Annotated in this window: 53 protein-coding genes and 1 pseudogene (1 of these 54 only partly in view); 32 read left to right on the forward strand and 22 right to left on the reverse strand. The window is 62.8% G+C overall.

Annotated elements, in window-relative coordinates; all coding sequences use genetic code 11:
* A partial coding sequence (locus tag ABWI03_RS15520; RefSeq protein WP_353798996.1) for a hypothetical protein occupies positions 1-1,185 on the forward strand: 1,185 nt, incomplete at its 5' end.
* 636 nt (positions 1,186-1,821) lie between these two features.
* Here the strand turns inward: ABWI03_RS15520 and ABWI03_RS15525 are convergent.
* From ABWI03_RS15525 to ABWI03_RS15535, 3 genes are all read right to left on the reverse strand, one after another.
* Positions 1,822-2,367: a hypothetical protein gene (locus ABWI03_RS15525; protein WP_298780508.1), complete on the reverse strand. Its 546-nt coding sequence runs from the start codon at positions 2,365-2,367 to the stop codon at positions 1,822-1,824.
* 769 nt (positions 2,368-3,136) lie between these two features.
* Entirely contained in the window at positions 3,137-4,480 is a 1,344-nt protein-coding gene (locus ABWI03_RS15530) for a hypothetical protein (RefSeq protein WP_298780505.1), read from the reverse strand.
* Between the two features lie 210 nt (positions 4,481-4,690).
* The gene (locus ABWI03_RS15535; RefSeq protein WP_298780502.1) at positions 4,691-5,536 is read right to left on the reverse strand and encodes an acyltransferase; all 846 of its coding nucleotides are present in this window, start codon (positions 5,534-5,536) and stop codon (positions 4,691-4,693) included.
* A gap of 452 nt (positions 5,537-5,988) precedes the next feature.
* Here ABWI03_RS15535 and ABWI03_RS15540 point away from each other — a divergent pair, with 452 nt between their 5' ends.
* On the forward strand, positions 5,989-7,098 hold the full coding sequence (locus ABWI03_RS15540) for an NAD(P)/FAD-dependent oxidoreductase (RefSeq protein ID WP_298780499.1): 1,110 nt from the start codon (positions 5,989-5,991) through the stop codon (positions 7,096-7,098).
* A gap of 16 nt (positions 7,099-7,114) precedes the next feature.
* Here ABWI03_RS15540 and ABWI03_RS15545 read toward each other — a convergent pair whose 3' ends face one another.
* Entirely contained in the window at positions 7,115-9,649 is a 2,535-nt protein-coding gene (locus ABWI03_RS15545; protein ID WP_298780496.1) for an AMP-binding protein, read from the reverse strand.
* Positions 9,650-9,827: 178 nt separating this feature from the next.
* On the opposite strand from ABWI03_RS15545, the gene ABWI03_RS15550 reads away from it, so the two are divergent.
* The 3 genes from ABWI03_RS15550 to bluB all read left to right on the forward strand — a co-directional run bounded on the left by ABWI03_RS15550 (position 9,828) and on the right by bluB (position 12,196).
* Positions 9,828-10,430 carry a lipocalin family protein gene (locus tag ABWI03_RS15550; RefSeq protein ID WP_298780494.1) on the forward strand — a complete coding sequence of 201 codons (603 nt, stop codon included), beginning with the start codon at positions 9,828-9,830 and terminating at the stop codon, positions 10,428-10,430.
* Positions 10,431-10,511: 81 nt separating this feature from the next.
* Complete coding sequence (locus ABWI03_RS15555) at positions 10,512-11,570, forward strand: CobW family GTP-binding protein (RefSeq protein ID WP_298780491.1); 1,059 nt, start codon at positions 10,512-10,514, stop codon at positions 11,568-11,570.
* Positions 11,567-12,196 carry a 5,6-dimethylbenzimidazole synthase gene (bluB, locus tag ABWI03_RS15560; protein WP_095969167.1) on the forward strand — a complete coding sequence of 210 codons (630 nt, stop codon included), beginning with the start codon at positions 11,567-11,569 and terminating at the stop codon, positions 12,194-12,196. Before ABWI03_RS15555 ends, bluB begins: the two co-directional genes overlap by 4 nt.
* A 15-nt stretch (positions 12,197-12,211) precedes the next feature.
* On the opposite strand, the gene ABWI03_RS15565 is transcribed toward bluB, so the two are convergent.
* From ABWI03_RS15565 to ABWI03_RS15580, 4 genes are all read right to left on the reverse strand, one after another.
* Complete coding sequence (locus ABWI03_RS15565; RefSeq protein ID WP_042450056.1) at positions 12,212-13,651, reverse strand: DEAD/DEAH box helicase; 1,440 nt, start codon at positions 13,649-13,651, stop codon at positions 12,212-12,214.
* A gap of 228 nt (positions 13,652-13,879) precedes the next feature.
* On the reverse strand, positions 13,880-14,293 hold the full coding sequence (locus ABWI03_RS15570; protein ID WP_003944730.1) for a molybdenum cofactor biosynthesis protein MoaE: 414 nt from the start codon (positions 14,291-14,293) through the stop codon (positions 13,880-13,882).
* Positions 14,286-15,272, reverse strand: a complete 987-nt coding sequence (gene moaCB / locus ABWI03_RS15575) for a bifunctional molybdenum cofactor biosynthesis protein MoaC/MoaB (protein ID WP_298780482.1) — start codon at positions 15,270-15,272, stop codon at positions 14,286-14,288. Before moaCB ends, ABWI03_RS15570 begins: the two co-directional genes overlap by 8 nt.
* 28 nt (positions 15,273-15,300) lie before the next feature.
* Complete coding sequence (locus ABWI03_RS15580; protein WP_095969169.1) at positions 15,301-16,503, reverse strand: molybdopterin molybdotransferase MoeA; 1,203 nt, start codon at positions 16,501-16,503, stop codon at positions 15,301-15,303.
* A 111-nt stretch (positions 16,504-16,614) separates the two neighbouring features.
* Here ABWI03_RS15580 and moaA point away from each other — a divergent pair, with 111 nt between their 5' ends.
* The 3 genes from moaA to ABWI03_RS15595 all read left to right on the forward strand — a co-directional run bounded on the left by moaA (position 16,615) and on the right by ABWI03_RS15595 (position 18,994).
* Entirely contained in the window at positions 16,615-17,673 is a 1,059-nt protein-coding gene (gene moaA, locus ABWI03_RS15585; protein ID WP_235171944.1) for a GTP 3',8-cyclase MoaA, read from the forward strand.
* Positions 17,666-17,923, forward strand: a complete 258-nt coding sequence (locus tag ABWI03_RS15590) for a MoaD/ThiS family protein (RefSeq protein ID WP_095969171.1) — start codon at positions 17,666-17,668, stop codon at positions 17,921-17,923. Before moaA ends, ABWI03_RS15590 begins: the two co-directional genes overlap by 8 nt.
* 315 nt (positions 17,924-18,238) lie before the next feature.
* Entirely contained in the window at positions 18,239-18,994 is a 756-nt protein-coding gene (locus tag ABWI03_RS15595) for a hypothetical protein (RefSeq protein WP_235171945.1), read from the forward strand.
* A 25-nt stretch (positions 18,995-19,019) separates the two neighbouring features.
* On the opposite strand, the gene nadE is transcribed toward ABWI03_RS15595, so the two are convergent.
* Positions 19,020-19,844: an NAD(+) synthase gene (gene nadE / locus ABWI03_RS15600; protein WP_166809712.1), complete on the reverse strand. Its 825-nt coding sequence runs from the start codon at positions 19,842-19,844 to the stop codon at positions 19,020-19,022.
* Positions 19,845-19,912: 68 nt separating this feature from the next.
* Here nadE and ABWI03_RS15605 point away from each other — a divergent pair, with 68 nt between their 5' ends.
* Complete coding sequence (locus ABWI03_RS15605; RefSeq protein ID WP_095969294.1) at positions 19,913-20,467, forward strand: nucleosidase; 555 nt, start codon at positions 19,913-19,915, stop codon at positions 20,465-20,467.
* An 18-nt stretch (positions 20,468-20,485) separates the two neighbouring features.
* Here ABWI03_RS15605 and ABWI03_RS15610 read toward each other — a convergent pair whose 3' ends face one another.
* Entirely contained in the window at positions 20,486-21,265 is a 780-nt protein-coding gene (locus ABWI03_RS15610; RefSeq protein ID WP_020907230.1) for an META domain-containing protein, read from the reverse strand.
* Positions 21,266-21,300: 35 nt separating this feature from the next.
* Positions 21,301-21,900, reverse strand: coding sequence for a TetR/AcrR family transcriptional regulator (locus ABWI03_RS15615; protein WP_019747883.1), 600 nt, complete (start codon positions 21,898-21,900; stop codon positions 21,301-21,303).
* A gap of 106 nt (positions 21,901-22,006) precedes the next feature.
* Between ABWI03_RS15615 and ABWI03_RS15620 the strand changes: the two genes are divergently transcribed.
* Positions 22,007-22,573: an NAD(P)H-dependent oxidoreductase gene (locus ABWI03_RS15620; RefSeq protein ID WP_019747884.1), complete on the forward strand. Its 567-nt coding sequence runs from the start codon at positions 22,007-22,009 to the stop codon at positions 22,571-22,573.
* Positions 22,574-22,645: 72 nt separating this feature from the next.
* Here ABWI03_RS15620 and ABWI03_RS15625 read toward each other — a convergent pair whose 3' ends face one another.
* On the reverse strand, positions 22,646-23,473 hold the full coding sequence (locus tag ABWI03_RS15625; protein WP_235171949.1) for a siderophore-interacting protein: 828 nt from the start codon (positions 23,471-23,473) through the stop codon (positions 22,646-22,648).
* Positions 23,474-23,764: 291 nt separating this feature from the next.
* On the opposite strand from ABWI03_RS15625, the gene nrdH reads away from it, so the two are divergent.
* The 3 genes from nrdH (at position 23,765) to nrdE (ending at position 26,698) form a co-directional block, all read left to right on the forward strand.
* The gene (gene nrdH / locus ABWI03_RS15630) at positions 23,765-23,995 is read left to right on the forward strand and encodes a glutaredoxin-like protein NrdH (protein WP_003944717.1); all 231 of its coding nucleotides are present in this window, start codon (positions 23,765-23,767) and stop codon (positions 23,993-23,995) included.
* Between the two features lie 82 nt (positions 23,996-24,077).
* Positions 24,078-24,557: a class Ib ribonucleoside-diphosphate reductase assembly flavoprotein NrdI gene (gene nrdI / locus ABWI03_RS15635; RefSeq protein ID WP_003944767.1), complete on the forward strand. Its 480-nt coding sequence runs from the start codon at positions 24,078-24,080 to the stop codon at positions 24,555-24,557.
* Positions 24,515-26,698: a class 1b ribonucleoside-diphosphate reductase subunit alpha gene (gene nrdE, locus ABWI03_RS15640; protein ID WP_003944756.1), complete on the forward strand. Its 2,184-nt coding sequence runs from the start codon at positions 24,515-24,517 to the stop codon at positions 26,696-26,698. Before nrdI ends, nrdE begins: the two co-directional genes overlap by 43 nt.
* Positions 26,699-26,780: 82 nt before the next feature.
* On the opposite strand, the gene ABWI03_RS15645 is transcribed toward nrdE, so the two are convergent.
* Both ABWI03_RS15645 and ABWI03_RS15650 read right to left on the reverse strand, forming a co-directional pair.
* Complete coding sequence (locus ABWI03_RS15645) at positions 26,781-26,993, reverse strand: type II toxin-antitoxin system antitoxin (protein WP_003944723.1); 213 nt, start codon at positions 26,991-26,993, stop codon at positions 26,781-26,783.
* Positions 26,994-27,005: 12 nt separating this feature from the next.
* Positions 27,006-27,923, reverse strand: a complete 918-nt coding sequence (locus ABWI03_RS15650) for an SPFH domain-containing protein (RefSeq protein ID WP_172436491.1) — start codon at positions 27,921-27,923, stop codon at positions 27,006-27,008.
* 170 nt (positions 27,924-28,093) lie between these two features.
* Here ABWI03_RS15650 and nrdF point away from each other — a divergent pair, with 170 nt between their 5' ends.
* Positions 28,094-29,059 (forward strand): class 1b ribonucleoside-diphosphate reductase subunit beta, encoded by a 966-nt coding sequence (gene nrdF / locus ABWI03_RS15655; protein WP_003944744.1) that lies wholly within the window; start codon positions 28,094-28,096, stop codon positions 29,057-29,059.
* 81 nt (positions 29,060-29,140) lie between these two features.
* Here nrdF and ABWI03_RS15660 read toward each other — a convergent pair whose 3' ends face one another.
* The 3 genes from ABWI03_RS15660 to ABWI03_RS15670 form a co-directional block, all read right to left on the reverse strand.
* Positions 29,141-29,614, reverse strand: coding sequence for an NUDIX hydrolase (locus tag ABWI03_RS15660; protein WP_200315399.1), 474 nt, complete (start codon positions 29,612-29,614; stop codon positions 29,141-29,143).
* 66 nt (positions 29,615-29,680) lie between these two features.
* Positions 29,681-30,685, reverse strand: a complete 1,005-nt coding sequence (locus tag ABWI03_RS15665; RefSeq protein ID WP_298780577.1) for an iron-siderophore ABC transporter substrate-binding protein — start codon at positions 30,683-30,685, stop codon at positions 29,681-29,683.
* A gap of 157 nt (positions 30,686-30,842) precedes the next feature.
* Positions 30,843-31,838, reverse strand: a complete 996-nt coding sequence (locus ABWI03_RS15670; RefSeq protein WP_214886212.1) for an ABC transporter substrate-binding protein — start codon at positions 31,836-31,838, stop codon at positions 30,843-30,845.
* A gap of 350 nt (positions 31,839-32,188) precedes the next feature.
* On the opposite strand from ABWI03_RS15670, the gene ctaD reads away from it, so the two are divergent.
* The 4 genes from ctaD to yczE all read left to right on the forward strand — a co-directional run bounded on the left by ctaD (position 32,189) and on the right by yczE (position 36,949).
* A complete protein-coding gene (ctaD, locus tag ABWI03_RS15675) occupies positions 32,189-33,979 on the forward strand; it encodes an aa3-type cytochrome oxidase subunit I (protein WP_020907234.1) in 1,791 nt (596 codons plus the stop codon).
* Between the two features lie 116 nt (positions 33,980-34,095).
* The gene (gene serB, locus ABWI03_RS15680) at positions 34,096-35,316 is read left to right on the forward strand and encodes a phosphoserine phosphatase SerB (RefSeq protein ID WP_020969288.1); all 1,221 of its coding nucleotides are present in this window, start codon (positions 34,096-34,098) and stop codon (positions 35,314-35,316) included.
* Between the two features lie 53 nt (positions 35,317-35,369).
* Positions 35,370-36,116: a peptidyl-tRNA hydrolase gene (locus ABWI03_RS15685; protein WP_298780574.1), complete on the forward strand. Its 747-nt coding sequence runs from the start codon at positions 35,370-35,372 to the stop codon at positions 36,114-36,116.
* A 38-nt stretch (positions 36,117-36,154) separates the two neighbouring features.
* On the forward strand, positions 36,155-36,949 hold the full coding sequence (yczE, locus tag ABWI03_RS15690; RefSeq protein WP_325100628.1) for a membrane protein YczE: 795 nt from the start codon (positions 36,155-36,157) through the stop codon (positions 36,947-36,949).
* Here the strand turns inward: yczE and glgX are convergent.
* Positions 36,862-38,904, reverse strand: a pseudogene (gene glgX, locus ABWI03_RS15695) (glycogen debranching protein GlgX); the annotation flags it as partial. The gene yczE and the pseudogene glgX sit on opposite strands and share 88 nt — an antisense overlap.
* A gap of 51 nt (positions 38,905-38,955) precedes the next feature.
* On the opposite strand from glgX, the gene ABWI03_RS15700 reads away from it, so the two are divergent.
* The 5 genes from ABWI03_RS15700 to ABWI03_RS15720 are packed head-to-tail and all read left to right on the forward strand — an operon-like array spanning position 38,956 to position 43,671.
* Complete coding sequence (locus tag ABWI03_RS15700; protein ID WP_298780442.1) at positions 38,956-39,777, forward strand: ABC transporter ATP-binding protein; 822 nt, start codon at positions 38,956-38,958, stop codon at positions 39,775-39,777.
* A gap of 56 nt (positions 39,778-39,833) precedes the next feature.
* Positions 39,834-40,652, forward strand: a complete 819-nt coding sequence (locus tag ABWI03_RS15705; protein WP_298780440.1) for an NUDIX hydrolase — start codon at positions 39,834-39,836, stop codon at positions 40,650-40,652.
* 10 nt (positions 40,653-40,662) lie between these two features.
* Complete coding sequence (locus ABWI03_RS15710) at positions 40,663-41,442, forward strand: enoyl-CoA hydratase/isomerase family protein (RefSeq protein ID WP_095969182.1); 780 nt, start codon at positions 40,663-40,665, stop codon at positions 41,440-41,442.
* A 53-nt stretch (positions 41,443-41,495) separates the two neighbouring features.
* The gene (locus ABWI03_RS15715) at positions 41,496-42,512 is read left to right on the forward strand and encodes a class I SAM-dependent methyltransferase (RefSeq protein WP_003944733.1); all 1,017 of its coding nucleotides are present in this window, start codon (positions 41,496-41,498) and stop codon (positions 42,510-42,512) included.
* A gap of 1 nt (position 42,513) precedes the next feature.
* Positions 42,514-43,671 carry a THUMP-like domain-containing protein gene (locus ABWI03_RS15720; RefSeq protein ID WP_298780436.1) on the forward strand — a complete coding sequence of 386 codons (1,158 nt, stop codon included), beginning with the start codon at positions 42,514-42,516 and terminating at the stop codon, positions 43,669-43,671.
* A gap of 1 nt (position 43,672) precedes the next feature.
* Here the strand turns inward: ABWI03_RS15720 and ABWI03_RS15725 are convergent, their stop codons facing one another.
* The gene (locus ABWI03_RS15725) at positions 43,673-44,980 is read right to left on the reverse strand and encodes an outer membrane protein assembly factor BamB family protein (RefSeq protein ID WP_298780433.1); all 1,308 of its coding nucleotides are present in this window, start codon (positions 44,978-44,980) and stop codon (positions 43,673-43,675) included.
* Positions 44,981-45,117: 137 nt separating this feature from the next.
* Here ABWI03_RS15725 and ABWI03_RS15730 point away from each other — a divergent pair, with 137 nt between their 5' ends.
* A complete protein-coding gene (locus ABWI03_RS15730; protein ID WP_095969185.1) occupies positions 45,118-45,882 on the forward strand; it encodes an acyltransferase in 765 nt (254 codons plus the stop codon).
* A gap of 97 nt (positions 45,883-45,979) precedes the next feature.
* Positions 45,980-46,615, forward strand: coding sequence for a maleylpyruvate isomerase family mycothiol-dependent enzyme (locus tag ABWI03_RS15735; protein ID WP_095969186.1), 636 nt, complete (start codon positions 45,980-45,982; stop codon positions 46,613-46,615).
* A 10-nt stretch (positions 46,616-46,625) separates the two neighbouring features.
* Here the strand turns inward: ABWI03_RS15735 and ABWI03_RS15740 are convergent, their stop codons facing one another.
* The 3 genes from ABWI03_RS15740 to ABWI03_RS15750 are packed head-to-tail and all read right to left on the reverse strand — an operon-like array spanning position 46,626 to position 50,241.
* Entirely contained in the window at positions 46,626-47,870 is a 1,245-nt protein-coding gene (locus tag ABWI03_RS15740) for a glycosyltransferase family 4 protein (RefSeq protein WP_020907242.1), read from the reverse strand.
* Positions 47,867-49,402, reverse strand: coding sequence for a 1,4-alpha-glucan branching protein domain-containing protein (locus tag ABWI03_RS15745; RefSeq protein WP_298780571.1), 1,536 nt, complete (start codon positions 49,400-49,402; stop codon positions 47,867-47,869). The genes ABWI03_RS15740 and ABWI03_RS15745 overlap by 4 nt, the downstream gene beginning before the upstream one ends.
* 29 nt (positions 49,403-49,431) lie before the next feature.
* Positions 49,432-50,241: a class I SAM-dependent methyltransferase gene (locus ABWI03_RS15750; RefSeq protein WP_298780427.1), complete on the reverse strand. Its 810-nt coding sequence runs from the start codon at positions 50,239-50,241 to the stop codon at positions 49,432-49,434.
* A 271-nt stretch (positions 50,242-50,512) separates the two neighbouring features.
* Between ABWI03_RS15750 and ABWI03_RS15755 the strand changes: the two genes are divergently transcribed.
* From ABWI03_RS15755 to ABWI03_RS15785, 7 genes are all read left to right on the forward strand, one after another.
* Positions 50,513-51,313 (forward strand): electron transfer flavoprotein subunit beta/FixA family protein, encoded by an 801-nt coding sequence (locus ABWI03_RS15755; protein WP_003944754.1) that lies wholly within the window; start codon positions 50,513-50,515, stop codon positions 51,311-51,313.
* 48 nt (positions 51,314-51,361) lie between these two features.
* A complete protein-coding gene (locus tag ABWI03_RS15760) occupies positions 51,362-52,318 on the forward strand; it encodes an electron transfer flavoprotein subunit alpha/FixB family protein (protein WP_296555255.1) in 957 nt (318 codons plus the stop codon).
* 135 nt (positions 52,319-52,453) lie between these two features.
* Positions 52,454-53,290 (forward strand): GNAT family N-acetyltransferase, encoded by an 837-nt coding sequence (locus ABWI03_RS15765; protein ID WP_095969188.1) that lies wholly within the window; start codon positions 52,454-52,456, stop codon positions 53,288-53,290.
* Positions 53,290-54,189, forward strand: a complete 900-nt coding sequence (locus tag ABWI03_RS15770; RefSeq protein ID WP_298780420.1) for a lysophospholipid acyltransferase family protein — start codon at positions 53,290-53,292, stop codon at positions 54,187-54,189. The genes ABWI03_RS15765 and ABWI03_RS15770 overlap by 1 nt, the downstream gene beginning before the upstream one ends.
* Positions 54,190-54,241: 52 nt before the next feature.
* On the forward strand, positions 54,242-55,471 hold the full coding sequence (locus tag ABWI03_RS15775) for a cysteine desulfurase family protein (RefSeq protein ID WP_095969190.1): 1,230 nt from the start codon (positions 54,242-54,244) through the stop codon (positions 55,469-55,471).
* Positions 55,471-56,583, forward strand: coding sequence for a tRNA 2-thiouridine(34) synthase MnmA (mnmA, locus tag ABWI03_RS15780; RefSeq protein ID WP_124566332.1), 1,113 nt, complete (start codon positions 55,471-55,473; stop codon positions 56,581-56,583). The genes ABWI03_RS15775 and mnmA overlap by 1 nt, the downstream gene beginning before the upstream one ends.
* Positions 56,580-57,120, forward strand: partial view of a uroporphyrinogen decarboxylase/cobalamine-independent methonine synthase family protein gene (locus ABWI03_RS15785; protein WP_298780413.1) — the 5' portion only. 482 nt of this gene lie beyond the right edge of the window; only the first 541 of its 1,023 coding nucleotides appear in the window; it begins with the start codon at positions 56,580-56,582; its stop codon lies beyond the right edge, outside the window. The genes mnmA and ABWI03_RS15785 overlap by 4 nt, the downstream gene beginning before the upstream one ends.

Below are 57,120 nucleotides of genomic sequence, written 5' to 3' on the forward strand. Positions count from 1 at the left end.
GGTGGGGAACTATCTGGCCGTACGCGGGGAGAAACCATGGCCACAAAATGCGCCATAAATGGCCGCCAGTGGGGAGCTTACGATGGCCGTCGACAGTCGTCGGTGCCGGTATCTGCTGGCGAGCTGACGTTGACTGGTCTTGCTGCCGACGTATCGGCAGGTTCAACCGTTGATGCTGAGGTCGGCTATCTCACTCTGGCTGGTCTTGATGCTGATGTGACTACGTCGATTGGCCCTGTGTTCGATCCTGGTGAGTTGCTTTTCGAGGGCCTGGAAGCGTCGGTGTCGGTTTCTTCGGATGTCGCCGCCGAGGCTGGGGTGCTGACGCTAACTGGTTCGACCGCCGAAATATCCGTTGGTTCAACAGTCGGTGCTGTCGCCGGATCGCTCACACTGGACGGCTATGTGGCTGAGGTGTCTTCGGGGTCGACTGTGACCGCAACAGATGTCGGATACATGACCTTGACCGGTTTGGCTGCGGAGATTTCGAGTGGTTCGACAGTGGCAGCGTCCACGACCCCTGCTCTTACGTTGACTGGTCTTGCTGCTGATGTTGTCTCAAATAACGGTCCGTTCGTCTCGGCGTTCACGACCTTCTCGAAGACGACTGGTTCGGCGGTGACTATTACCTTGCCGGCCGCGAACGTCGGCGATCTGTGGGTCATTGCGATGGCCACTACATCCGGCCAGATGGGTTCAACTCCGTCTGGTTGGACGAAGCGGATGGGCAATGGCGCTTGGTACGACGGCGCGTACTTGGAGGTGTGGACGCGCACGAAGGTTGCAGGGGATCCTGCGACGATCACGACTTCGGCGAGCGGGTTCAGCAGCGACAGCCCCACCGAGGTGATCGCCATGACGGTAGCCAACCAGGCTGGCGTCAATGCCTCGTCTAGCATTCTTTCGGATGGATCGACGACCGCGACTCCGCATCCCACGCCCGCGATCACAACAACGGTGGCGAAGGCGGTACTCATTCGTATGGTGTCGACTGGTCAACTGTCGGCCGCACACACCTGGCCCGCAGGAGTCACGCCGGTCACTACCGTGATCAATGGGACTTCCGCGGCGCTGAGCGTTGCAGTTCAGACCGGCGGTGCAGCTGGTTCGCAGGCCGCTGTGAATGCGACGCCAAGCAATGGGTCGAAGTATTCGAGCGGAACGATTGCGATCGCACCTGTTTAACGCTCCACGCAAAGTGCCCCCGCCTTACGAGGTGGGGGCACTTTTTGCGTTTACCGGATGCGTCGATGACCGAGTGGCACACCAAGCGGTTGAGACAGCAGATGAGAGATAACCGCACGCCGCAGTAGCAGCGCGCCAGTGAGCAACGAGACCGTAAAAATTGTGAACCGTTTCAAGGATCCTCCACTCAAAAATGCCCGACATTCTCAGAGTGCCGCAGCGAAATGGAAGGTTACTACATCGGTGCTGTGAAGTTACTGTCAGTGTAGGTTCTGAATCAGTTCAGAGTGGATATGGATAAATCGCCAGATCATACGTGGACCCGCTGGTGTTGCCGGATTATCGCGGTGTGAATGCTGATCACAGATAGAAGGTTCGCAATGCGATCGATCCTTTGATTCTTCCAACCAGCAGACCCGCATGGGCGACCCACTTTCCGCGAGGCAAATTTGTGAGCCGCTGAGGCACGAGGGGGTTCAGCAGTAACAGGCCAGCTAGCTCGATCGCTACCGCCCGAAAGGAGGAGCGTTTGAAACCGAATCGGCGATGCCTCGAATACAGGTCGACGTTGGCGACACCGAAGGAAACCGTTTGACGCCCCATCCTCATCGCGAGGGTGGGGCGTCTTTTGTCGTTTCAGGACTCAGGCGGAGGAGGGTTCCTTCTATTGCTTTGATTGCCATTGAATACCGCGGCGAGCCCGATCACATCGAACACGCCCAGAACTGCGCCAACCCAAGGATGGTCCAGGTGAAATGCATATCCAGCCAGGATAAGTACGCCGAGGACCGCAGTAAGTCCGAGCCATTGGCCGAGTGACGCCAGAAGGTAGGGCTGTCGGATGATCTTTCTGGATTGCCAGATCTCGTGGTCGTTGCGCTTACGTGTCGTTTCAATCCACAAGTCGTACACCTCAGGAACCTTCTCGCGGAGCTCCGCGAGCTGGTTCGGGTCAGGTGCTTGTTCAGGCAGGTGAATGTGTTGGTGTTGATTTATTTGCGCGACGACGTGCGCAACGATTTGAGCGATGTCGGCGTTTCCGACATCACCCGGTTCGTGTCCGCGTAGATCGCTGACATCGGGCGAAGCTTGGGGCTCGGAAGTAGATCCTGCATCGCCCTGTAGGTAGCTTCCCCTTTGAGGTCGAGGAGTGAGCCCAGGCCGACGCGGATCGCCGACCACGCGTTCACTAGTCCTGTCCTGCTCGTTGTCTCCACTGTGCTCATGGCTCAAAGCTACCTCGCTGCCTAGTTTCTGTCGATGCTGGGGAGTAAACTACAGCGTCCGAAATTCGATCGTGACATCCGAGCTTACGGTTGGTTCGTTGAGTTGAATATGCCGATGCCCACCTGTGCTGCCGAATGAGTCAGGTGGGCATCGAACTATTCAGTTGTGGCGTGGGCGATCTTTGACGGCTTCCCTTCCGTCTCCTGCCAACAGTGCCGACGCTACCAGGTATCGAACAGATGTGCGAGGGAAAGTATGTTGACCGCGTCAACACATGAGCAGAAACGCCCAGTTTGCGAGCTTCCGTCAACAGTCACGCAAGATGCGATAATTAGCCTCTGACCTGCGCGTATACCCTGTTTTCGCAGGGGTTCGAGTCCCCTTAGCTCCACCAAAAAAGACCAGGTCTGAGGATTTTCCTCGGGCCTGGTCTTTTTGTATTCGGGAATGTTGTCCTAACTCTGTCTTACGGCATCAGAAAGTGCGGCCGAAGCGGCAACTAACCGATCGTCCGACACGCGCCCGTAGACCGCCTGCGTCATGCGTTCCGAATTTTCTGCGCTCATTCGCTGAAATCAGCAACCGTCACCGACAAGAATCTGGCAACAACCTGAAGTCCTCCGTCAAACCGAGAAGCGGCTCGCCGTATCCTTGCCCACCGAGTGAGAGTTTCATCGAGCCAGCGTCACTGACTACGACGGCCCAGCATCATGCCCGGTCGTCGTCAGCTCGTCGGCGTTCCTATCGGATAGCCGTCGGCGTATGAGAGAACGCGAGGGGACAACCGCCGCATTGGTGGAATCCGCAGTCGTGGGGTGAAACCCGGTCCAAGCTGCAAGGCATAGGTGCCGCGACGTCCCTGAAACCGGCCGATTAGTTCGCGTACCGTTGCTGCGTCGCCAGCCAGATCAGGAAAGAGCACCTTATCGATCTGGTCTTGGATTGTGGTCAGGGCGGGCAAAGCCTGATCGATCATCGTCACAACGCTCGGATCAGAGGTCATTGCCAGCAGTTCCGTGCGTTTGTACGCCTTGTCCATGACACCGCTCGATTCCTTCATCCACCCTCGGTCCATCGTCACGGCGACTGTAGGATCTTGATCCACTTCGACAGCAACCCGGAGGCTCGCTGCCTCCATGCTGATGTGCAGCATGGTGTGGCGTAGTTCAAGTAGCCAGCGGTATCCGTGGCACCCCGAATACAGACCATGAAACAGCTCGGTGAGCTTGGCGTATTCAGTAGACGGTTTCCCGAATGAGTCCTGTGCCGCCCAGTACGTCTGCATCTGATGGATATGAAACGCATTCGAGGCAGTGAGTGTCGCGGACCGAATTCGGTGCGCGAACTCGTCGGACAGGTCCGGGTTGTGCATAGGAAAACTTCCGTCAGCTAAGGCGTCAAGAGCCTGCTGACGATCTTCTCTAAATACCCCCACGGAGTCCTGGACGTACCGCAGCAAATCCCGATTGAGCTTCTTGGTAAGACGCTGATACGCCGTGGAATATCGCTCGTGCTCCTCCGACGAGAACTCGCATACCTGCGTGTAGATCACTTTCGCGTCAACTGTCGGATCTGAATATCCCAAAACTGCGCCATGCTTCGAGGCAGCGTCGTCCTCGGCGTGGCGTGCTGCCACCGTCGACTCGAGCTCCTCTTTGGACTCCTCCATGCCGGTCGTGGCGGAGTCGAACCGCCGTGCGATCTCGGCGTCATTCGGGAGGCTGCTCGCGATCCAGCCTTCAATTTCGCCGATCGCTCTGTCGATAGCGGCAGTGATTGCCAGCCGAGCATCGCTCGCGGACAGGTCTTCTTCGATCCCTGACCGAGCGCAGAAACCCACTGACACGTTCATGACATCCATCACCAAGATGTTCGCCGCAGTACCCCTGAGCGGCGGGGACAGCTTCACTTGCTCCATCAGCTGAGCGAGCGCCAATTCGCAGAAATCGATCGCTGTCGTCGCTTCGATTTCACCGAGTGCATCACGAAGCGCACTTAATCTGAGACCCCAGTCTCGAACCTGTTCTTTCGGATCAATCGATTTCGTTGCCTCGGATGCAGTCTCCATGCGGCTCACGATAGGCCGCACTTCTGACGAACGTCAGACTTCTCGCGGACCTAACTCTGGTCGCATGACCGCTTCCAGCTCAATTGGGTGAGAAACCGTCCCAGATTGGGAATTGTTCAGGCCGTGTGTCGTCCGTGCTCTCAGGTGTTCCGCAACAAAGCCACGAGCGCCACGAGTAGCGCCAGAACTGCGACCAGGATTGTCAACATCTCAGTTCGCCATCGATCCGCCTTGGAGGCACTCAGCCGCGTAGTCCATAGACCCGTCGCTGTAAATGCCGGTTCCTGGCTGGTAAAGCGAAGTGTCAGCGCACCCGACGAGTTCGCTTCCGCCAGTTCCTGTGGCTCTGCCTTCGGAATCAATCGAATTGGGGTACGGGTTCGGCAGCTTATCGACTGGATTCGTCGTCGGTACGGATTGCGGAGCTTCTGTCGTGGGCTTCGGTGCCGGGGCGGTGCTCTCAGCTGTGGCGGTGACAAGCATTCCCTCCGGCACTCGCCACTCGATCCGAACATCTTGCCCGCTGAGGTTGGACTGGTAGCCGATGAACCGCGCCGTGTGCGGAATATCAAGTGTCACTGCACCGTCGGCGGAAGAATTGGCGGGGAGGTCGATGAACTTGCTACTCCCCGGACTCGAACAGGGATTCGCGTCAGACAATGCGATGTTCTTGACGACTTTGCCGCCCGCGTCGACGTAGTAGAAGTCGGAAGGCCACAGCCATTCAGTGCTTGGCGCAGCTCCGATCTGAATGGATGCGGAGAATCGATTCTTGCTGACGAGTCCAGGATGCTCACTGTTGAGCGGACAGCCCTCGATTGAAAGAGCTGTGTCGGACACGGCGAGCAAGAGCGCGCCGGCTTCATCCTTGACCTCTGCTCGCTGGCCGAGGTCGACCTCGACAGCCCCGCGCTTGTTGGTTGGATCTGCTGATGCCGCGACGGACTGCGATGAGGCTTCGGGGCGCGCCGCGTCGTCATCGGTCGATGAACAAGATGTGGCGAGGACGCTCGCCGCGATGGCACTCAATAAGAGTGTCGTTACACGAGGATTCATGCCCAGATCAAACCAGACCAACTGGACGTATTGTGTCCAGAGGTGTGATCGAGGTCGGCAGTCAGGACCATCGAGGCGTGGCCGTCATCGCCTGAGAGTGCCCTAATGCTGTCCTACGACAACAGATACCAGGTTGACAGGCTTCGGACACATGAGACGGAAAAGACTTTGAGCGTGGACGTTTCGGACGCACTGAACACAGACGCACAGTTCTATTCAAACTGGCAGTTTGGGGGTTGGGGTTCGAGTCTCGTTAGCTCCACCCGCACAAATGCTCTAAACCAATCGGTGCAGAGTATTTATTGTTTGGCACCTTTGTTGTATGAAGCATAGTTCTGCATCGATGTGTCGACCGCCATAACGCCAGGGCGTCAATGCGCAATACTGTCCGCGGTGAGGCTTGATCATCCCGTGCATTCTCGGCATGGGGACCGTCGGCGGAACGGAGAACCATGAGTGCACACGTGGCGATAATCGGGGCAGGATATGCGGGCGTCATGGCAGCGAAGCGACTGCTGCGAACTCGGTCGGACATCACGGTGAGCGTCGTGAATCCGCGCCCACACTTCGTGCAAAGAATCAGGCTCCATCAGATGATCGCAGCTGGCTACGACGCGACGGTCTCGTTCGACAGCGCGTTACCGCGTACGGCACACCGAGTATTCGGAACGGTGACGGACATCGACGCCGCGGTCAGCAGGCTTACCCTCGACAACGGCATCGTGCTCGACTACGACTACTTGGTCTACGCAGTCGGAAGTAGGCAGTCGCCCAGCACGATCGTCGGGGCGGCAGAGCATGGGTACAGCGTCGCCGAATTCGAGGACGCGACCCGACTCGAATCCAGGCTGTCGACGCTCGACGAGAAGGCTGCCATCTGCGTTGTCGGCGGCGGTCTCACCGGAATCGAGACAGCCGCAGAATTGGCTGAGCAGCGAAGCAACCGAATCACTTTGGTGACGGGTGGGATCGTGGCCCCGGACCTGTCCGAGCGTGCGCGATCGGCAATTCTCAGAACGTTGACCGATCTCGGGGTCGATATCGTCAGCGAATCGCGGGTGACGCGGATCGACCGATCGTCGTGCGAGCTCGCGGGAGGCGCGCGGGTGAAGGCCGAGTGCACGATTCTCGCAACAGAATTCGGTGTCCCGGAGCTGGCCCGTCGAAGTGGCCTCCCCGTCGACGATCTCGGTCGCCTGAAACTGAACGACCGACTCGAATGCCCGTCCCATCCCGACATCGTCGGTGCGGGTGATGCGGTCACAGTCGGTGAGAACTCACTGAGGATGAGTTGTCAGGCCGCGATCCCCTTGGGAGTTCATGCGGCAGAAACGATCCTGCATCGACTGGACGGTTCCGCGCCGCACCCGGTGACTCCGAAGTTTGCAGGCAAGTGCATCAGTCTTGGTAGGCGGTACGGGGTGTTCCAGCGGACGACTCGCGTCGACGAAGCAACGAGGATGTTCATTGCAGGCAGGGCAGGTGCATTCGTCAAGGAACGAGTCTGTTCGTCGACGACCGACTGGGCCGTCACCCCGCGCCGCTCTCTCTTCTACAGCTGAACATGAGCAGCGCTGGTCACGCTCGATCACAGACTCGATCGATGATCGCTGCAGTCTTGCGGACGTACGGTTGACGGACGACGTCTTCGTGACACGCGTCGACATCGTCGAAATCGAGTGAGCCCGTGGCGATGAGTGACCAGATCTCGCGTCCACGGTTGTTGGTGGCTCCACGGATCACCGTGACCGGCGCGGCGCATGCTCGTATCCGATGCTTCCGGAGCGCCTGGCCTCCGATGTAGAGGAACACAGTCCACTGGGTGGCCGGCGGGTACTGCAGAATGCCGGCGAAGAGTGTGCGGATCCACATAGCGGCGACGGTGCGTCTGGCCGGCTTCCATCGGGTATTGGTGGATGGCTGTGGGGCAAGGTCGACGATCGACGGATCCAAACTGATTCCGGCTCGGGTGGCCAGTCGGGTGGCAGTTTCGGTGGAGATTCTGGTGTCGAGAACGGTGACGTGCTCGACGGTGTCACCTGATTCGGACAGCTGTGTTGCCATTTCCAGCGCCACGTAGCCGCCGTACGAGTATCCGGCCAGGAGGTATGGCCCGGTGGGCTGGATCTTCTTGATTTCGAATATGAAACGGCGTGCGCTTGCTTTCACCGACCGATCGGGCAGTCCGCGAGATTCGAAGCCGTGTGGCTGAAGTGCGTAGACCGGGCGATCGGTGTGGAGCGCTTTCGCCAGGGTGGACAGGGTCGTCGAGGGGCACCCCGCTCCGTTCATGATGAACAGCGGTCGCCCAGTCCCTTCGAGCTTCAGCGGAACCATCGTGTTGTGACAGACGCGATCATCGGGATCGATTCTGCACCGATCTACCAGCGCCGCAAGTTCTTTGACGGTGCTCGCGGCCGCGAACTCCGCCGTCGTGATCCGGATCCGGAACATGTCGTGAATCTTTGCCACCACTTCGGTGGAAGCGAGCGAATCTCCGCCGAGTTCGAAGAAGTCGTCCTCACGGTCGACGGAATCGATGCCGAGAATCGACTCCCAGATCGAGGACAGCCACAATTCGGCGGGCCCGGCGAGAGTCGGTGGAGTGGAACGCACCTCGACGGACGGCAGCGTCGTTCGATCGACCTTTCCCCTCTCGTTGCGGGGCAACGCTGCCATCGGAACAAAATGTCGGGGAAGCATCCAGGCCGGCAGATTTCTCGCCAATTCGCGCCGCATCTCGGCGCCCGACCGTGCCATCACGGCTTTGTTCTGGACTACGTACGCAACGATCTCCGGTCGATCGTTCTCGAGAACTGCACCCACGAAAACATCGGCGATGCCGGGGATTCGACGAATGTGCGACTCGACCTCCGTCGGCTCTACCAGGTATCCCCGAATCTTGACGGCGTCGTCGACGCGTCCTCGGAGTTGTAGTTCGCCGCGTTCGTCGATACGGCCTCGGTCACCGGTCCGGTAGATACCGACTCCGTCGCCGAGACGAGTGAATCGTGTTGCAGTGCGCTCGGGGTCGTTGTGGTAACCGTCGGCAAGATCGGTCGAGACAACCTGTATCTCGCCGATCTCTCCGTCGGGGAGAGGCACGCCGTTCACGTCGACGATCTGTACGTCCTTGCCGTCGCGGGCCCGTCCGGCCGGAACCACTCCGGCTGGTAGTTCGGAATGTGGCGGGAACTCGTTGTATGCGATGACACCTGTCTCGGTGGTGGCCAGCCAGTTGACGTACGTGACGCGAGCGAAGCCGTGACTGCGATGGCGCGCATAGTCTTCGCCGTGGACTGCTTCTCCGTACGTCACGACGACGCGCAGGGAACCGATCGAATCTTCTTTTGCTTCCTCGCCTTCGAGATCCGACCACACCCGAAGAAAGGATGGTGCACAGTGCGCAGTCGTGATCGAATTCTCGATCAGCCAGTCGTCGATGCCCGAGACGCCGTCGATACGTGGATCCCAGCAGAAGACCGTGACTCCGTTCATCAGCCCCATGATCAGTGCCGTGATTCCGGCGCCGAAACTGACGGGCAGCAGGTTCCCGATGCGATCGTCGGGTCGCAGGGCGATTGCCGCGGCAAGTTCGTCGGCCTTGTTCAGGCACATGGAGTGGCTCAGGACGACTCCCTTGGGCGTCCCACTGGTGCCTGACGTGAACGCGATCATGGCAGGGTCGGAACTGGACGGTTCGAGCGCGTTGTCGAAACGGAATCCGGTCGCCGCTGATTCGTCGAGGATCGATTGCAGCGCGACGGCCCCTGAGGTGCTCATGATGTGTGCGCGCCTGGCGTCGGGGAGTTGTGGGTCGATCATCACCAACGGTCGGCCGGAAATCAGAGTAGCGAGGATGGCGGGCACCGATTCGGCGGTTGGTTCGAGATCGACTGCAACCGGGCAGGCCCCCTGTGACCCGCGCAACCGAAGTTCGCGGACCAAAGCGTCGGTTCGAAGTTCGAGTTCGGCGAAAGTGATTCGGTCGCGCGGAGTCACGACGGCAACGGCGTCGTGCTGCATCGAGGTGACTCTGCGCCACCTCGACTCGATCGTCTCGTCGATGACTGCATAGCGAGTGCGTTCTAGACCTAAGTCGACAACCTTCATCACAGTAGCTCCGTCCGACTTTCAGCTATCTTTTAGCAAAGACTACATAAGGTTTGTGAAAGAGGTCCATAACAAACCGAAAGTAGTTTTCCATACGTCCCCATCCTTCAGGCCGACTGCTCCGAATACTTTGAGGAACCAATGCCGATCGAGCGTTGCGCAGACGAGGAGCAGTGACATGAAGTGGTCGGGGCGAAGTGCGATTGCGATTGCGGGAGTGTGCACCGCAGTGACGATGTTTTCGGGAACCGCGCAGGCGGACCCACTCTGGGAACCCCTGCAGCCGGTGCCGAATCTGGACGCCGCGCGCTACGTAGGGGAGTGGAACCAGGTGGCGGCGATTCCTCAGCCGTTCAACCTCGCGTGCGCGAAGGACACCCGGGCAAGTTACGGGCTGGTCGATTCCTCGAACGTGAGCGTGAAGAACACGTGTACGACGTGGACCGGTGAAGCCAACGAGATCGTCGGGAATGCCCGAGTTACCGATCCAGCAACGGGTGCTCAGTTGCATGTGAGCTTCCCGGGGGTGCCCACTCAGGAAAGCTTGGACGGTCCGCCGAACTACATCGTCACGTACATCGCCGACGACTATTCGTGGGCACTGGTGGGTGATCCACTCCGGCTTTCCGGATTCGTGCTCTCACGGTCCCCGATTGTCGACGCGGCAGGCTGGAGCGAGATCCGCCGGGTTGCCGAATCCCGTGGTTACAACGCGTGCACGATCTTGACGTCACCGACCACCGAGGGTACTTCGGACATCCGTCCGCTCTGCACGGTGTGAGCCTGCCGTCAGCGTGAGCCTTCCGAAGCCACACTCCACTACGATCATTGATCGGTAGGTGTGGTTTCGGAAGGTTGTGTGGTGGCGAAGAAGCAGATTCCCGTAATTGTCGTCGCAGGCTTTCTCGGTTCGGGCAAGACGACGCTGCTCAACCATCTTCTGCGCAACAACGACGGCGTACGCATCGGCGTGATCGTCAACGACTTCGGCTCCGTCAACATCGATTCGATGATGGTCGCCGGTCAAGTCGATTCGATGGTCTCTCTCAGCAACGGCTGTCTGTGCTGCGCTGTCGACGTCTCCGACATGGACGAGATGCTGAACAAGCTGGCGAACCGGCAATCCGGGATCGACGTGATTGTCATCGAGGCCAGCGGGTTGGCCGAGCCGCGGAACATGATTCGACTCGTCCTCGGAAGTGAGAACCCGTCCGTCGTCTACGGCGGCCTGGTGGTGGTGGTCGACGGAGCCAATTTTTCCACCGTTCGCAGCGAGCATCCCGAACTCGATCAACATGTCCGTCTGGCAGACCTGGTGGTAGTCAACAAGATCGACAGCGTTCCGGTCTCCGAGCGCGAGCGATTCACGGTCGGAATCCGTGAGTTGAACCCGCGAGCGCCGATTGTGGAAACATCACATTCGCGGGTAGACCCTGCTCTGCTGTTCGATACCGGAGAGGTGACCCCTCCGGCTCCGGGCGACCAACTGAGCCTGGATGAACTCCTGCGTGACGAGCGCGAGCACGAGCACGGGCACGAAGACGGCTCGTGTCATCACGATCACCTGCACCACCGTTACGAGTCGGTTGATTTCACATCGGAGGCGGCTCTCGACGCCAGGGCTCTGACGCATTTCCTCGAGAATCAACCGCCGGGCGTGTACCGCATCAAGGGATTCGTGAACTTCGAGATTCCTGGTTACACAGGGAAATTCGAGATCCAATCGGTGGGTGATCATGTTCGGATCACGCCGCTCCGGTGGAAGTCCGGCGAGCCTCGAACCACGCAATTGGTTGTGATCGGCACCGGGATGGACTCGGGAGCGGTCGGCAGCGCGCTCCGCAACTGCGTGCGCGAAGAAACGGTCGAACCGCACCCCGACGCCATGCTGGGATTGCACCGCTATACCGTCGGGGCGTGAGTGAATCAGCTGTATCCGTGTACGAAGCGATTCGGCGACGCCGAGACGTTCGCGCCGAGTTCTCGGGAGAGATCGTCCCCGACGAAACTCTGATGCGCATTCTCGACGCCGCTCATCGCGCGCCGAGTGTGGGAAACACGCAGCCGTGGGATTTTGTCGTCGTTCGGAATCCGGAGACGCTCGACACCTTCGCGGCACACGTCGCCGAAGCCCGGCTGAATTTCGCGCAGTCTTTGCCCGAGGATCGCCGCTCGACGTTCGACCCCATCAAGATCGAGGGAATCGCCGAGAGCGGTACCGGCATCGTCGTCACTTATGACCCGTCACGTGGTGGCCCCAACATCCTCGGCCGCCACACCGTCGACGACACCGGACTGTTCTCGGCGGTACTCGCAATTCAGAATTTGTGGCTCGCTGCGGTAGCCGAGGAGATCGGGATCGGCTGGGTCTCGTTCTACGACGAGAAGTACCTCACCGAACTCATGCGCATTCCGTCACCCGTTCGCCCCATTGCGTGGCTGTGCGTCGGGAAGGTGACTGAGTTTCAACAGGTTCCGGATCTCGAGCGTTTCGGATGGCGACAGCGCCGGCCATTGGCCGACGCTGTCCATTACGAAACCTATTGAGTTGTGTGGGGCGGCCTAGCGAGCGGGGCGGCCACCGGTGGAGCCTGCGGTGCGAGCGCCGCCGCCCGTGCGGGGACGGCGAGCGCCGCCGCCTGCATGTTCCTGACGGGCAGCTCCGCCGGTGCGAGCACCGCGTGACTGCCCGCCCTGTCCGGAGCGAGCCTGACCCGAACGTGCTGCGCCGCCGCGTCCACCCTGGCCGGCGGGACGCTGTCCGCGCCCACCGTTCGGCTGGGCCGGAGCCTTCGGAGCCGGCGTGACGTGCGGTGCGATGTCGCCGACCAACTTGACGACGTGCTCGGAGTTGGCAGTCGAACGAACCGGGGTCACCTTGATGGCTGCCTTCCGCATGAGGATCGCGAGATCCTTACGCTGCTCGGGCAGAACCACGGTGACCACGTCGCCGGCGCTGCCTGCGCGAGCGGTGCGACCACTGCGGTGCAGGTACGCCTTGTGCTCGGCCGGCGGATCGACATGGACGACCAGTTCGACGTCGTCGACGTGGACGCCGCGCGCTGCGACGTCGGTGGCGACGAGGACGCGCGCTTCACCGGCGGAGAATGCCGCCAGGTTACGGTCGCGAGCGGCCTGAGAGAGGTTGCCGTGCAGGTCCACTGACGGGATGCCCGACTCGGTGAGCTGGCGAGCCAACTTGCGTGCCTGGTGCTTGGTGCGCATGAACAGGATGCGACGACCGGTACCGGAAGCGAGCTTCTCGACCAGAGCCTTCTTGGCTTCGACGCCGTCGACGTCGAACACGTGGTGCGTCATCGCGGCGACGGGGGAGTTGGCCTCGTCGACCGAATGCATGACCTCGTTCTTGAGGAAACGCTTGACGAGCTTGTCGACGCCGTTGTCCAGCGTTGCCGAGAACAGAAGGCGCTGCCCGTCCTGCGGGGTGGACGAGAGGATGCGGGTGACGACGGGCAGGAAGCCGAGGTCGGCCATGTGGTCGGCCTCGTCGAGCACGGTGATCTCGACAGCGTCGAGGCTGACGAACTTCTGCTTCATGAGGTCTTCGAGGCGCCCGGGGCAGGCGACGACGATGTCGACTCCGGCCTTGAGGGCCTGAACCTGGCGGTGCTGCGAGACGCCACCGAAGATCGTCGTCACGCGCAAGTCGTATGCCGCGGCCAACGGTTCGAGGGTTGCGGTGATCTGGGTGGCGAGCTCACGTGTGGGTGCGAGCACCAAGCCGAGCGGTCGACCCGGACGACGCTTTCCTCCGGACAGTTCGCCGGCGAGGCGGGAGACCATGGGGATGGAGAACGCGAGCGTCTTACCGCTTCCGGTCTTTCCACGACCCAGGACGTCGCGCCCCGAGAGAGTGTCGGGGAGGGTGTCGATCTGGATCGGGAACGGAGAAGTGATTCCGCCGTCTTCGAGAGCTTTCACCAGCGGTGCGCGCACACCGAGGGCTGCGAAGGTGGTAGCGGGCGTAGAGATGTCAGACAAGTGTGTTCAGAGCCTTTCGGGCACGTGTTCGTGCCCGGATGCCGACACGGGAATTAACCGGTCGAACAATCAAGCACAGTGGTGGCGGCGCTGCCGGTCGGCAGGCTTCTTCGCCGTAAGAAGAGCGGGTGCATTGAGCACTCAGCAAGAAAATTTGCGTTCTACGACGCTGGATGCCCGATTTCAGGCACCTAGTGATCGTAACTCTACCTTCTCGGAGCGTTCGACCTACAACCCGACCCATTCGGAGACGCCGTTCGCGAAGTGTTGCCGCTTCCAGATCGGTACCTCGTGCTTGATGCGCTCCACCAGTTCGGCGCACGCGGCGAACGCCTCCGCTCGATGCGGGGCGGCGACGGCGGCGACCAGTGCGAGGTCACCGATCTCTAGGTGGCCGACGCGATGGATCGCGGCAACCGGCAGGCCGGTCGAGGCTGCAACCTCTTGGCAGCACGTCTCGAGAAAGCGTTCCGCGTCCGGGTGTGCCTGGTACTCCAACGCTGAAACTGCTTGACCTCCATCGTGATTGCGCACCGTTCCCGTGAACACCACAACAGCGCCGTTCTTCGGACCGGCAACGGCGGCGTCGACGGTGTCTGCGTGAATCGGTTGCTCGGAGATCCGAGCCAGTAGCTCACTCATCGTGTGCTCCTCCGCCTGCGACCTGCGCGAGCAGGTGATCGATGATGGGTTCGAGGACGGCGAGACCGTCCTTCACTCCACCGGGAGAACCCGGAAGATTGACGATGACCGTCGTACCTGTGAGACCTGCCACACCACGGCCCAGTGACGCGTGCGGGGTCTTCTCGAGGCCCTTGGTTCGGATCGCTTCTGCGACCCCGGGCAACTCACGGGTCAAGACTGCCCGGGTAGCTTCCGGGGTTGCATCCGTGGGGGAAGCACCGGTGCCGCCGGTGCTGATGACAAGCGACGGGGAGCCCTCCTTGGCGTCAGCGATGCCCGCCGCGATGTCTGCGTCGGCGTACACAAGCGGTCCACGCACCTCGAAGTCCCGCTCGCGTAGCCAGGCTGCGATCGTCGGACCGGTGGTGTCGGGTCTGGTGCCGTTCGCGCCACCGGTCGAAGCGACCAGCACGGTTGCGGATCGTGGCGAGGTGAAGGCGTGCGCCGGAGATGTCTGTGAGTTCTGAGTGTCGCGGGTCCAATGTCCGTGTTTACCACCGTCTTTGGTGAGCAGGCGAACACCGTTCATAGTGGCTCCGGGATCGACCGCTTTGACCATGTCGTGCAAGGTCAGGCCGGCTACCGCGACGGCGGTGAGTGCTTCCATCTCGACGCCGGTCTGTCCGCGAGTCTTTGCCGTCGCTTCGACGGTGATCGAGGTTTCGGTGAACCCGAATTCCACCTTGACCGACGAAAGCGCGAGCTGATGACACAACGGGATCAGCTCGGACGTCTTTTTTGCACCGGCGATTCCGGCAATGCGCGCGGTGGTGAGGACATCGGCCTTGGGCATGCCGTCGGCGCGGACGAGGCGAACTACCTCGGCGGTCGTGACGAGTTCACCGGCAGCGACGGCGATGCGCGTCGTCTCGGCCTTGGCGCTGACGTCGACCATGCGCGCTCGGCCTTCGCTGTCGACGTGTGTCAATTCGGTCATGAGTGTCCTTTGAATCAGATCGAGTGAATCAAATCGAGGAAGTCGAGAGCGGGACGACGTCGACGAGATCGCCCGCGCCGAGTTCGGTCACGGCAGCGGGGATGTCGATCAGGACGTCGGCCCACGCCATTGCTGCAACGAGGTGCGAGCCAGGTCCGGCAACGAGTTCGATACCGTCCGCAGTTCTGCGCGCCCGCAGGAACTGCCGCTTGCCATCTACCGAACGCAACGGTGCTGTCAACGGCAGTCGTTCGCGCGGGATCTCGGGCAGGCCCGCGGCTCGGCGCAGTTCGCCCCGTGCGAAGACCTCGAAGGAGACCATCGTGCTCACCGGGTTGCCGGGGAAGCTCAGTACCGGAACTTCGTTCACCACTGCAGTGCCTTGCGGGCCGCCCGGCTGCATCGCGACGTGGCCGAAGTGCGCTCCCAGAGGCGTGAGAGTTTCCTTCACTACCTCGAAGTCGCCCATGGACACTCCGCCGGAGGTGAAAACCAGATCAGCGACCGAGGTTGCGTACGAGAGCAATTCGCGGAACTCGGCCGGGTCGTCGCTGCTTCTGGCGACGGATACGACATCGGCACCGTTGGCTTCGGCCAATGTTGCCAAAGCTGGACCGTTGGAATCGTAGATTTCGCCGGGTTCGAGAGTTGTTCCGGCACTTTTCAGTTCGGCGCCCGTCGTGATTATCGCGACCCGTGGCTTCGTGTACGTGTCGAGCGAGGCCAGGCCCACAGCACTCAGCGCGGCGATATGGCGAGGTTCCAAGTGTGTTCCGGCCGTGACCAGTAGCATTCCGGCAGTGATGTCGCTGCCACGTTCGCGAACGAATTCGCCTACAGACCTGCCCCGTTCGATGGTGACCACGTGTTCGGTGACGCCCGTGGTGTCCTCGACGGGAACGACGGCGTCGGCACCCTCGGGGAGCGGCGCACCGGTCATGATGCGAAATGCCGATCCTGGAAGGTGTTTCGGTGGTTTTCCGCTTCCGGCGGCGATCACGCCTCGAACCGTCAGTGTCGTGGGAACCGAGGCAACGGATGCGGCGTCGACCGCATATCCGTCCATCTGTGAGTTGCGGAAGAGGGGCAGGTCCACCGGCGATGCGATATCCGAGCAAGTTATGCGCCCCAACGCTTCTGCCGTCGGAACCGCCGACGGAGAGAGGGTGTGCAGGCCGGTGAGCAATCCGGAGATGTGCGCAGCGTGTTCCTCGACCGAACGCGCGCTCATGACAGTAACCTCGACAACCTCGACATGTTTTGATCCTAGGCGGTGTGGTCCGTCCGACACACGGAGTACGGCTTTCGGTCATACTGGAGCAATACGGAAGTTGGTGAAGTGATGACAGTGGTCTCGATGGGAATTCCCACCGTGCGGTTTGACGCTGCCTCCCTCGCCGGTCGTCCCGAGACGGATCTCCTGGTCGACAGGTTCGGGCGTGTTGCCAGAGATCTGCGAGTCTCGATCACCGAGAAGTGTTCACTTCGTTGCACCTATTGCATGCCGGAGGAAGGCTTGCCGGCCATCGCTGCGGAAGACCTTCTGAGTGCCGACGAGATCGTTCGAGTAGTCGGAATCGGTGTCGAACGAGTCGGTATTCGCGAGGTGAGGTTCACCGGCGGCGAACCGCTGATGCGTAGTGACCTCGAAAAGATCATCGCTGGGTGCGCCGCGCGCGTGCCAGGAATTCCACTTGCCATGACCACCAACGCCGTTGGGCTCGAACATCGTGCCGCAAAGCTGGCTGCAGCGGGCCTGACCCGCGTCAACGTGTCTCTGGATTCCGTCGATCGCGCCCATTTTGCGGAATTGACGCGTCGAGACAGGTTGCCGTCCGTTCTCGCGGGAATTCGAGCGGCAGCTGCGGCCGGACTCGCGCCACTGAAGATCAATGCGGTGCTGATGCGTGAAACGCTCCACGGCGCGGCGGATCTTTTGCAGTGGTGCCTCGAAGCCGGCGTCGAATTACGCTTTATCGAACAAATGCCTCTGGATGCAGACCATGCATGGGCGCGCGAGAACATGGTGACCGCGGCTGAATTGTTGTCCGTATTGGGAAGCCGTTTCGAATTGGAAGCTATCGGCCGCGAAGATCCGTCGGCTCCTGCCGAAGAATGGCGTGTCGACGGGACCACGATGACGGTTGGAATCATCGCTTCCGTGACCCGCTCGTTCTGCAGTGAATGCGACCGGACCCGAATGACTGCCGAGGGAACAATTCGGTCATGTCTGTTCAGCGACCGCGAAGTCGATCTGCGTGCCGCGCTCAGGTCCGGAGCAAGTGACGACCAACTGGCGGATCTGTGGCGCGGTGCGATGTGGAACAAGTGGGCAGGGCACGGCATCGACGCCGCGGACTTCGTTCCGCCGGAAAGAAGTATGGGAGCGATTGGTGGCTGATTCGCATTCGATCTCGGTTCGTTACTTTGCTGCTGCAGCGGATGTATCCGGTTGCCGTAGCGAGGTAGTCGCCATCTCGCCGGACAACACACTTGCCGAGTTGGTGGCGGTCTTGGTCGGGCGATACGGACCGGAGATGGCGCGAGTGCTGTCGGTCTCGGCTTTCCTCGTCGGTGACGAGTTGACCCGCGACGTGTCTCGAGCCTCCGGTAGCGCTGTCGATATTCTTCCGCCTTTCGCTGGCGGCTAGGCCGACCATTGTCGGCGTAGCTATTTCTGGGTTGCCGACGTATTGTCCTATTTCGGTTATCCGGTCCAGTATTTTTATATCTTGATCGCTCCAGCTCGAGTGGTATCTATCTCCACGTTCTCCATTCTTGGTCAATTGTCCAGTGGTGATCGTTTTGTTTCATTTATCCTACTTTTGGGGGAGTGAATGCATTTTTGATTGCCGAGGTGAATTGTCATCTGTTTGGATGACAATTGAAATACCTTCGCTGTTGGTAATTGTCGGCATGTGTTAATTTTGGCGCAATTCCACTCGGGATATGTGAAAGGTATTTCAATGTCGACTAATTCCACCCGACGTATCGGCGTCGTCGTAGCACTGCTCGGAGCAGCCGCTCTCACCGCTCCGGCGATGGCCGGTGCGCTTCCGTCCACGGGTTCACTCGGCTCTGCTGCGCCGGAAGCCTCGTGCTCGACTCTGTCCACCGAAGCGACGCCGAACGGATGGGGCATCCCGTTCACCGACGAGAAGGACCAGACCGCGTCGTACACGGCCGACAACGTTCTCGACAAGGACGGTTCACTGAAGCTGGCCGTCGACGGTACCGGCGATCGTTCGGTTTCCTACCATTCGGCAGGCGGTATCAAGCTGTCCGACGCAGTCGGCAAGGCGATCGGCTTTGCCGAGCGCGCCGCCACGCCGACTGCGGCGTTCCAGCTCCGCCTCACCGGAACCACCGGCGGAAGGTTCGAGAACGGATTCACCACCCTGGTGTGGGTCCCGGGACCCGACGCGACGCCGACGGCTGACGGCGGCGTTCACGCGGATCTCCAGAAGGGGGTGTGGTGGAGCACTCAGAACATCGACGGTGCCAAGGATCGCGTGTCCGTTCCGTTGGCAGACATCGTCGCCGCGAACCCGAACGCGGTGGTCGACCACTACGGCGTCAGTGTGGGCACCGGTTCCGCCGCCACGTCGACGCTGGTCGATGCAGTGCAGTTCAACGGATGCACCACCAACTTCGCGAAGAAGGATCCGGCTTCGGGAACAGGTTCGCTGGGCGACGTCTTCGGCAGCCTGTTCGGTAGCTAGTCGCTGGTAAAAGTACTGGTAGGAGTTACTTCCACCAGTCATCGAGTGGTGTGACCGGCACCGTGCGCTTGTGACGAGTGTTGGTGAACATCTTCTCGAGCTTTTCGGCTACCTCGGAGGAAACGTCCTTTCCTTCGAGGTAGTCGTCTATCTGGGAGTACGTGACGCCGAGGGCAACTTCGTCGGGCAGTGCGGGCCGGTCGTCCTCGAGGTCGGCGGTCGGCACCTTGCGCCACGTGCTCTCGGGTGCGCCCAATTCCTGCAGTAGCGCAGCGCCCTGACGTTTGCTCAGGCCGGTGAGCGGCGTGATGTCGACGCCGCCGTCACCGAATTTCGTGAAGAAGCCGGTAATCGCTTCTGCGGCGTGGTCGGTACCGATCACCAAGTAGCCGAGCTGACCGGCAATCGCATATTGAATGACCATTCGTTCGCGCGCCTTGATGTTGCCACGGACGAAGTCGCGTAGTTCGCCGTTCCCCAACGCCTCGGAGGCCTCACGGGCTGTGGCGTCGGCACCTGGCTTGACGTTGACCGTGAGTGAGCGGTCCGGCTTGATGAATCCGAGTGCGATCTGAGCATCGGACTCGTCGGCCTGAGCACCGTAGGGGAGTCGAACAGCGACGAACTCGGCCTCGTGGCCTTCTTCGCGGAGTTCGGTGACCGCACGTTGGGCGAGGGCGCCGGCGAGCGTGCTGTCCTGACCGCCGCTGATTCCCAGAACGAATCCTTTGGCGGGGGTCGAGCGCACGTAGTCCTTCAGGAACTGGACTCGCGCGCGAACCTCCGCTGCGGCGTCGATTGTCGGCTTTGCGCCGAGTTCTTCGATGATGCTTTCACGCAGTGTGGCCATGAATGGACTCTAGCGATGTGAGCAGGCGCGCGCAGTGCCACCACAACGTGGGCGGTACGGTCGCGCACATGAGTGCGAACAACGTTCTGGTGGTCAGTGCGACGAAGTCGGAAGCGGCCTATGTGCCGCAAGGATACGAACTGCTGATCACAGGTATTGGAAAGGTCAGTGCTGCAACAGCAGTCGCCTCTGCTCTGGCGCGGTACGAGCGGGAAGATCTGCCGCTGGTCGTCAACATCGGGACCGCCGGTGCGCTGCACGCGCACCACGGCGGCCTCTATGTTCCCGGCGTCGTCATCAATCACGACATCAGCAGCACCGCGATCCGAGCACTGGGGCACGACGTCGCGGACCGTTTGGTGCTCGCCGACGGAGACGACTCCGTGCTGGCGACCGGCGACGCATTCATTGCCGACGCTGCGACCCGGGACGCCCTCGCTCAGCGAGCCGATCTGGTCGACATGGAGGGTTTTGCCATCGCCTTCGCCGCGCAGGCCGCGGGTGCCACCTGCCGGCTCGTCAAACACGTCAGCGACCATGCGGACGACTCGGCCCTGGATTGGCCCGCGATGATCGATGCCAGCGCCCGCGAATTGGGACGCTGGCTGGTGAACAACGTCTGATCAACCTGCAGCGTCCGATCAAGCCTGCGCAGTCAGTATCAAGCCGGTGTTGTCGGGCTTGCGCAGGGTCAGCGTGTCGGCGTCGACGGTGTAGCTCACTTCACCGTCGAGTACTGCCAGGATCTGGCGCTCGATGTCCATGTTCTCCTCGGGGCAAGCCATACGCGTGGTTGCCATCGGCGTGAACGTGACTGTGGTGTCGGATACCTGGGCGCTTCCGGTCATGCGATTGCATCCGGTGGTCCCGCTGACCGAACCGTCTGCGGCAATCGTGAGTTCAGGAGCTGACGTCTCCAGAGCCAGGCTCGTACTGATCGCGTCGGGGCTGATGAGTGACGTGACGGTCCACGTCGTGCCCTGGAGCGGTCGATCCGGCGTGACGATCTTCTTGTCCTGCAGGGTCACTGTGGCGTCGTCCGATGTCAGGGTGAGGGTGTCGCCGTCGAGGCTCCACGTCGGCGCGGAGGTCAGCAATGTTGTTGTCCAGGTGTCGGATTCGGCGATGCCGGGAGGGCAGCCCATCATGGTCGATGCCATGGTGCCGGTGGTCAGCTTGCCGTCGGTGAACTCGATCGAGCCGTTTGCCGTGTTGCATCCGGCGCTCGCGGACACTCGACCCGCTTGGCTGAAATCGAGAGTCAGCGGGCCGCCGCCGGGAATTTGTGTTCCGTCGACGGAGGTCGAGATGAAGACGCGGCCGGAGGGGTCCGTCTTGTCCTCGGGGGAGTCGGACGAAGCGGAGCAACCGCTTACCGCGGCGATGGTCAGGAGGCCGATGACGGCAGCTGCGATGCGCATGGGCTCACATTAAGTGGTGGGACGGATCTGGGGAGTCAACATCGAGTAACGCGCCGGGCAAGGTCTTCCCAGCCGGCGGCCAGGCGCTCGGTGGTCATCCCGAGATCGCGCACCTGATGAAGGACAAGCGACGCTTCGAGCGGTGCCAACAGTGCCGAAGCGAGCAGATCGAGGTCGCCCTCGACGCCGGCTCCTCGAAGAAGTCCGATGACGTGAGCGATGCCGAGTGCTCGTGCCGGACCGCCGAAGCGGTATTCAGGAGCGTTTTCCGCCGCTCGGAGGACTTCGCCCTGTACTTCCACCATGGCGATCCGGGCTCGTCCGAACGCGATGAGGCGCTCGATCGGCGGCGCGCCAGGACCCAACGGTGGGGGGCCGAACATGAATGCCTGCTGCAGTTCTCGCTCGGTGTGATCGAGCAGTGCCTGCATCAGTCCCGATCGATTGCCGAAGCGCCGAAAAACTGTGCCCTTGCCCACACCGGCTCGGCACGCGACGGCATCCATCGTGACCGCGTCGACACCTCGCTCGGCGACGAGGAGGGCTGCGGCGTCGAGCAGAAGTACGCGGTTACGTGCTGCGTCACCGCGCTCGACGGGTACGGCGCCGATCTGGGGGAGGGGGATTGCGCTCACGGGATCAGGTTACAGGGCCGAGGAATGTAAGTGGACCGCGGTCCGTTTAGTTGATATAACTTTCAACCGGAGCCACCAACCGCACCACTCTCGAAGGAATCTCGTTATGTCACAGACCAATGTTCTCGTTCTCGTCGGCAGCCTGCGCGCCGGATCCGTCAATCGCCAGCTTGCCGAGACGGCTGTGTCCGCCGCACCCGAGGGTGCAACGCTGACGGTCTTCGAAGGCCTCGCCGACGTCCCCTTCTACAACGAAGACATCGACGTCGAGGGTGCTTCCATTCCCGCTGTCGACGCACTGCGCGCCGCTGCGAGCGACGCTGACGCGTTCCTGCTCGTCACCCCCGAATACAACGGCACCATCCCCGCAGTTCTGAAGAACGCCATCGACTGGATCTCGCGTCCGTACGGTGTCGGTGCAGTCAAGGACAAGGCTGTCGCAGTCATCAGCGCTTCGCCCAGCGGCAACGGCGCCAAGTGGGCGCACGAAGACACCACCAAGGCAGTCCGCATCGCCGGCGGCAAGGTCGTCGAGGACACCGCACTGAGCATCGGTGGAACCGGCGCACTGTTCGGTGAGCTGCACCCGCGTGAGAACGCAGAGGTGCTCGCTCAGGTCTCCAAGGTCGTCTCCGACCTCGTCGACGCCAGCAAGCAGCTCGTCAACGCGTAAACCGTTTCTCGAGTGAGGGCCATGCCGGAAGGTGTGACCCTCACTCGTATGCGAGCGAGGGTCATACGTCCGCTAGAGCCCTTCGCGTTCCATCGCGTCGTCGACGGCGTCGCGAACCGACTCGAAATCCTTGCCGGCCAACATCGCTTCGCCCATCGCGGCATCGATACGGTCGGCGACGACTGCGTACCGACGCTCCCAGTTCTCCTTGTCCTCCCGCCAGTAACCCATCACGTGCATGCGGGTTGCCGGGATTTCCCATGTTCGACGCAGATGGGCGCGGATGCGTCTGGCGGTCGCGGCCTCGACTGCGCACCAGATGTAGCCCTCGCCGGGAGGCATGCGAACGCCGGCCAATTCGGCGAGCAGTGAGTCTGCTTCGTCGATCCATCGGTAGTGAGCGTCGGCGCGCGTCGTGAACGTCTGCTGTTCGCTCGGCGCGGGCACTTGTGCAATGACGTGGATCGGTAGATCGTCGGGTGCTTCTTCCAAGATCCGCCCGATCGCGGGCAGGGCGGCGTGATCGGCGACGAGTAGCAGCCAGTCGCACTCTGCCGGCGGCGTGAACCACCCGCTCGCAGTCGAGAGATGGACGGTCGCGCCCGGTTGCGCATTCTCGGCCCAGAGTGCCGCTCCGCCGTGGCCGTGGAGAACGAAGTCGATCTCCAGTTCGTTCTTCGACGGCTGCCAGCGTCGGACCGTGTAACTACGGGCGTGAGGGGGATCGAGGGGGAATCTGACGAGCACCCGTTCGTCGGGGCTCCCGCTCGTCTCGAAGTCGCTCAGGCCCGCGCCGCCGAAGGTGATTCTGCGCATCAGTGGTGTCACCTGCTGCGTTCTCGTCACGGTTGCCTGGTGGCGCGGAGCTTCGTCCTTCGGAGGTGTTTCCACGACGCTCATGGTAGGTCCGAGAAGTGGTTTTCAGATGCTGTCGAGCCCGCGACCGAAATGTGACGCGCGACACGCCGACGCGCCGGAAGTTGTGTGCGCTGAACAGGGGCGACCTGGGAATTTCAACGATGTGACTCACAACATCTCGCGTTATGTGTTTCTGTCGGCCACTAGGTGTAGTGTCTTGAGCACTGAGAGACCACAACGCGGAACGCCTCGAGCGAGACTCCGGCAATCGGTCGAATCGGTGCTGAACATCACTACATCGGCCTTTGTTGGCTAAGCGAAAGAGGGACTCTCATGAGCATCACCGTCTACACCAAGCCCGCTTGCGTTCAGTGCAATGCCACCTACCGCGCCCTCGACAAGGCCGGTCTCGAATACAACGTCATCGACATCACCGAGGATGCCGAAGCCCGCGACTACGTCATGGCTCTCGGGTACCTCCAGGCACCCATCGTGGTTGCCGGTGAAGATCACTGGTCGGGCTTCCGTCCCGATCGCATCAAGACCCTGACCGTCGCTGCTTGAAGCGCCGCAGTGTCGGCGGTGGAGACCTCCGCCGACACATCTGAGTAGTTCCGGGCACCGTACAAGAAAATGGTGACAACCGATGACTTCGCTGGTCTATTTTTCCAGCGTGTCGGAGAACACCCACCGATTCGTTCAACGTCTCGGCCTGCCTGCGACACGTATACCCATCCATGACCGTGACGGCTCATTTCGCGTAGACGAGCCCTATGTGCTGATTCTGCCCACCTATGGTGGCGGGGTCACCGTGACAGGGCGCGACACCAGTTATGTGCCGAAGCCGGTCATTCGTTTTTTGAACAATCCACACAACAGGTCGTTGATCAGAGCAGTGATCGCGGCGGGAAACACCAATTTCGGTGAGTCCTTTTGCTATGCAGGAAACATCATTTCCCAGAAATGCCACGTTCCTTTTCTGTACCGGTTCGAACTCATGGGCACTGCCGAAGATGTCGACCGAGTACGAGAAGGCTTGGGGGAGTTCTGGAATCATCTCGAAACAGAGAAGGAGCACGGGCAGTGGCGCCAACCATCACTGACACGATCGCGGCAGGAAGCGTAGAGCGTGATGCACGCGGCGGCGATTCCACCAACGGTCTCGACTACCACGCACTCAATGCCATGCTCAACCTGTACGGCGCCAACGGCGAGATCCAGTTCGAGATGGATGTCGCTGCAGCCCGTCAGTACTTCTTGCAGCACGTCAACCAGAACACCGTGTTCTTCCACAATCTGGACGAGAAGCTGGACTACCTCGTCGAGGAAAACTACTACGAGCCAGAGGTTCTCGATCAGTACTCACGTACTTTCGTGAAGTTCCTGATCGATCACGCGTACGCCAAGAAGTTCCGCTTCCCGACGTTCCTGGGTGCGTTCAAGTACTACACCTCCTACACGCTCAAGACCTTCGACGGTAAGCGCTACCTCGAGCGTTTCGAAGATCGTGTCTGCATGGTTGCGCTCACCCTGGCTGCAGGCAACGAAGACCTGGCCGTCGAACTCGTCGACGAGATCATCGCCGGACGCTTCCAGCCCGCCACCCCGACGTTCCTGAACTCGGGCAAGAAGCAGCGCGGCGAGCCCGTGTCCTGCTTCCTGCTTCGTATCGAAGACAACATGGAGTCCATCGGTCGCTCCATCAACTCGGCACTGCAGCTGTCCAAGCGCGGTGGCGGTGTTGCCTTGCTGCTCACCAACGTTCGTGAGCACGGCGCGCCGATCAAGAAGATCGAGAACCAGAGCTCGGGTGTCATCCCGATCATGAAGCTTCTCGAGGACTCGTTCTCCTACGCCAACCAGTTGGGTGCGCGTCAGGGCGCCGGTGCTGTGTACCTGCATGCGCACCACCCCGACATCTACCGCTTCCTCGACACCAAGCGTGAGAACGCCGACGAGAAGATCCGCATCAAGACGCTCTCTCTCGGCGTCGTGATCCCGGACATCACTTTCGAACTGGCGAAGAAGAACGAGGACATGTACCTGTTCTCGCCGTACGACGTCGAGCGCATCTACGGAGTTCCGTTCTCCGACATCAACGTCTCCGAGAAGTACTACGAGATGGTCGACGACAAGCGAATTCGCAAGTCCAAGATCAAGGCTCGCGAGTTCTTCCAGACCGTCGCCGAATTGCAGTTCGAATCGGGCTACCCCTACATCATGTTCGAGGACACGGTGAACCGGGCAAACCCGATCGAAGGCAAGATCACGCACTCGAACCTGTGCTCGGAGATCCTGCAGGTTTCGACGCCTTCACTGTTCAACGACGACCTGTCCTACTCGAAGGTCGGCAAGGACATCTCCTGCAACCTGGGTTCGCTGAACATTGCGAAGACCATGGACTCGCCCGACTTCGCCAAGACCATCGAAGTGTCGATCCGCGGATTGACAGCGGTGTCCGACCAGACGCACATCTACTCGGTGCCGTCGATCGAGCAGGGCAACAACGACTCCCACGCCATCGGCCTCGGTCAGATGAACCTGCACGGATACCTCGCTCGTGAGCGGATCTTCTACGGCAGTGAAGAAGGCATCGACTTCACGAACATCTACTTCTACACCGTGCTGTTCCACGCACTGCGTGCGTCGAACAAGATCGCCATCGAGCGCGGCTCGTACTTCAAGGGTTTCCCGGAGTCGAAGTACGCCTCGGGCGAATTCTTCGACAAGTACACCGACCAGGCCTGGGAGCCGGCAACCGACAAGGTTCGCGGACTCTTCGCCGATGCGAAGCTGCACATCCCCACCCAGGACGACTGGCGTGAGCTGAAGGCTTCGGTTCAGAAGCACGGTATCTACAACCAGAACCTTCAGGCCGTCCCGCCGACCGGCTCGATCTCGTACATCAACTACTCCACCAGCTCCATCCACCCGGTGGCGTCGAAGATCGAGATCCGCAAGGAAGGCAAGATCGGTCGCGTCTACTACCCGGCGCCCTACCTGACCAACGACAACCTGGAGTACTACCAGGATGCCTACGAAATCGGGTACGAGAAGATCGTCGACACCTATGCTGCCGCAACGCAACACGTCGACCAGGGCCTGTCGCTGACACTGTTCTTCAAGGACACCGCCACCACGCGCGACATCAACAAGGCGCAGATCTACGCGTGGCGCAAGGGAATCAAGACGCTGTACTACATCCGTCTGCGTCAGATGGCACTCGAAGGCACCGAGGTCGAGGGCTGCGTTTCCTGCATGCTGTAAATGGCTTCGCCCCCGTGGACCTTTTCGGTAGTGACTGCTACCGAAAGGCTCACGGGGGCAGCTTGCTTTTCAGGCTTGCTCGTCAAGCCGGCGGACGGCCTGGACCGTGCATCTTGCCGGCGTTCTTCGGCATTCGACCGTGCTCGGTGAGTGCGCGCCGAAGGAGAAACTCGATCTGGGCGTTGGTACTTCGGAGATCGTCGGCGGCCCAGCGGGCAAGCGCGTCGTGCACCGCTGGGTCCAACCGAAGAAGGATCTTCTTACGCTCGGATCGAGGAGCTGGATCCGTGGCCATGTGGCCTTTCCTTTACTGGTAGAGCGAACCGGTGTTCAGCACCGGTTGTGCGTCGCGGTCGCCGCACAGCACGACCAGAAGGTTACTGATCATCGTCGCCTTGCGTTCCTCGTCGAGTTCGACGACGTGCTTTTCCTCGAGCTGCTTGAGTGCCATGTCGACCATGGACACCGCACCTTCGACGATCTGCTGACGGGCGGCGATGACAGCGCCCGCCTGCTGGCGCCGAAGCATTGCGCTGGCGATCTCGGGTGCATACGAGAGCCGGTTGATGCGTGTCTCGATCACTTCGACACCCGCCGCACGCACGCGGGCGTGAACCTCCTCCGACAAGGTGGTGGTGATGATATCGGCGTTCTCGCGCAACGAGACTCGGCCTTCGGCGTCGTACGGATAGCTGCCGGCGATATGGCGGACGGCCGCCTCGGTCTGCACCGAGACGAACTCCTCGTAGTCGTCCACCTGGAACGAGGCGAGCGCTGTGTCGGCCACCTGCCAGACGACCACCGCCGAGATCTCGATGGGATTGCCGTCGGCGTCGTTCACCTTCGCCTGACCGGTCTCGTGGTTTCGGATACGCGTCGAGATCGATCGACGGACAGTCAGCGGATTTGTCCACCGCAGTCCCGGCGTGCGCAGGGTGCCGCTGTACGAGCTTCCCAGGAGTTGAAGAACTCGGGCTTGATTCGGTTGCACCAAGGTCAGGCCCATCAGCAAGGGGAGTGACGCGATGAACAGCACCACTCCGACCGGAATCAGGGCGAAGAGTCCCAGAACTCCGCCAACGACGGACAGTGCGATTCCGGCCAGGAAGAGAAGTACGCCGCCGAGGAGCATCCAGCTGCCGGACAGGTCCCAGCCTGGGCGTTCGGCGATCGTTGTGGTGGCGACACCGGTCGGTTTCTCGGCCACGGTGGGTGTGCTGGTCATGCGAGACTCGCTTTCCATCGGTAAGTGATATTTAATTGATATCACATTTTTTGTACTCGTGGAGGGGCGCGTGCGACACATGTTGTTGTGTTGGCATCGCGGACCCGACACAACGGGTAGTGTTCAGGCAAGCCAACATTCGGCAGTATCTCTCTCGCTAGGTAGGAATTATGGTCAAGCTGGTCAGTCGCGTTTCCGCCATCAACTGGAATCGCGTCCAGGACGAGAAGGACGCCGAGGTGTGGGATCGCCTCGTCAGCAACTTCTGGCTGCCCGAAAAGGTGCCGGTCTCCAACGACATCCCGTCCTGGGGAACGCTGACCGCGCAGGAGCAGCAGCTCACCATGCGCGTCTTCACGGGCCTGACGTTGCTCGACACCATTCAGGGAACCGTCGGCGCCGTCAGCCTCATCCCGGACGCGATCACCCCCCACGAAGAAGCGGTCTACACCAACATCGCCTTCATGGAATCGGTGCACGCCAAGAGCTACAGCTCGATCTTCTCGACGCTGTGCTCCACCCCCGACATCGACGACGCGTTCCGCTGGTCGGAGGAGAACCCGAACCTGCAGCGCAAGGCGCAGATCGTTCTCGACTACTACAACGGCGAGTCGCCGCTCAAGCGCAAGGTCGCCTCGACGCTCCTCGAGAGCTTCCTCTTCTACTCCGGCTTTTACCTGCCGATGTACTGGTCATCACGCGCCAAGCTCACCAACACCGCAGACCTCATCCGCCTGATCATCCGCGACGAGGCCGTGCACGGTTACTACATCGGCTACAAGTACCAGAAGGGCCTCGAACAGCTCACCGAGGCCGAGCGTGAAGAGCTCAAGAACTACACGTTCGAGTTGCTCTTCGAGCTCTACGAGAACGAGGTCGACTACACCCAGGACCTCTACGACGGCGTCGGCCTGACCGAGGATGTCAAGAAGTTCCTGCGCTACAACGCCAACAAGGCGCTCAACAACCTCGGTTACGAAGGCCTCTTCCCGAAGGACGAGACGGACGTCAATCCGGCTATCCTGTCGGCACTTTCGCCGAATGCGGACGAGAATCACGACTTCTTCTCCGGCTCGGGTAGCTCCTACGTCATCGGCAAGGCCGTCAACACCGAAGACGACGACTGGGATTTCTAGAGCGACGACCCGCCTTTACATGCCGAAGCCCGACTCCTGCACACGCAGGAATCGGGCTTCCGTCATGTACGGGGGAGTGGACTAGCGCTGAAACCACGCTTCCGGCTTGTCCAGCAACGCTTTTGCGAGGCGCAGACGCGAGGTTTCCGTCATGTCCGACGGCAGTTCGCTCGGCGCGAACCACGCGACCTCGAGGTTTTCGTCGTCCGCCACGTGTGCATCTCCGCCGGTCCACCTGGCCAGGAAGCACACGTCGAGATACTGGGTCACATCACCGTTGGGGTACGTAATGGGCTCTGTGACATCGACACTCGTGATCCGAATCAATTCGGCGTCGACGCCGGTTTCTTCCTTCGCCTCGCGCACCGCCGCCGACGACGGCTCCTCGCCAGGCTCGAGAACGCCGGACACAACGGCCCACTGACCGTTGTCGGCGCGGCGGGTGAGCAAGACCCGGCCGTTGTCGTCGCGGATCACGACGCTTACTCCGGACAGCCAGAGCGGCGCATGACCGACCTTCTCGCGCAGTGCGACAATGAATTCGGGGATCGGCATGATCAGAACCCGAACATCACAGTTGTGGCGAGCCGCCTCGAAGGTGGGAGTAGTCGTTCGTTCCGGTCAGCTCGCATATCCGTTCAAGGTTCCCTTCAAGTCCGCCAGTACGGCCCGGGCGGCAGTCATCCCGTTTCCGTTCCAGATGTCGTCTTCCGCTACGAACACACGCCGGTCGGTGGCAGCGGCGAGGTCCTGCCACTGGTCGCTCTTCATGATCTCGGTGCCGTAGGTCCGACCGTTCGGCCCGTCGAAGAGTACGTAGATCAAGTCACCTTCGGCGGCGCTGAGATCGTCGGCCGAAATCGGTGCTGTGGTCGCATCGGTCAATCGCTGCGCCGGTGGGCGCCGGACGCCGACGTCGCTGAGGATCTGTCCGGCGAAGGATGCGGGTCCCTCGATCTGCAGGTCCTTCGAACCGAACCGAACCACTGATGCCTGCGTCTGCGATGCATTCAATGCGTCGCCGAGCTGCACGACGTCCTGCTGGTAGCGGTCGAGCTCCGTCGCAGCTGCGGACGAACGGCCAAGTGCCTGGCCGGCGAGGGCGAACTGCGCTTTCCAGTACACGGGATCCGAGCCGGCGAACACGGTTGGGGCGATGGCGTCGAGTTGCCCGTACAAACCGTCGGACGCCGGACTGGACCCGAGGATCAAGTCCGGCGCGGCGGCCTTCACGGCGTTGACGTCGGGTGCGCTCACGGGGCCGACGCTCGGAATCTCCGAGATACCGAAACCGAGGTACGACGGTTGAGGCGAGTCGACGCCGGTTGCGGCGCCGACTACCCGCTCCCACAGACCGAGGGCGCACACGGCGTCCATCGAGACGCTGTCGAGGACCACGATCCGTTGGGGGTCGGAAGGAACCTCGGTTTCGCCCGCAGTGTGTACGACTCGACGCTTCACCTCAGGGCCGGCACCCGGGTCGGCCTGCGTCGACGTCGGGCACGCGGTGGCGGTGTCGCGTTCGATGCCCATCACGCCGGCACCGGCGATCGACGTAGTGGTCCGGACGATGGTGCTCGCGGGATCGTCCGACGAGTCGGACGAGCAACCGCCGAGGACGAGCATCGTGGCGGCGATCCCCAGGATCGAGACACGACGAACGGACGTGCGGGCGATCGTGCGTGAGAGAACAGACGTGCGCGAGAGAACGGACGTGCGTGAGAGAACAGACAAGTCGACGGCTTCCTGTGTGAGCGGGCGCCGTTCAGGTTAGCCGTTCGACTCAGCTGTTCTGCTTGTCCACCTCGAACGTGTCCGAGAGGTCGTCGAGGATCATGTGGGCGCCCTGGATGCTGACCGGCGACATCCACCGTGAATCGTCCACGTCGACCTTGCGTCCTCGAAGGGTCTGCCACAGCGGGCTCTCGAGGAACGGCTTCGCAGCTTCGGCGCTCTTGCCCTCGGCGTCCTGCCAGGTGCTGATGAAGATGACGTCCGCGTCGGCTTCGTTGATCAGCTCGGGGCTGATCTTCATCATGATGTTGCCGGCATCGGCGGGGTCGGGCCCCTGGTTGTCCGGGCGCTTCAATCCGGCGTCCTGAAGGACGATGCCGCTGAACGAAGTGGTGCGGTAGAGGCGAGCCGTCGGTTCACCGGCGAATCGGACCACCGAGATGACCGGGTTGTTCGCCTTCTCGTTGATTTCCTTGCCGACTGCAGTCGCTCGAGTTTCGTATTCGGTGATTTTCGCCTCGGCCAGCGATTCCTTGCCCAACGCTTCACCGACCAGGCGGATGTTGTCCTTCCACGTCGGACCGGTCGTCTGGGTGAAGACAGTGGGCGCGATCGCGGACAGTTGGTCGTAGTTCTTCCCGTCGCGGACCTCGGCGGAGATGATGAGGTCCGGTTGCAGTGCGGCGATCTTCTCGAGGCTCGCGCTGCTGACAGTGCCGACCGAGACGGCGTCCGCGGCGAATTCGTCCCTGGACGATCCGAGGTAGTCGGGCAGACCGGGCTCGCGGTAGTCGACGTAGCCGACGAGCGGGGATTCGAGGAGGAGGACGGCGTCGGTGAAGCTGTTGTCGAGCGCGACGATCCGCTGGGGTGCGGCCGGGATTTCGGTGCTCCCACGGAAGTGCTCGACGGTACGGGGGAATGCGCCCGACTCGGTCGAGGTGGTGGCTGCAGCGGGCTCGTCGTTACTCGAGCAGGCTGGAACGACCAAGGCGATCGAGGCTGCGACCGCTACCAGCGCGGCCCGGCGGGGAAAGAATTTCACTGATTGACTCCTGAGATGAGTTAGGCGAGGGTGACCTTATCAGTGGAGGAGTTGGCCGAAAACGGACACCGGCCGAATTCTTCGACGGGTACGACACGCCGATTCGGAAGTGGTTTCGGACTCCCGAGGGAACATAAACCGCAGGTCGTTCGTTCGGTGCCGTGAAAAACGGATGCTCGAGTACGACGCAGAGTAGGACCGGGTCGCGGTGCCTCGGAGTCACGGTCTACGATTCGATGAGCGCAAGCCAGAAGCCGTTGTCCGCAGCCCGGGCGACGGACCCTGCGGGCGCAACCAAGGGCTCTTTGACGGAGTCTGCGGAGCGACCAAAGGCACATTCAGGAGGATCAGTGACTGCCGTAGCGCCCCAGCCAGTCCCCACGATAGCGCCGGCCAGGCCTTACCCGCCGCGGCAGGGACCCAAGGGCTCATTCATTTTCAAGATGATCACGACCACCGATCCCAAGGTGCTCGGAATCATGTACTTGGCGACTTCCATCGCCTTCTTCCTCATCGGTGGCCTCATGGCACTGATGATGCGTGCCGAACTTGCTGTACCCGGTATGCAGTTCCTTTCCAACGAACAGTTCAACCAGCTGTTCACCATGCACGGCACGATCATGCTGCTGCTGTACGCGACCCCGATCGTCTTCGGTTTCGCGAACTACATTCTTCCGCTCCAGATCGGTGCGCCCGACGTCGCGTTCCCGCGTCTGAACGCGTTCAGCTACTGGCTGTACCTGTTCGGCGCGATCATCACGACGGCCGGATTCGTCACGCCCGGTGGCGCAGCGGACTTCGGTTGGACGGCATACACGCCGCTGACCAGCGCGCTGCACAGCCCCGGCGTCGGCGCCGACCTGTGGGTCTTGGGTCTGGCTGTCGCCGGCCTCGGCACCATCCTCGGTGGCGTCAACATGGTCACCACCGTGATCTGCCTGCGCGCACCCGGTATGACCATGTTCCGCATGCCGATCTTCACCTGGAACATCTTCATCACCAGCATCCTGATCCTGCTGGCGTTCCCGCTGCTGACCGCTGCATTCATGGGCCTGTTCGTCGACCGCCATCTCGGTGGACACATCTTCGACCCGGCAACGGGCGGTGTGCTCCTGTGGCAGCACCTGTTCTGGTTCTTCGGTCATCCCGAGGTGTACATCATCGCGCTGCCGTTCTTCGGCATCGTTTCGGAGATCTTCCCGGTCTTCAGCCGTAAGCCGATCTTCGGCTACAGCGGTCTGGTGTACGCAACGTTGGCCATTGCCGCTCTCTCGATCGCTGTGTGGGCTCACCACATGTACGCAACCGGCGCTGTCCTCCTGCCGTACTTCTCGTTCATGACGTTCCTGATCGCCGTGCCGACAGGCGTGAAGATCTTCAACTGGATCGGAACGATGTGGAAGGGGCAATTGACCTTCGAATCGCCGATGCTGTTCTCGATCGGCTTCCTGATCACCTTCCTCTTCGGTGGTCTGTCGGGTGTCATCCTCGCGAGCCCGCCGCTCGACTTCCACGTCACCGACAGCTACTTCGTCGTCGCCCACTTCCACTACGTGGTCTTCGGTACGGTCGTGTTCGCCACGTACGCCGGTATCTACTTCTGGTTCCCGAAGATGACCGGTCGCATGATGGACGAGCGCCTCGGCAAGTGGCACTTCTGGACCACGTTCGTCGGTTTCCACGGCACGTTCCTCGTTCAGCACTGGCTCGGTGCCGAAGGTATGCCGCGTCGGTACGCCGACTACCTGCCTTCGGACGGGTTCACCGTGCTCAACTCGGTCTCGACCATTTTCGCCTTCGTGCTCGGTGCCTCGACGCTGCCGTTCATCTGGAACGTCTTCAAGAGTTACCGCTACGGCGAAGTGGTCACCGTCGACGATCCGTGGGGTTACGGAAACTCGCTGGAGTGGGCGACCACCTGCCCGCCGCCGCGTCACAACTTCACCGAGTTGCCGCGCATCCGTAGCGAGCGTCCGGCGTTCGAGCTGCACTACCCGCACATGGTGGAGCGGATGCGCGCAGAAGCGCACGTCGGCCCCGGTCACGGCGGGAAGAACGCCAGCACCGTACTCGAAGATGCTCGTCACGAGCCGCTGACAGTCGGGGACGAAGGCGACCCCGGCACCGACAGCCGCTCCTGAGCGAAGTAACACACTGAAGTAATCAGCGAAGGCCCCGCCCGAGTAACGGGTGGGGCCTTTCGCTTGGCACAATAGTGACGATCAAGACGCGAACGAAGAAACGATCGGAGTTTTCGGTGGGTGCCTCTGACACCACTGTTCTGGTGACTGTGACCGGGCCGGACCGCCCTGGCGTCACCTCGGTACTGTTCGCGGCGCTGTCGCGGCACGATGTGCGTCTGCTCGACGTGGAGCAGGTGGTGATTCGAGGTCGACTGACACTCGGGGTCATGGTGGCCTGCCCGAACGATCCCGAAGCTCTTCAGGAAGAGCTCGAACAGGCGATGGCGACGGTCGGAATGAACGTCGACATCGAAATCGGTGCCGATCCCGGGCGACCTGCAGTGTCCACTCACGCCGTCGTTGTTCTCGGCAGCCCGGTCAATGCTCGCGCCATGCGCTCGGTAGCACGCGAACTCGCGAAGCAGGGCGCCAACATCGACTCCATCCGTGGTGTCGCCGATTATCCGGTCACCGGCCTCGAACTCAGCGTCAGCGCAGCCGATACTGTCGACGGCGACGCGAAGCTGCGTACCGGACTCGCCGAGGTCGCCGCTCTCGAAAACGTCGACATCGCAGTCGAGCGCGCAGGTCTCGCTCGCCGAGCCAAGCGTCTGATCGTGTTCGACGTGGACTCGACGCTCGTTCAGGGCGAGGTCATCGAGATGCTCGCCGCCAAGGCCGGAGTCGAGGACGAGGTCCGCGCCGTCACCGAAGCTGCGATGCGCGGCGAGATCGACTTCACCGAATCACTGCACCAGCGTGTGGCGACACTCGCCGGACTCGACGCCTCCGTCATCGACGAGGTGGCAGAGAGCATCGAACTGACGCCGGGAGCGCGCACCACGATTCGCACGCTGCGCCGCCTCGGATTCCACTGCGGCGTGGTGTCCGGCGGTTTCCGCCAGGTCATCGAAGGCCTCGCACACGAACTCGAACTGGACTTCGTGCACGCCAACACCCTCGAGATCGTCGACGGCAAGCTGACCGGACGTGTGATCGGTGAAATCGTCGACCGCGCTGCGAAGGCCGTCGCGCTGCGCAAGTTCGCCGATCAGGTCGGTGTTCCGATGGAACAGACCGTCGCTGTCGGTGACGGTGCCAACGACATCGACATGCTCAACGCCGCGGGCCTGGGTGTGGCGTTCAACGCCAAGCCTGCGTTGCGGGAGGTCGCGGACGCGGCTTTGTCGCATCCCTTCCTCGATGCCGTGCTGTTCATTCTCGGTGTGACCCGCGACGAGGTCGAGGCTGCGGACGCCGTCGACGGTGGCGTACGACGCGTACCGATTCCATGAGTTCCGATCCAGCTTTCAGTTCCGATCCAGCAGTCAGTTCCGATCCAGCTGTGATGTCCGGCCCCGATTCTCGCTGGCGCGAGCGCCACGCGGTGTTGGCTGCCGGCTACGGAGGGCGAGACGACCCCGCGGATCCGGCGCTGGTGCTGGCCATGCCGATCGTTCTCCACATTCCGAAGGCAGATCGGCCCAAGCGCACCGCACTGCTCGAGGCTGCCGCAACGGCGGCAGTGGCGCTGTGTCTGGACGAACGCGTCGGGTTCACCGAAGACGGGGAGCCCGGCCCGTGGCACGAGGACTATTCGGCGTGGGTGGGTGCCCGGATCCGGAAAGTGTCTCGCCGAGCGCGTGGAGTCCAGTGGCTCGCCGCGCAAGAGGTGCCGGGAATCACCGTCGACGTGGATGGCGCCCAGGCGAGGGCTCTGGTTCCCGGGCCGGTCGGAGAACTGGACCCGCGAATCAAGAAGTTGCAGATCGGTGGCACCGACCTCGAGCACGACGAGCCTGGCGAGCCCGAGCCCGGCATTCCGGTGCTGTGGATCGACTCGGCGCTCGAGATGACGGTAGGCAAGGCGTCGGCACAGGTCGGGCATGCCTCGATGTTATTGGCAGCGGCCATGTCCGAGAAACAGTGCTGGGCATGGGCGCAGAACGACTTCCGTTGCTCGGTACGCGACGCAAGTCCGAAACAGTGGGCCGAGGCAGTAGGTCGATTGAAGAGGTCGGAGGCCGTCGCGGTGCGCGATGCGGGGTTCACGGAAGTGGCACCAGGCTCCATGACAGTCATCGCTGTTCCGTAGAGACCTCACCCGACCAGTCCAGTGTCGGCAACTTGGCTATGGATGAACAGTCCAGTGGCCTTCAAGATGGTCGAGTGCTGATACGGAGATTCGCCTCGCTGTTCGTCGGTCTGTGGTTGTACGGCTTCTCGATGGCCATGATGATCACTGCCGGCCTCGGACTGGACCCCTGGGATGTGTTTCATCAGGGTGTGGCCGAGCATGTTTCGCTCAGTTTCGGTGTGATCACTGCCATTACCGGTGCGGTGGTACTGCTGCTCTGGATTCCGATCCGTCAGCGGCCAGGATTCGGCACGGTCGCGAATGTCGTTGTCATTGCAATCTCGGTGGATACTTCACTGGCCTTCTTGCCGGTCTTCGATTCCATGCCAGTTCGTGCCGTGATCATGGTCGCGGGCATCCTCCTCAACGGTCTGGCCAGCGTTCTCTACATCGGCGCAGGCATGGGGCCGGGTCCCCGCGACGGGTTGATGACAGGACTGGTCGCGCGCACCGGCTTGTCGGTCAGGCTCGTGCGTACCAGCATCGAAATCGCGGTCCTCGCTACCGGATGGCTTCTCGGTGGAACCGTTGGCGTCGGAACCGTGTTGTACGCCTTCGGGATCGGGCCGACCATTCAATTCCTGATCAAGGTGCTGCCGGATTCCATGACAGCAGCGGTTACCGGCGGACGTGACACCGAACGTAAGGCCAAGACCGTGGGTCCGGTCAACGAGATCTCGGTGCCGACGGGAACTTCCGCCGTGGAGGCAGGTTCGCCGGTCGGTGACGCCGAATCGAACGATGCAGTCAAGGTGCCGTCGAACCATTCCGGAGTGCCGACCGTGACCTGAACCGGTCCGCCGGAATGCAGAATCAGGAGCCAACTGTCGTCACCGAGCGGGCGCCCGGTCCGAGTGTGAGACCGAACGTCGGCTCCGTCGATCCAGGCCTGCAGCGTTCGGTGACTCTCGTCGTACCATGCGGTGTCGTCGAACTCGACGCCGGCAGAGTCGAACCAGACGAGGTCCGGGTGCTCCAGTCTCCTTCTGCCTTCGAAGAATTCGGGCTGACGCAACGCCGGTGCCGCTCGGCGTAACCCGAACGCTCGGGAGACGAACTGCACCAACGACTGATCGGCCCTCGCCCAGTCCAGTGCCCACGAATCGGCTGGGGAGGCAAGTGTGGGAACACAATACGCGTTGTTGTTTCCACCCAGGCTGTGGCCGAACTCGTCTCCGGCGGTGAGCATCGGTGTGCCTGTCGACAGCACGAGTGTGGCCAGTAGCGCCCGTACGTGACGTGCCCTGGCGTCCTGAATCTCGGGATCGGTGCTCGGGCCTTCGATTCCGTGGTTGAACGAATCGTTGTGATCGGCGCCGTCACGATTGTCTTCACCGTTGGCCGCGTTGTGCTTGTGGTTGTATGCCACGAGATCGGCGGCGGTGAAACCGTCGTGCGCCGTGACGAAGTTGATCGACGCCCAGGGGCGACGGCCGCTGCCGGCAAAGATGTCCTCGGAACCGGCGAGGCGCGACGCGACCTTCCGAACGCTGGAGCCGCCGTTCCAGAACTGGCGAATGGTGCTGCGGTACTTGTCGTTCCATTCCGACCACTGGAGTCCGAAGTTTCCGACCTGGTAACCGTCGGCCGTCGCATCCCACGGTTCGGCGATGAGCTTGCACCGAGTCAGGACCGGATCGGAGGAGATGGCGGACAGGATGGACGCGCGCTGGTCGAAGGCCCCGCCGCGCGGCCGACCCAACGCGCTCGCGAGATCGAATCGGAAGCCGTCGACACCCATTTCGGTGGCCCAGTAACGGAGGCTGTCCGTGATCATGCGGACGGCGATGGGGGAGCAGGCGTCGACCGTGTTGCCGCACCCGGTCAGATCGATGTCGCGGCCGTTGCCGTCGAGAAGGTAGTAGCCAGGGCCGTCCAAACCTCGCCAGCTGACACTGATTCCGTCGACGCTCTGCTCGCAGGTGTGGTTGTAGACGACGTCGAGGATGACCTCGATGCCTGCCGCGTGGAGTGCGTCGACCATGATCCGGAACTCGGTGACTTCGCCGCCCGGAGTTGCCGCGTATCCGGGATGCGGGGCGAAGTACGACGCCGTCGAGTATCCCCAGTGATTGCGCATCCCTCGCTCGCGGACGCTGTGTTCGGTCAGAAACGCCTGTACGGGAAGCAGTTCCACCGCGGTGACGCCGAGTGAGACGAGGTGATCGATCACAGCCGGTGCCGTCAGGCCGAGGTACGTTCCGCGGTGGGCGGCGGGAACTCCTGGATGAGTGGCGGTGTATGCGCCGACATGCAGTTCGTAGATCACGCTTTCCTCCCACGGCGTCTCGAGGCGGGCCGAGGCGGGAGCGAGGCCGGGAGTCACCACGGACAGCGGCACGTGGCCGAGCGAGTCGAGCGTCGACGGGTCGCCGAAAGGATCGTCGGCGTACGACAGGAGGGCGCGGTGGTCACCGAGTTCCCCTTCGATGCGGCGCGCCCACGGATCGATGAGCAGCTTGTGTGGATTCAGTCTCAGTCCGGCACGCGGATTCCACGGGCCGCTCGCCCGAATTCCGTACCGCTGCCCCGCGCCGACCCCGGCGATGATCCCGTGCCAGATTCCGTACGTGTGTTGCCGGAGTTCGACGCGATCTTCGTTTCCGTCCTGGTCGATCAGGCAGATCTGGACGCTCGACGCAGCTGGGGCGTGGACCGCGAACTGGGTTCCGGAGTCCACGATGTGGGCGCCGAGTGGGAATGGAGACCCGGGCGTCGGGGCGGGAGTTTCGATGAGAGGCGACACGCAAGATGATCCTGCCGTGAACGGTCGGAGAATGTGCGGGAAGATGTTCGGGTGCCGCTACCTGATCCAGATCTGCTCATCGATTTCGACAACGTACTCATCCGCCGGGGAGGGTCCACTCTTGTGGGGCCCGTCACCTGGAAAGTGGAGCTGGACGAGCGATGGGTGGTGCTCGGACCCAACGGTGCCGGCAAGACGTCGCTGCTGCGAATCGCAGCCGGTGAAACTTTCCCGACCAGCGGTTCTGCCCACCTCCTCGGTGAAGCTCTCGGCAAGGTCGACGTCAACGAGTTGCGCCCGCGAATCGGATTGTCCTCGTCGTCGTTGGCGAACCGCGTGCCCGGCGACGAGAAGGTCAGCGACCTCGTCGTGTCGGCCGGCTACGCCGTCCTCGGTCGGTGGCGCGAGGAGTACGAATCCATGGACACCTCGCGTGCTGTGGAGATGCTCGAAAGCCTCGGTGCCGAGCACCTGGCGGATCGGACGTACGGGACGCTTTCCGAAGGCGAGCGCAAGCGAGTCCTCATCGCGCGAGCCCTGATGACCGATCCCGAACTTCTTCTTCTGGACGAGCCCGCCGCTGGGCTCGACCTCGGTGGCCGTGAGGAACTCGTGGCCAGACTCGCAGAACTGGCTGCCGATCCGGACGCCCCGGCTACCGTTCTGATCACCCATCACGTCGAGGAAATCCCGCCGGGCTTCACGCACGCACTCCTTCTCAAGGAAGGTGAGGTCGTCTCCCAGGGTCTTCTGGACGACGTGATCACCGCCGAAAATCTGAGCGCGGCATTCAGCCAGTCCATCAGCCTCGACAAGGCGGACGGCCGATACTTCGCGCGACGTGCGAGGCCGTCCGGAGCTCATCGCGCGTGAGCGTCAGTGGGACCTGAAATGCGGCCCAGATCACAGATCGCGTAGGTTCGCGAAGCATGGCTAACGAGAATGCAAACGCTGTCCCCGAGCCCAATGATGCGTCGACCGTCATCTTGGTGCGCGATGCCGAATCCGGTATCGAGATCTTCCTGCTTCAACGAGTGCAGGGGATGGCGTTCGCCGGTGGCATGACGGTCTTCCCCGGCGGCGGCGTCGACAAGTCAGATGCGACGGCCGAGGTCGAGTGGGCCGGCCCTTCCGTCGAGTGGTGGGCCGAGCGATTCAGCACGGATGTGGCTCGGGCGAAGGCTCTCGTCTTGGCTGCGGTGCGGGAAACTTTCGAGGAGTGCGGCGTCCTGCTCGCCGGACCGACCGCGGACACCGTCGTCGCGGACACGGCCGGCTACGCACAGGACCGCGTTGCTCTCGAAAAGCACGAGCTGTCGTTCAGCGATTTCCTGAAGAAGGAGAACTTGGTCCTGCGAACGGATCTGCTGCGGCCGTGGGCGAACTGGATCACGCCGGTGGGCGAGACACGCCGCTACGACACCCGATTCTTCGTCGCAGCGTCACCGACCGGACAGATCGCGGACGGGGTCACCTCCGAGGCCGCCGAGGTGCGTTGGCAGAGCCCGCAGGACGCGCTGGCGCACTGGCGGGAGGGTGGCAGCATCCTGTTGCCGCCGACGTGGAGCCAGCTGACCGAATTGGCCAAGTTCAGCTCGGTGGCGGAGATACTCGCAGCCGAGCCGGAGATCCCCGTCATCCTGCCGACGCTGATCACCGACGAGGAAACGCTGCGCGTCGAATTCCCGAACCAGGACGGTTACTACACCGCCGGACCGCATCCGTGGTCGATCAAGGTGGCAAAGTAGATTCTCGATCATGGCTGAATTTGTGACTCTCGAAGTTTCCGAAGGCATCGGCACCATCCGTCTGGCGCGCCCGCCCATGAACGCGCTGAACCGTCAGGTCCAGGACGAGTTGGCTGCTGCTGCGCACGCCGCGACCGTCGACAAGGCAGTCAAGGCAGTCATCGTCTACGGCGGCGAGAAGGTTTTTGCTGCCGGCGCCGACGTCAAGGAAATGGCCGAGATGGACTACGGCCAGATCCGTGACGCGATCGGCGGCATGCAGGCAGGACTCGGCGCCGTGGCGTCCATCCCGAAGCCGACCGTCGCCGCGATCACCGGATACGCACTCGGTGGCGGTCTCGAAGTTGCACTGTCGGCCGATCGCCGGATCGTCGGAGACAACGCCAAGCTCGGAGTTCCGGAGATTCTGCTCGGAATCATTCCCGGTGGCGGCGGAACGCAGCGCCTCGCTCGGCTGATCGGTCCGGCCAAGGCCAAGGATCTGGTCTTCAGCGGCCGTTTCGTCGGGGCCGACGAGGCGTTGGCCATCGGTTTGGTCGACGAGGTCGTCGCTCCCGACGACGTCTACACCGCGGCCCGGACATGGGCCTCGCAGTTTGTCGGGGGAGCGTCACGCGCGTTGGCTGCTGCCAAGGCAGCCATCGACGAAGGTCTGAACACCGACCTGGAATCCGGCCTCAAGATCGAGCAGCATCTGTTCGCCGGATTGTTCGCGACCAAGGATCAGACGATCGGCATGGAGTCGTTCATCGCCAACGGTCCGGGCAAGGCCGAGTTCACGGGCGAGTAGGCTCCCCTAAACTAGAACTTGTTCATCTCTTACCAGCGAGTAGGATAGCCGCCATGACAGCCAGCCCGAATGACGACGCAACCGTCACGCCGCCCGCCGCTACCGACACCTCGGTAGTCGACCCCGCGCCGCGGCCGCACGCCACGGCCGAAGAGGTCGAGGCCGCTCGTAAGGACACCAAGCTCGCTCAGGTGCTCTACCACGACTGGGAAGCCGAAACCTACGACGACAAGTGGTCCATCTCGTACGACGAGCGCTGCATCGACTACGCACGTGGTCGTTTCGACGCCGTCGCGGGCGACCAGCCGCTCCCGTACGAGCGCGCCCTCGAACTGGGTTGCGGCACCGGATTCTTCCTCCTGAACCTGATGCAGGGTGGAGTCGCCAAGACCGGTTCGGTCACCGACCTCTCGCCCGGCATGGTCAAGGTCGCACTGCGCAATGCCGAAAGCCTCGGCCTTCCGGTCGACGGCCGTGTTGCCGACGCCGAGACCATTCCGTACGAGGACAACACCTTCGACCTGGTGGTCGGCCACGCCGTGCTGCACCACATCCCGGACGTGGAGAAGTCGCTGCGCGAGGTCCTCCGTGTTCTCAAGCCCGGCGGTCGTTTCGTCTTCGCCGGTGAGCCCACGACTGTCGGCAACTTCTATGCCCGCTGGCTCGGCCGCGCGACGTGGGAAGCAACCACACGCGTGACCAAGCTGCCGTTCCTGGCAGATTGGCGTCGCCCGCAGGAAGAGCTCGACGAGTCTTCTCGCGCAGCAGCTCTCGAGGCTGTCGTCGACATCCACACGTTCGACCCCACGGACCTCGAGAACATGGCGAAGTCCGCCGGCGCCGATCAGGTCCACGCTGCCACCGAGGAATTCGCCGCGGCGCTGCTCGGCTGGCCGGTCCGTACCTTCGAGGCGGCTGTTCCGCCGGAGAAGCTCGGTTGGGGCTGGGGGCGTTTCGCTTTCGGTGGTTGGAAGACGCTCAGCTGGGTCGACGAGAAGGTGCTCCGCCACGTCGTTCCTCGCGGATTCTTCTACAACGTCATGATCACCGGCGTGAAGCCCGGCAACTGAATTGGGTTATGACTTCACCCTCGGCGACGTCGACTATCTCGGAAGTGATTCCGGCGTAGCTGCCTTGGCCGAGGTGGATCAGCTCGAACTGTCCACGCGTACGCGTCTGGCCGACATCGGCCGGGCGCGTACGCGTTTCGGTGATCACATGCCTGCGCTCGTGGACACTGTCCTGCTTCGACGCAAAGCCGCTGCGAAACTGCCCGGCAGTGATCAGTGGCTGTTCACGGACGACGCGATGCAGCAGGCCACTCCCGGCGTCGTGGCGGCGCACCGCGCGCAGCGTCTGATCGGGCGCGACGTCCACGACGTGACGTGCTCGATCGGCGCCGAACTGCACGCCTTGACCGGAGTTGCGCATCGCGTGATCGGCAGCGACATCGATTCCGTTCGGCTGGCGATGGCGCATCGCAATGTACCGAGCGCAGCGTTGTTGCGTGCCGACGCACTCCGCCCGACGACACGCGAGACCGTCGTACTGGCGGACCCGGCGCGGCGATCGGGCGGTCGTCGCACTCACGATCCCGCAGCCCTGATGCCGCCGCTACCGGACCTCATCGAGGTGTACTCCGGCCGTGATCTCGCCGTGAAGTGCGCTCCCGGACTCGATTTCGACAACCTCGGCTGGGCCGGCGAAGTCGAGGTCGTCTCGCTCGACGGCGGAGTCAAGGAAGCCTGCCTGTGGTCGACGGGACTGGCCGAGTCCGGCGTCACGCGTCGAGCTTCGGTGCTTCGCTCCGACGGGAGCGGGTGGGCGATCACCGACGCCGAGGACGACGTTATTCCGGAGCGGGCTCCGGGGGAGTGGATCATCGACCCGGACGGAGCGGTAGTGCGCGCAGGCCTGGTGCGCCACTACGCGGCCAGACACGGCCTGTGGCAGCTCGATCCGCGGATCGCCTATCTGACCGGCGACAGCGTCCCTGAGGGAGTTCGAGGATTCCGGATCCTCGAGCAGATCAAGTACTCGGAGAAACTGCTCAAACAGACGCTGTCCAAGAGGGACTGCGGTGTGGCCGAAATTTTGGTGCGAGGAGTCGACGTCGATCCGGCAGTGCTGCGTCCACGGCTCAAGCTCAAGGGCTCGCTTGCGCTGAGCGTCGTGATCGTGCGGATCGGACGATCGGCGTCGGCCTTCATCTGTGAGGCGTCCCGCTAGCTCACTTGAAGACGAACAGCTCACCGATTGCGCTGGGCGTCAACACTTCACCCTTCGGACCGATGGAGGTGCCGACGGTGAAGCCGACCGCTCCGGGCAGCGTGTCCTGATCCATCGTCTCACCGGTCTCGGTGTCGAAGGTGATCAGGCTCAGTCCGTTCTCACCCTCGCGGACGACGGTGTAGCCGGTGTTGCCGGCGGTCTGCGCCGGAACGCCCAATTGCAGAAGGTCTTTGCGTTCCCAGGCGAGTTCGGCGTGATCTCCCTCGTCGCGCACGGCAAGGAGGTGACCCTTGTCGCCGCCGGCGGGGATGATCAAACCGTCGTCGGACGTCGAGGCACTACCGGCCGAGTTGAAGCCGATGTCGTAACTCCATCTGGTGTCACCGGTTTCGGCGTCCACCGCCCACAGCGACCCGTTGTTGTCGGTGGCGTACACGGTCTTGCCGTCCTTCGACAGGTCCGGGCTCGACGCCGTCCCACCGGGAAGCGCGTCGGTGGACCACTCGCGGGTGATGGACGGATTGTCACCGCCCGTGTACTTCATGGCGACCAGATCGGCTGCCTGAGAACTGGGTCCGTAGAAGGTGAAGTAGAACTTGCCGGTGCCCAGGTCGACTGCCGGCGTATTGGCCACCGGGCAGCCGGCGGTACCGAGGAAGCACTCGTTCAAACCCTTGTTGTCGGGAATGAGTTCTGCATTCGAGCCCTGGTCGATCGACGGCGGCGGAATCAGGTCGAACGACGGAAGAACCTTTGCGCCGGTCTGCGGGTTGAGCACGTTGATCTGACCCAGTTGGGTGATGAACAACAGGTTTCCGTCGCCGGTGAACTGCGACGAGAGGGGAGTGCCCACAACGAGCGTGCGCCAACGCAATTGACCCGTTTCGGTGAAGGACATCATCGCGCCGCTCTCGCCGACGTAGACATTGGTGGCCGTGTCGACGACGGGCGTCGAGGCGACTACTCCGTCGTTGAGTCGAGCGCACCACTTCTTGCGACCCGAATCCATCTGGAAAGAAAAGAGATTGCAGCCGTTCTCGGTGCGGGCGGTGACGAAACTCTGGCCGTTCGCGGCCACCGACGCGTACGCGGCAACCGGACCGCCGAGGGGGCGTGACCATGCGAACTCGACATCGCGTGAACCGGTGACCGGGCTCGTGTCGCTGTTGCGGGCGTCGGCGTGCATGGCCGGCCAACCCGCCGACGCGTACCGGTCCACCCGTCCGTCGTCGCTGCCGCAACCGGCGATCAGGACCGCAACGATCGCCGTCGACACCATCACGGACGACCGTAGGACCCGCCGCATCACAATCTCCCTGCCTTCACTTCGTCAAGAGCCTTCGGTAACTGCACAAGCCCGGAGCAGAGACTATCCCGACCGGGGCGACGTGACGGGGCACACCCCGAGGGTCGGTGAGTCGGCCCCACGTAGGCTGAACACTCATGACGAGCATGTGGGGCGCACCGTTGCGCACTCGATGGCGGGGATCACGCCGCAACGACAGCGATCAGGCCAAGTTCTTGACCGTCGATTCCCTCAAATGGGTTCTGGCGAACAAGGCGTACACACCCTGGTACCTGGTGCGGTACTACCGTCTCGCCAAGTTCAAGATGGCCAACCCGCACGTGATCCTGCGCGGCATGGTGTTCCTCGGCAAGAACGTCGAAATCCATTCCACCCCCGATCTGTCCCGCCTCGAGATCGGGCGCTGGGTACACATCGGCGACGGCAACGCGATCCGTTGCCACGAAGGTTCGCTGCGCATCGGCGACAAGGTCGTCTTCGGCAAGGACAACGTCGTCAACACCTATCTCGACATCGAAATCGGTGCGTCGACGCTCGTAGCCGACTGGTGCTACATCTGCGACTTCGACCACCGCATGGACGACATCAACACACCGATCAAGGACCAGGGCATCGTCAAGGGCCCCGTCCGTATCGGCCCGGACACCTGGGTGGCAGCGAAGGTCACCGTGCTGCGAAATACCCGCGTCGGACGCGGTTGTGTTCTCGGTGCGCACGCCGTCGTCAAGGGAGACATCCCGGATTACAGCATCGCCGTCGGCTCGCCCGCAAAGGCGGTCAAGAACCGCAAGTCCGATTGGGAAGCCGGCGCTGCCGATCGTGCGAAGTACATCGCGGCACTCGAGGACATCGCACGCAAGAAGGCTGCTGCGGACGCTGCCGACGCGTCGTCGACGCCTTAGCTCACGTTCTGACAGAACCAGCGATTACTTTCGGCGCCGCCACCGGTCTGTATCGGTATCGGCGCCGAAAGTCTGCGCCGGTGAAAGGAGTGCCGACATGAGCGAACAGACACCCGAATGGGTCGTGGCGCAGCGCCGCGAACTGGTGGGATTTCTCGAAGGCCTGAGCACGGAGCAGTGGAACGCGCCGACCCTGTGCGACGGGTGGCGGGTCCGCGAAGTGATCGCGCACATCACCATGCCCTACCGATACTCGGCGCCGCGATTCGTCGTGGAAATGGTCAAGTCACGCGGAAACTTCAACAAGATGTCGAATCGGCGAGCGCTCGCCGACGCGTCGGAAGTCGGTGAGCAACAATTGCTTGCCTCGCTTCGCGACAACGTTGCACACCCGTGGAAGCCGCCGGGTGGTGGCTTCGAGGGTGCACTCTCGCACGACGTGATCCACGGTCAGGACATTCGCGTGGCACTCGGCGACGATTACGTGGTGCCAGAAGACCGGCTCACTCGCGTGCTCAGCGGACTCTCGCCCAAAACCGTGAAGTATTTCGGGACGGACCTCGACGGCGCTCGGTTGCGCGCCGACGACCGAGACTGGACGTACGGCGCCGGCGCCGAGGTCCACGGAGCGGCGCAGGATCTGCTGCTGGTGCTGTGCGGCCGGATGTTGCCACCCGGCCATCTGCTCGGGGACGCGAGTTCTCGCTTCACCGCGCCACTCCCGATCCGCTGAGATCAGCGCTTCAGCGGCCGGGTAGCGGACGCTCGGGGATCTGCGGACGAGCCAACGGCTGCCGCACCCGACGCTTTGCGCCCGCGTAGACGTGAGCAGTCTCCTCGGCGACCTGATGCCAGTCGAAGTCCGATGTCAGGCGTGCGCGGGCGGCCACTGCCCGTTCCTGCGCCCCGGCGGGATCGTCGAGAACCTCGCGGACAGCCGAGGTGAGCCCGGCGATGTCGCCCGGTTGGAAGGACATCCCCGTCACCCCGTCGACGACGGCTTCGCCCAGTCCGCCTGCGGTGGACGTGATCAGCGGAGTGCCGGCTGCCGCCGCTTCGAGGGCGATGATCCCGAAGGGCTCGTAGCGGGACGGCAGGACGATGGCGTCCGCTCCGTGCAGCCAGCTGAGCAGTTCGGTGTGATCGAGGTTGCCGAGAAAGTCCACTGCCCGCGCGACGCGATGAGTCCGCGCCTGTTGGTAGAGCCAGGTGAACTGGGTGCCTTCGCCCGCGATCGCGAGGGTCGTGCCGGGGTGGCTACGACGGATTCGGGGGAGAGCCGCGATGGCGTCCTGCACGCCCTTCTCGTATTCCAGGCGGCCGACGAAGAGGAGTTTCGGCGGTCCGGACCGCGGTCCACGTTCGCGAAAGTTCCACGTGGTCACGTCGATTCCGTTGCGGATGACGGTGATCGGCGGAAGCGTCGGGCCGTATAGCTCGGTCACTTCTTCCTGCATGGACGCCGAACAGGTTATGAGAGAGTCGGATTCGTTTGCCAGCCACCACTCGACGGAGTGGACCTGACGGTTGATGCGTCCGGAGATCCAGCCGCTGTGGCGACCCGCCTCGGTGGCGTGAAGTGTGGAAACCAGTGGGACGTCATAGAATTCGGCCAGGGCGATAGCCGGATGTGCGACCAGCCAGTCGTGCGCGTGTACGACGTCCGGCTGCCAGCCCTCGCCCACTCCCGGCTTGTGCAGCGCCATCCCGGCGCGGACCATCGCGTGACCCATCGCGAGGGTCCACGCGAGCATGTCCTCACCGAAGACGAAGTGAGCGGGGTCCTCGGCCACCGCGACGACAAGGACGCCTTCGGAGATGTGCGTGACCGTCGGGTGCGTGGACGCATCGGTGCCGGACGGTCGCCGTGAGAGGACCACAACCTCGTGGCCTGCAGCCGCAAGCTCGGTGGCGAGATGGTGGACGTGGCGACCGAGCCCGCCCACGACGACCGGTGGGTACTCCCACGAGACGATGAGAATCTTCACGACGCACTCCCGTTCGCCAGTTCTGTGTCGGGCAGACGGCGTGCATCCAGACCTGGGAACAATCCGTCGGCACGATTCCAGCCTTCGGCAAGGCGCTCGGCGACGGTGTCACGGCCGGAAACCACCGCTTCGGAGATTTCCCTGGTCGCGTGGGCGTGCTTGTGTGCGCGTTCGCGGGCGTACCCCGCGGCCGAATCCTTGCTCACCATGAATGCCCAATCGCTCGAAACTGTCATCAGTGTCTCGCGAAGTACCTGATCGTTGACGCGGTTTCGCAGTTCCGGGCGGCCGGGAGCGTTGTCGCGTCCGCGAGACTTGTCCACGGTGGTGAGGGCAGTCTCGACTACTTCGGAGTTCAGTTGCACGAGGTCGGACACCTGATCGCCGGCCCACACGCGCCAGTCCTTGCCCGATCCCCAGGACGAATCCTCGAGTTGAACGGGTTCGCCGACGTATCCCGATGCCCTGGCGTCCGCGAGGGTCCCGACGCGAATTCCGGCCTCGGGGAGCGCGCGCAGGAGCTTTTCGAGCCACTGCGGACCTTCGTGCCACCAGTGCCCGAACAGTTCCGTGTCGAAAGCCGCGACCACGAGGGCGTCGCGGCCGATACGGGCGGATTCACTGCGCAGACGCGCCCGAACGGTTTCGACGAAGTCGGCAACATGCTTGTCGACGGCGGCGGCAGCGAGTTCGGGGTCGTACGGCAACTTGTCGGCGGAGTCGACGGTCCGTCCGGTGACCCGCGACGGCTTGAGGCCCGTCTCGTGGTCGTAGGTGTGGAAGTCGCGGTAAGCAGCGTGACCCGGGTATCCGGATTTCGGGGACCAGACGCGGTAGCTGACCTGCAGGTCGCGGCCGAAGGCAACCACGTCGGATTCACGAACCGGGCGGCCGAGGGACGTGTCGCCGCGCAAGGCGGGACCGTCGACCATGAAGTGGGTGACGCCCGCTTCGGCGTACCCGCGCTCCATACCCGGTGTGTACCCGCACTCGGGTCCCCAGATCCCGGTCGGAGTGTGGCTCCACCGGGCATGCGCGTCGGCGAGACCCTCGCGGAGAGAGAAGGCCCGCAAGCGAGGATCGAGCAGGGGTTGGAACGGGTGGGCCAGCGGCCCGCCGAGAAGCTCGAAGGCCTCGCGATCGATGAGGTCCCGGAACACCGGGGAAGCGCCGTGCTGCCAGTGAGTCTCGAAATCCTCCAGAGCGGCGGCTGACGCCCGGTGTTCGCGCGCGCCGAGTTCGCGGTGCGCCGCGTCCGGCATCCCGGCGGCTTCGTGGGCACGGATCTGCCAGTTGCCGAGCCAGTGATGCATCCCGGCGAGGCAGTGGGGATCGTCCAACTGAGCCGCGAGCACCGGCGTGATTCCCAGTGTCAGCAGGTGCGATCGGCCCTCGTCGGCCAGGCGTCGAAGCGCGGCGGCAAGCGGAATGTACGACGCAGCCCAGGACTGGTAGATCCATTCCTCGCCGACGGGCCATCTGCCGTGGTTGGCGAGCCACGGCAGATGGGAGTGCAGAACCAGGGCGAACATCCCCGGTTCGGTGACGGGTGTTGCGTTACTCACTCGCCGGTTTCCTTCACAGCGGTGTCCTTCACGGCGGTGTCCTTCACGGCGATGGCGACGAGGTCGAGGCTGTCGTCGATGTCGGGTTCGCTGATGCTGAAGTCGTCGACGGTGATGCCCTCGACGTCGCGGGTGAGATCGTCCGGCCAGGGCTCGCCGGCCAACGCGCGGTCGATCTGCGCGTTGATGAACGATCCGCCGTGCTTCGCGTCGAGTTCCTTCAGACGCGAACCGTGGTGGACGCCGGTCATCAACTGAACGCGGAATCCGGCGTCTTCGAGCAATTCGGTCATTTCGGCGGCGTTGAGCTCACGAGTGTGGAAGGGGTTGAGCGGCGTGTCGCGGCCGGGGGAGAACGTGATCCGGTTGGGGGTACTGATGAGAAGTTCACCGCCGGGAGCGAGAACGCGGAAGCACTCGCGCAGGAACTGACCCTGATCCCACAGGTGCTCGATCACCTGGAAATTGACGACGACGTCAACCGAGTTGTCGGCCAGTGGAAGCTCGGCGAGATTGCCGTGGAGCATCTCGACGCGAGGGTAGCGCGCACGGACGTGTTCGACCGCGGAGATGTCGTAGTCCAGGCCCGTAACCTTCGTTGCGACGTCCGCAATCATGTTGGCGCCGTAGCCTTCTCCGGAGCCGGCCTCGAGAACTCGGCGGTCCGTGCAGCGCTCCAGAAGTGCGCGGTACACCACTTCGTGGCGCCGGAACCAGTAGTTCTCCTCGGGGATTCCTGGCACGGTTCGTTCGCCCGTCAAGGGCAGGGGTGCGTCCTCGTGGTTGCTGACACTCGTTTCACTCACCCGTGCGAGATTAGTGCCATCCGAGTAGAACGTGTTCGCCGTGGTCCAGATCACTGCTGTCAATTCCTGTTCGTGCCGTTATGGTGGACGAGGTTCCACGTTAAGTTACCCACCGGTAACTTAACGTGGGGTAATCTAACGCACAGCCGACGTGAACCGAGAAATCCGCCCGTGGGGAGACCTGTCGGACTCTCTTTTCGGACGCTCGGACTGCGCGAGCACCACAGACGATTTATCAGGTGAATTACACACAGGAGGTCGACGAAGACCCATGACGAATATCGTTGTTTTGATCAAGCAGGTCCCCGACACATGGTCCGAGCGCAAGCTGACCGACGGCGACTACACGCTTGACCGTGAAGCCGCCGACGCAGTCCTCGACGAGATCAACGAGCGCTCCGTCGAAGAAGCACTCCTCATCAAGGAAGCTCAGGGCGGTGAGGTAACGGTGCTGTCCGCAGGTCCCGACCGCGCCACCGACGCTATCCGCAAGGCTCTGTCGATGGGCGCCGACAAGGCCGTCCACATCAACGACCCGGCACTGCACGGCTCCGACGCGATCCAGACCGCATGGACGCTCGCTGCTGCTCTCGGACAGATCACCTTCGAGAACGACGAGCCTGCAGACCTGATCATCGCCGGCAACGAGGCCACCGACGGCCGCGTCGGCGCTGTTCCGGCCATCATCGCCGAGTACCTGGGCATCCCGCAGCTCACGCAGCTGCGCAAGGTCGTCGTCGCCGACGGCAAGATCACCGGTGAGCGCGAGACCGACGAGGGCGTCTTCGGCCTCGAGGCTTCGCTGCCCGCGATCGTCTCGGTCACCGAGAAGATCAACGAGCCGCGCTTCCCGTCCTTCAAGGGCATCATGGCCGCGAAGAAGAAGGAAGTTCTCGTCTACACGCTGGCCGACCTCGGAGTCGATCCGGAGACCGTCGGTGTTGCGAACGCCGGCACCACCGTGACGTCCTCCACCCCGAAGCCCCCCCGTACCGCTGGTGAGCGCATCGTCGACGAGGGAGACGGTGGCACCAAGATTGCCGCTTACCTCGTCAGCAACAAGGTCATCTGACCGCGCCCTTCTAGACATCCAGCAGAAGAACTCAGGGAGAGTTAAGTCATGGCAGAAGTACTTGTGCTCGTAGAGCACGCAGAGGGTGCGCTGAAGAAGGTCAGCACCGAACTCATCACCGCTGCACGCGCACTCGGTGAGCCGTCGGCAGTTGTCGCCGGCCCCGCGGGTACCGCAGCAAAGCTCGCCGACGCTCTGGCAGCAGCCGGCGCCGAGAAGATCTACGTCGCCGAGTCCGACGACATCGACGGCTACCTCGTCACCCCCAAGGTCGACGTTCTCGCCGCTCTGGTCGAGTCCACCAACCCGGCAGCGGTCATCACCGCGGCCGGCACCGAGGGCAAAGAGGTTGCCGGTCGTCTGGCCGCACGTCTGGGCTCCGGACTGCTGACCGACGTCATCGAGATCAAGGCTGACGGCACCGGCGTCCACTCCATCTTCGGTGGCGCGTTCACCGTCGAGGCCAAGGCCAACGGCGACGTTCCCGTCTACTCGGTTCGCCCGGGTGCAGTCGAGGCTGCTCCGCAGGCCGGCGCAGGCGAGCAGATCACCGTCGAGGTTCCGGCTCAGGACGAGAGTGCCGTCAAGGTCACCTCGCGTGAGCCCATCGTCGGCGGCGACCGCCCCGAGCTCACCGAGGCCTCGGTTGTCGTCTCCGGTGGACGTGGCGTCGGCAGCGCGGACAAGTTCTCCGTCGTCGAAGAGCTGGCCGATTCCCTCGGCGCTGCAGTCGGTGCTTCGCGTGCCGCTGTGGACTCGGGTTACTACCCCGGACAGTTCCAGGTCGGTCAGACCGGTAAGACGGTCTCGCCGCAGCTGTACATCGCGCTCGGCATTTCCGGTGCCATCCAGCACCGTGCCGGCATGCAGACGTCCAAGACCATCGTCGCGGTCAACAAGGACGAAGAGGCACCCATCTTCGAGATCGCCGACTTCGGCATCGTGGGCGACCTGTTCAACGTCGCACCGCAGCTCACCGAAGCTGTGAAGTCCCACAAGGGCTAAAAAGCACAAACTGCTGTGCGCCTTTATCAACCCCCCGCGGTTGATAAAGGCGCACAGTGCTTTATTCACCCGGCCTGCATCGGCATGTCACTTCGTCGATACCGAGACGCCGTTCGCGCTCGATAAACCTTGCGCATGACAATTACGTCAGTCCTTCGCTCCGCGAGTGACAATCTCGGCCGTGAGGTCGCCCAGCCGAGATATTCCCTGATCGTCTCCTCCGACCGCGAGCATCGTGTCGCAGCGCAGCGCCTTCGATACCGAGTGTTCGCCTCCGAGCCAGGCTTCTCCCTCCCGGCCTCGGCCGGCGTGTTCGAGCTCGACGCCGACGCCTTCGACGAATTCTGTGATCATCTTCTCGTTCGCGACAACATCACCGAGGAGTACGTCGGCTGCTACCGAATGCTGCCGCCGGATTCCGCTGCGGCCGCGGGTGGGTATTACACCGCAACGGAATTCGACATCTCCGCGCTCGATCCGGTGGCGAACAGAATCGTCGAAATGGGTCGCGCGTGCGTCGATCCCGCTCACCGCACCGGATCCGTCCTCAGCCTGATGTGGTCAGGCATCCTGCACTACCTCGAATTGACCGGATACGAGTGGGTGATGGGCTGCGTCTCCGTGCCCGTCCTCCCGAGCCCCGATTCAATCGCCGGCGCCGATGTCCGCGGCGTCCGTGACTTCGTGATGAACAAACACGCCAGTCCGGCGTCACGGCGGGTGACTCCACGAAACCCGGTGGTCCTCGGCGGTCTGACGCTCGACGAGATTGCCGCACCGGAACGCGTCACGATGCCGCCGTTGCTTCGTGGCTACTTGCGGATGGGCGCGACGATCTGCGGGGAACCTGCTCACGATCCCGAGTTCGGTGTGGCCGATTTTGTTGCGCTGCAAGGCCTTCACTCCGCCAACAAGCGCTACCTCGAACGGCTGCGATCGGCGGCCGCCGCGCACGAATCGGGGATCGGCTGATGACCGCGACGTTGCCGTACTGGGTGCCGACGAGCCCCTGCGGCGACGGGTGCCTACCCGCGGACGCACCCCGTGTGTCGAGTATCACCGTGATGGCCCGCGGGGTCATGGTCGGCGCCGCACTGGTGACTGCGCCGGTGCTTTCGGCCGGTTGGCTGCTCCCGCGCGCCTGGCGTACGGAGATGCAGCGCGGATACTCGCGGGCGCTGCTGCGTTGCCTGGGGATGAAGCTCACGGTCGACGATCAGCGGTTGGGGCGCGCCGAACCGGCGGGCGTGATGGTTGTCGCCGGCCACGTGTCGTGGACCGACGTCCTCGTCGCGAGTGCCGTTGCCCCGGCCAACTTCGTCGCCCGTGCCGACCTGCTCGACTGGGCAGTGCTCGGTGGTCTCGCGCGCCGGATGCGCGTCGTCCCCATCGATCGCGCTCGACTGCGTGAACTTCCCGGAACCGTCGACGTCGTTCGCGAGCGCCTGCAGCGCGGTGTCCGTGTGATGGTGTTTCCCGAGGGAACGACCTGGTGCGGGCGGGCGTACGGCGGTTTTCGCCCGGCGATGTTCCAAGCTGCCGTCGACGCCGAATGCCCGGTTCAGCCCATGGCGATCCGCTACGAGAACGCCGACGGTTCCCTGTGCACCGGACCGTGCTTTGTCGGCACCGAAACGATCGGTCAGTCCATCCGCCGGATCCTGCGTCAGAAGAACGTCGAGGTGAAGGTCAGGCTGGCTCCACTCGAGGAGGCAGGGGAGTGTCGAATCGACCTCGCACAGCGATGCGAGAGAGTCGTACGGGGCGTCGAAACCATCGATCTGGCAGCTCACGACATCTTCGACCCCGCGCCGGAACTCGTGACACAAGCCGTGGGACAAATCGATCCCTCCCCGGCGATGACCGCGTAGCCTCCTGAGCGAGGCTGGGCGAACTCTCGTGCTGGGCTATCCTTGTCAAGCCATGACTCTGCCTGCACACAGTGCCCACGCCGGATTTCCGGTGTACCTCGATCATGCCGCCACGACTCCGATGTCGGCAGCCGCTATCGAGGCGATGACCGATACCTTCAAAACCGTGGGCAACGCGTCCTCGCTGCACGGCTCCGGCCGTGCGGCCCGGCGCCGTGTCGAGGAATCGCGCGAGTCGATCGCCGCGAGCCTGGGTGCGCGGCCGTCGGAGGTCATCTTCACCTCCGGAGGAACCGAGAGCGACAATCTCGCGGTCAAGGGCATCTACTGGGCTCGCCGTGACGCCGATCCGCGACGCACTCGAATTCTGGCCAGCTCCGTCGAGCATCATGCGGTGCTCGACGCCGTCGAGTGGCTCGAGCAGCACGAGGGCGCGCGTGTGACGTGGTTGCCGGTCGACGAGAATGGTGTCGTCGACCCGAAGACGTTGCGCGACGAGCTGTCCGTCCACGCCGACGAGGTGGCACTCGTGACGGTGATGTGGGCCAACAACGAGGTCGGCTCGATCATGCCGATCATGGAGTTGGCAGAGGTCGCGGCAGAGTTCGAGATTCCGATGCACAGCGACGCGGTCCAGGCCGTTGCCCAATTGCCCGTCGATTTCGCGGCGAGCAAGTTGTCCGCGCTGAGCATCGCGGCACATAAGTTCGGTGGTCCGCACGGCGTCGGCGCACTGCTGCTCGGACGCCAGGTTCCCTGTGTGCCGCTCCTTCACGGCGGCGGACACGAACGTGATCTGCGTTCGGGCACTCCGGATACTGCGGGTGTTGTCGGGATGGCTGCGGCGCTGCGCGCGAATGTCGAGAACTTCGATTCCAGCACAAGGGAATTGGCGCAGTTGCGCGATCGGTTGATAGACGGTGTCCTGGAGATCCTTCCCGAGTCGGTGCTCAACGGCCCGACCGGATCCGATCGGCTTCCCGGTAACGCGCACTTCACCTTTCCCGGTTGCGAGGGCGATTCGCTGTTGATGCTCCTCGACGCGGCCGGTATCGAATGTTCCACCGGTTCGGCCTGCACCGCTGGTGTGGCCCGGGCCAGCCACGTATTGATCGCGATGGGCGTCGAATCGTCTGTCGCGCGTGGCTCCCTGAGATTTTCGCTCGGACATACGTCGAGTGTCACAGATGTGGACGCGCTGATCGCTGCGCTTCCACAAGTAGTAGAGCGCGCTCGGGCCGCCGGTCTTGCCGGCGCCGGTTCGCGTGGAGGGGATCGCTGATGCGAGTACTCGCAGCCATGAGCGGAGGCGTCGACTCCGCTGTCGCCGCCGCCCGAGCCGTTGCCGCCGGACATGACGTCGTCGGTGTTCATCTTGCGCTGTCCACGGCGCCGGGCGCATTGCGGACGGGTTCGCGTGGTTGCTGCTCGAAGGAAGATGCCGGCGACGCCAGGCGCGCTGCCGACGTCCTCGGAATACCCTTCTACGTCTGGGATTTCGCCGATCGTTTCAAGGAAGACGTGATCGACGACTTCGTGGCGTCGTACGCAGCGGGTGAGACCCCCAATCCGTGCCTGCGGTGCAACGAGAAGATCAAATTCACCGCACTGGCCGATCGTGCGGTCGCTCTCGGTTTCGATGCCGTGGCGACGGGTCACTACGCGCGCCTCGAAGACGGCGTCCTGCGCCGGGCGGTTGATGCGGACAAGGATCAGTCGTACGTCCTCGGTGTGCTGACTGCTGATCAGCTTTCGCGGGCGATGTTCCCGATCGGTGACACACCGAAGGAACAGATCCGCGAGGAAGCCGCCGAACGAGGCCTGGCTGTGGCGAACAAGCCTGACAGCCATGACATCTGCTTCATCCCGACCGGCGATACTCGAGCATTCCTGGGTGCGCGGATCGGCGTTCGTCCCGGAAGCGTCGTCGACGCCGATTCGGGTGAGGTCCTCGCTGCGCACGACGGCGTACACGGTTTCACGATCGGACAGCGTAAGGGGCTCGGCGTCGAAGGTCCCGCGGGTGACGGCCGTCCGCGGTACGTGACTGCGATCGAGCCCGAAACCGGAACGGTACGAGTCGGTTCGGCCAAGAATCTCGACGTCTGGGCCATCTCGGCCCAGCGCGCGATCTGGACTTCGGGCCAAGCGCCGGAAGGCCCCGTCGAGTGCATGGTGCAGGTTCGTGCGCACGGCGGATTGGCGCAGGCCGTTGCGGAGGCCGTCGATGACGGTACTTCAACCGGCGGTATCGCGATTTCGTTGCGCGAACCACTGACCGGCGTCGCGAAGGGCCAGGCCGTCGTGTTGTATCGCCCCGACAGCGAACTGGGCGACCAGGTTCTCGGCAGTGGCACCATCTCCGGCACCGAATCCGAGCCGAACGCACTGTGACACAGCAGGTTTCCATCGGTGGCCTCGTCACCGGAATCGGATCCTGGCCGGGCACGGACGCCCGCGAAAGTGCCGCAACCATCCTCGGTGAACTGGGCGGTTTCCCACACCTGGTGGAGTTGCCGGGTCGCGGTCTCGGCGCTGACATGGTCGGCCGGGCGGGAGCCATTTTGGTCGACATCAACCTCGACGCCTCGACGCGTGCCTATCGCGTCGTGCCGCGGAGGGGCAACGTCGCGAAGCGCGCCGAGGACTTCCTGAACCAGGATCTCGACGCACTCGAGGAAGCCTGGGAATCGGCCCGCCTCGTCGGCGGAGACCACGTCGTCAAGCTCCACGCTGCCGGCCCGCTGACACTCGGCGCCGAGATCGAGGTCGTGAACGGTTCGCGAGTTCTCGTCGACCGCGGGGCGCTGCGTGACATCGCCGAATCACTGGGTGAGGGTCTCGCGCGACACGCGGCCGAGGTCACACGCCGGACCGGCGCCAAGGTCGTGATCCAGTTGGACGAGCCTCAGATCGCGGCAGTGCTGGCCG

It is taken from the genome of Rhodococcus baikonurensis, assembly GCF_040489275.1.
GTDB lineage: Bacteria > Actinomycetota > Actinomycetes > Mycobacteriales > Mycobacteriaceae > Rhodococcus_F > Rhodococcus_F baikonurensis.

Bases quoted from the DNA above. Each gene is read 5' to 3' on its own strand.
- ABWI03_RS15530 (WP_298780505.1), bottom strand. From the start codon at position 4,480: ATGGAGACTGCATCCGAGGCAACGAAATCGATTGATCCGAAAGAACAG.
- ABWI03_RS15535 (WP_298780502.1), bottom strand. From the start codon at position 5,536: ATGAATCCTCGTGTAACGACACTCTTATTGAGTGCCATCGCGGCGAGC.
- ABWI03_RS15540 (WP_298780499.1), top strand. From the start codon at position 5,989: ATGAGTGCACACGTGGCGATAATCGGGGCAGGATATGCGGGCGTCATG.
- ABWI03_RS15545 (WP_298780496.1), bottom strand. From the start codon at position 9,649: ATGAAGGTTGTCGACTTAGGTCTAGAACGCACTCGCTATGCAGTCATC.
- ABWI03_RS15550 (WP_298780494.1), top strand. From the start codon at position 9,828: ATGAAGTGGTCGGGGCGAAGTGCGATTGCGATTGCGGGAGTGTGCACC.
- ABWI03_RS15570 (WP_003944730.1), bottom strand. From the start codon at position 14,293: ATGAGTGAGCTACTGGCTCGGATCTCCGAGCAACCGATTCACGCAGAC.
- moaCB (WP_298780482.1), bottom strand. From the start codon at position 15,272: ATGACCGAATTGACACACGTCGACAGCGAAGGCCGAGCGCGCATGGTC.
- ABWI03_RS15580 (WP_095969169.1), bottom strand. From the start codon at position 16,503: ATGAGCGCGCGTTCGGTCGAGGAACACGCTGCGCACATCTCCGGATTG.
- moaA (WP_235171944.1), top strand. From the start codon at position 16,615: ATGACAGTGGTCTCGATGGGAATTCCCACCGTGCGGTTTGACGCTGCC.
- ABWI03_RS15595 (WP_235171945.1), top strand. From the start codon at position 18,239: ATGTCGACTAATTCCACCCGACGTATCGGCGTCGTCGTAGCACTGCTC.
- nadE (WP_166809712.1), bottom strand. From the start codon at position 19,844: ATGGCCACACTGCGTGAAAGCATCATCGAAGAACTCGGCGCAAAGCCG.
- ABWI03_RS15605 (WP_095969294.1), top strand. From the start codon at position 19,913: ATGAGTGCGAACAACGTTCTGGTGGTCAGTGCGACGAAGTCGGAAGCG.
- ABWI03_RS15610 (WP_020907230.1), bottom strand. From the start codon at position 21,265: ATGCGCATCGCAGCTGCCGTCATCGGCCTCCTGACCATCGCCGCGGTA.
- ABWI03_RS15620 (WP_019747884.1), top strand. From the start codon at position 22,007: ATGTCACAGACCAATGTTCTCGTTCTCGTCGGCAGCCTGCGCGCCGGA.
- ABWI03_RS15625 (WP_235171949.1), bottom strand. From the start codon at position 23,473: ATGAGCGTCGTGGAAACACCTCCGAAGGACGAAGCTCCGCGCCACCAG.
- nrdH (WP_003944717.1), top strand. From the start codon at position 23,765: ATGAGCATCACCGTCTACACCAAGCCCGCTTGCGTTCAGTGCAATGCC.
- nrdI (WP_003944767.1), top strand. From the start codon at position 24,078: ATGACTTCGCTGGTCTATTTTTCCAGCGTGTCGGAGAACACCCACCGA.
- ABWI03_RS15645 (WP_003944723.1), bottom strand. From the start codon at position 26,993: ATGGCCACGGATCCAGCTCCTCGATCCGAGCGTAAGAAGATCCTTCTT.
- ABWI03_RS15650 (WP_172436491.1), bottom strand. From the start codon at position 27,923: ATGACCAGCACACCCACCGTGGCCGAGAAACCGACCGGTGTCGCCACC.
- nrdF (WP_003944744.1), top strand. From the start codon at position 28,094: ATGGTCAAGCTGGTCAGTCGCGTTTCCGCCATCAACTGGAATCGCGTC.
- ABWI03_RS15660 (WP_200315399.1), bottom strand. From the start codon at position 29,614: ATGCCGATCCCCGAATTCATTGTCGCACTGCGCGAGAAGGTCGGTCAT.
- ABWI03_RS15665 (WP_298780577.1), bottom strand. From the start codon at position 30,685: ATGCTCGTCCTCGGCGGTTGCTCGTCCGACTCGTCGGACGATCCCGCG.
- ABWI03_RS15685 (WP_298780574.1), top strand. From the start codon at position 35,370: ATGTCCGGCCCCGATTCTCGCTGGCGCGAGCGCCACGCGGTGTTGGCT.
- yczE (WP_325100628.1), top strand. From the start codon at position 36,155: ATGGATGAACAGTCCAGTGGCCTTCAAGATGGTCGAGTGCTGATACGG.
- ABWI03_RS15705 (WP_298780440.1), top strand. From the start codon at position 39,834: ATGGCTAACGAGAATGCAAACGCTGTCCCCGAGCCCAATGATGCGTCG.
- ABWI03_RS15710 (WP_095969182.1), top strand. From the start codon at position 40,663: ATGGCTGAATTTGTGACTCTCGAAGTTTCCGAAGGCATCGGCACCATC.
- ABWI03_RS15715 (WP_003944733.1), top strand. From the start codon at position 41,496: ATGACAGCCAGCCCGAATGACGACGCAACCGTCACGCCGCCCGCCGCT.
- ABWI03_RS15725 (WP_298780433.1), bottom strand. From the start codon at position 44,980: ATGCGGCGGGTCCTACGGTCGTCCGTGATGGTGTCGACGGCGATCGTT.
- ABWI03_RS15730 (WP_095969185.1), top strand. From the start codon at position 45,118: ATGACGAGCATGTGGGGCGCACCGTTGCGCACTCGATGGCGGGGATCA.
- ABWI03_RS15735 (WP_095969186.1), top strand. From the start codon at position 45,980: ATGAGCGAACAGACACCCGAATGGGTCGTGGCGCAGCGCCGCGAACTG.
- ABWI03_RS15745 (WP_298780571.1), bottom strand. From the start codon at position 49,402: ATGTTCGCCCTGGTTCTGCACTCCCATCTGCCGTGGCTCGCCAACCAC.
- ABWI03_RS15755 (WP_003944754.1), top strand. From the start codon at position 50,513: ATGACGAATATCGTTGTTTTGATCAAGCAGGTCCCCGACACATGGTCC.
- ABWI03_RS15760 (WP_296555255.1), top strand. From the start codon at position 51,362: ATGGCAGAAGTACTTGTGCTCGTAGAGCACGCAGAGGGTGCGCTGAAG.
- ABWI03_RS15765 (WP_095969188.1), top strand. From the start codon at position 52,454: ATGACAATTACGTCAGTCCTTCGCTCCGCGAGTGACAATCTCGGCCGT.
- ABWI03_RS15770 (WP_298780420.1), top strand. From the start codon at position 53,290: ATGACCGCGACGTTGCCGTACTGGGTGCCGACGAGCCCCTGCGGCGAC.
- ABWI03_RS15775 (WP_095969190.1), top strand. From the start codon at position 54,242: ATGACTCTGCCTGCACACAGTGCCCACGCCGGATTTCCGGTGTACCTC.
- mnmA (WP_124566332.1), top strand. From the start codon at position 55,471: ATGCGAGTACTCGCAGCCATGAGCGGAGGCGTCGACTCCGCTGTCGCC.